This window comes from Streptomyces longispororuber, assembly GCF_014656095.1.
In the GTDB taxonomy this organism is placed as follows: Bacteria; Actinomycetota; Actinomycetes; order Streptomycetales; family Streptomycetaceae; genus Streptomyces; species Streptomyces longispororuber.
The window spans coordinates 1-57,303 of record NZ_BNBT01000012.1 but is presented as its reverse complement, the minus strand read 5'-3'; the positions used below and the strand labels follow the sequence as shown (position 1 = coordinate 57,303).

Genomic DNA, 57,303 nt, shown 5'->3' with positions numbered 1-57,303 from the left:
GAATGCCGCCGAGGCTCTTCGTCTCGTCCGCGGCGAGCACCCGGTCGAAGACCTGGACGTCCGCGACGGTTCCCTTCAGGTTCGCGGTGTACCCGGCGGGCACCAGCGCGCGTCCGATCTGCAGCGATCCGGTGGCGTTCCAGGTCGTGGGACGCTCCTGGACATCACCCTTCACCAGCGTGCCGTTGACGTACATGCGCATCGTGCCGGCGCTTCCGGCCTTGGCCTCGTCCTTGTCGTAGACGCCGACGAGATGCGTCCACTCTCCGGGCACCGCCCGGGGACCCTGCACTTCCCAGGAGATGGTGGAGTCGATCTCGCTGTCAGGAGCCAGGAAGGACCAGCGCCGGGCCCCGGCGTCGTAGCCGAGCGAGAAACCCGACTGGGCCGAGCCGTCCTGGCTCACCACGGTCATCGATTTCTTCGGCAGCTCGGGCAACTGCACCCAGGCGGCCACCGAGAACGTCGCGTCGGTGTCGACGATGTGACGGCCGGCGTTCAGATACGCGCCGCTGCTGCCGTCCAGAGCCGCGGCGGTGCGCACGGAGCCGTGCGGGCCGTCCTCGCCGAACGTCACGCCCGGTCCTGCCGCCGCCGGCGGGGTACCGTCGTTGCCCACGGCCTGCCGGGATTCCACCGGGTCGGCCAGTGCCCAGGCGGCCTTGGGGGAGCGCCCCTTCGCGACCCGGAAACGGTAGGACTTGGTGATCTCCTTGCTGTTGCCGGCGCGGTCCTCGGCCTCGACATACAGCGTCATCGGGGCTTCCCGCCGCGGCATCCAGCGCACGGTGACCGGCCTGCCGGGTGCGCTCGGCGTGACCGTCCTCTCGGACTCGCCCGTGAACTGATACCGGTACTTGACGACGTCGGTGCCCTCCGAGTGCAGCTCGAAGGAGCCGTAGTCACCCACACCCGCGTGCCACTTGTCGTCATCCGGGTACGTCTCGGACTTCACCTCCGGCGCATCGGGCTTGGTGGAGTCGAGAATGAACTCGCACCGGGTACCCGATCCTTCGTGGCTCCACGGCCCCCAGGACTCCTCCGGGCCGTCGATGTCGTCGCCGCCGCGTACCCACCAGCCGATCACGGTGTTCTGGGGCAGCGTGAACGCACCCGTGCCGTCCCCGCGGATGTCCGTCCCCGCCTTGTAGGTGAACCTCTCGTAGCCGCTGTTACGACCTCGCTCGGTGTTCGACTGCTGGTAGCCGGTCGTGACGACGTACTTCTTCTCGTTCCCGTTCTTGTCCGTCCAGAAGATCTCGAACTGCGCCCTGATCTTCTCCGCGTTGCCCTTCACGTCGCCGTGGTCGGGGTCCCAGATGGTGGCGGACAGCGTGGGCGCCTTCTTGGTGTAGTGCTTGGTGGCCTCCCCGTAGGCGCACTTGCCTCCGGGGTCCATGTTCAGCTCGTCCATCCTCGGCTGATAGGGCGGCCGGTTGTACGTCACCTCCAGCGCGGCGTTGTTGCAGAAGCGCTTCCAGGCCGCGTACGAGTCCTCGTCCGCGGCCTGCAGGCCGAAGGTGGTGGTGTCCCAGCCGCTGGACGCCGCCTTCTGTACGGTGCCCTTCACGTTGAAGCGGACGTTCTGGTTGGTCGCCGTACAGGAGCCCGTCGCGTTGGTCGGTGACTCCGAGGTGATGTGGTCCTTGCTCGAAGGCCGGTTGGACCAGCTCGTGCGGGAGTTGATGGCACTGCCGCCGGAGCTGTTCACCCGGTGCAGTTGCACCGAGCGTGCCTCGCTGTTGTAGGTGTGCACCAGCGTGATGGCGAACTCGGCCTTGAGGATCTTCTTGCCCTCGAAGCTCCCGGTCGGGATCGCGTAGTACTGCCGCTGTACGTCGTCACTACCGGTGCAGCGCACGGAGAAGTTCGCCGGGCAGCGGCCGACGCCCTTGCCGGACTCGACTCCGTCGTCGGAGTTGGGGAACTTCCAGCCTTCCAGGCCGGGCTTGGCGGACGATACCCAGGTCCATGCCGTGCGGCTCTTCGTTCTCGCGACCGGGTCGATGACCACCGGGTAGCGGGTGTGCTCGCCGCGGAGCAGGCTCATGTCGGGCTTCAGGGTGATGGCCCCGCGCCGCAGCCCGAGCGAGACGTCGGCGACCCGGGCGCCGTCACCCGGCACGGCCTGCGGTGCCACCGCCGCGCGGTCCTGCTTCCGTGCCGCCCGACTGTCGCCGCTGGAGTCCCACATCACCGGTTGCGGGGCCTCGAAGACCGTGCCACCCGTGGCCGCGTCCTTCGCCACCAGCCCGCCCCCGGCCGCCTCGCTCACGGCGACCCCCCGGGCCTCGACGGGCAGCTCGATGTCGTCCAGCTTCGCGTTGGCCGCCGCTTCGGCGGACTTGACGACCAGCAGGTGCGCGAAGCCCTCGGGCTCCGCGCGCACGACCAGGTCGACATCCGGCAGGACCGATCGGTACGTGGCCGTGGCGCCCTGCACCTCGGGAGCGGGCAGCTTGTCCGGCCAGGACAGGGAGAGGGTCTTGCCGTCGCGGGCGAGCGTGGCGAACGGGCCGTCTCCACCGCCCGAGATGGTCACGGCGGTGGGAGTGGCCTTGGGAGCGAGAGTGCCGTTCGCCTGTTCGACCAGCGTCGTGTCGATCGCGGTCCAGGCGTCGCCCTTCCGCGTACGGACCGGCTGTGCGTACTCCTTGACCGTGAGGGTGCCGTCAGGGTTCGCGAACGTCTGACCGCGCTCTGTGCGCCTGCCAAGGACTTCGACACGTTTGCCGGTCTCTTCCGACGTCCGGAGCGCGATGTCGTCCGTGAGCGCTGTCCGCGGAGCCGATGCCGTCGCGGAGGCCGGGCGTTCCTGCGGCGTCGCGACCGCGGGAGACAGCCCGGTGACCACGACTGCCAGCGCGGACGTGAGGGTGCCGACCACCAGGGCCGCGCTTCTTCGCGCGCGCCGTACCGCTCTGCTCTTCACCGTTCCCCCTGAGTCGTAAGCCGAGCCCGAGCCGTGAACCAGGCCCCGGCGCGCACCGCGGGCACGCGTCGAAGCTCTCTGCCTCTAGCGGATGACCGAGCCGAAGGCCTTGCCTTCGTCCGGCACCCCGTCCGCGCCCGGCTTCACCGTGCGCACGGCCCCTGAGCCGCCTTGGAAGTGCTTCCAGGAGCCCGCGTACACCAGGCCCTTCCGGTCACCCGGTGTCTTGCTGTAGGGCACTCCGACATACAGGTCCTTGTACGTGGCCCACAGCCCGAGCCCGAGGAGGTCGCGTGCCTCGGCCGTTCCGGGCAGGCCGTGGCCCCGCGTGAGGACCTGGGCCGTTCGTCCCGGCGAGCGGAGGGGGGACAGCAGGTGCACGGCGCCCGCGTTCTCCGCGGCTCCCACGTCCTGGTTGGGGACGCTGACGGCCAGCTTGATCGTCTCCGCCGTGCTGGGGTCACCCGGTTCGGTGTTGGCCAGCGCGACCCGCTGGCCGAAGAAGTCCGACGCCGCGGGGCGCTCGTCTCCACCGGACGACAGCCGGTCGAGGAAACCGACCTCGGTGACGGCTCCAGACGGCTTGATCCGGATGACGGTGACGGCGCCCGCGTCGGTGACGGTGCCCACGTTCTCGTTGGGGGCGCCGACGGCCAGGAGCGCGTCCGTGTCGGTGTCAGCGCCGGAGGGCCGGTACGCGACCATCGACAGCGCCGTGCCGAACCGGTCGTCCTTGGCGGACGCGCCGGACACCAGAGCCGGGTGGTTCTCGTCGACGCCGTCCAGGGGCGTCGGTCGGCCGTCCTCGATGGTGTGGTTGAACAGCGTCACCGCTCCGGCGAACGTCTCTCCGCCGATCGCCTCTCCCGGTGCGCCGACGGCGACGAAACGACTGGTGGCCGCGAGGGAGTGGCCGAACCGGTCGTTGGCCTCCGCCACGCCGGGCACGTCCGGGTCGTCCTGGTTGACCGTGGTCTTGGCGGTCCCCTGAACGTAGTGGATGCACCCCGCGTCCGAGAGACTGCCGATGGCCTCCCCCGGCACGCCGATGGCGAGGTACGGCTTGCCTCCGGTCTTCACGCCGGCCGCGAGGGCGTAGCCGAAGAGGTCCCCGGCCTCGGTCGCGGTGTCCCCGTCCAAGCCCGCCTGGGTGTAGCTCTTGATGCGGGAGCCCTCACCGATGCCCGAGGGCCGGCCGTGGATGACGTAGACGGCACCGGCGTCGGCCTGGGCCCCGTCGGCCGTGGTGACGTCCTCGTAGGGCGCGCCGACCGCCAGGTCGTCGCATCCGTCCTTGTCGGCGTCGTACACCGCGATGGACGCGCCGAACTTGTCCCCCGCTTCAGGTGCTGCCGTCATCCCGCTCAGCTTCTGCGAGATCTCGACGACACCCTTGTCGTCCCCGAGCACGATACGGACCAGCCCGGCCTCCGCCTTGCCCGCCACGGTCGCCTCGGGGTCGGCCACGGCCATGTCCCGGATGCCGTCGCCGTTGAAGTCCGACCCCACCCCCGCGTCGCACGTCGCCGGAGCCGCCGCCGAGGGCGTACTCACCGTCACGGATGTCGTGGCCGCCACCACCAGAGCGCCGGCCACTCCCCACCGCGTCAGCCGTGCACCACGGTGCACGTCTTGGCTCAACCCCACAGTCCCCACCCCAGAGTTACCGAACATCGTCACAGAACGTTCACGGCTGGGTGAGTAAATGCCGCGCCCGCACAAACCGTCAATGTGACCCAGGCCACAACGCGTGCGCTGTTCGACCGCCTGGTCACTGGGAGCACCCGACCAGGGCGAGTACCAGCCAACGGTTCGGTACCTCGTGACACCTGCGAACGAAGGGCCTCACCCTTGGCCGCGGTTCCCGTACTCACCAGCACGTGCGCGCAGAGGTCGAGTGCCACAGCAGTGTGAAGGACCTGTGCAGCCGGGACGCATTCCGGCCATGCAGGGCGAGCGCCTTGGCCTCACCGTCACACACCGCAGTCGACAGATTTCTGCCGAGCGGTCCTGTGCCGCTCCGGTCACAGGTCCGGACAGCCCGGACGCAACGGTTGCTTACGGGCGGAGCGCGAACGGCGTGCCCGGTCCCCTACGCCGGAGCCGGTGTCTGTTGGGTGCCGCCCTGGGTGGGGATGCCGGGGCCGGGTGGGGTGTGGGGGAGGGCGGCCAGGCGGTGGACGTCGCGGGCCGTGTCCGTGACGCCCGAGAGGAAGCCCTGCGCGCGCGGTGACGCCTTGTCCGTCAGCCACGCCGGGTCGATGTCCATGACCGCGACCTTCACCTCGGTGCCGGCCAGGGCCAGGGGCAGGGTGTGGACGACCGTGGAGGGGAAGCTCAGGATCGTGCTGCCGATGGGGCCGCGGCGGGCGATCAGCTCCAGCGGCAGGTCGGGGCGGATCACCTGGAGGCCCGTCTCCACGGCTAGGCGGTGGAGCTTCTCGGCGCTCTCGCGGCGGTGCGCGAAGTAGCGGGCCGCCCCGTGCGTACGGGCCAGCGCGCCCACCGCGTCCAGGTAGCGGTCCAGGTCCACCACCCCGGTCTCCACCAGGGACGTGCCCACCAGGTCCGCGCCCTTGGTGATGCGCGGCGGGCCGAAGCGGGCCCGGGTCCACGCGAAGGAGTTGACGGTGACCGTCACGCCGGAGGGGGCCTCGTCGATGGGCATCGAGGAGAAGACCTCCACCCGGCGCCGGCCCTTGGGGGTCGGCGTCAGACGGCGGCGGGCCGAGGACGAGACCGGCATGAAGACCATGTCCCGGGGGCCGGGGCGGCCGCCCCTGCGGTGCCAGCGCACCAGCCGCTCGCCCTTGGCGAGCTGCGAGACGAACTCCATGGTCGCCGTGCCGTCGTCGACGACCACCAGGTCGCGGGCGCGCGTGATGGTGAGCAGCAGTTGGACGTAGCGGGAGAAGGGGTCGCCGATCACCACCCGGGCCGCCTTGCGCAGCGGGGCCGCGAGGCCGCCGATGGTGTGGAAGGGCGCCGTCGTGCCGCCGCGCGCCTCCTCCCAGCGCACCTGGAAGCCGTCCACGCGCGCCAGCTCGGACATGCGGCGGAGCTGGCCCCGGGTCATGGGGTCGGTGGGGGCGAGCACCACGAGGGTCAGGTCGCCGGGGGCGGTCTCGGGCTCACGTGCCGTGGACAGGTGCGCCCACTCCAGCACGTTGAGCAACTGCACCGGCGACTCCACGAACGCCAGCGTGCCGTGCGGTGCCCTCGCGGCGCGGCGTGCGCTCCGTGCTGACATGGGTCGGTCCTCCCGTGCGGGATGGGGCGGGTCCGGGCAGATCAGGTGGTCCTGCGCAGTCGTCCTGCGCGTCCGCCGGCCGACGCGGGTCGCGCGGCCTGGTGACGGACGTGGTCCGAGTGGTTAACGCGCTTCGGGCGGTTCAGGTGATCTAGGCGATTCAGGTGGTTCGGACGGCCCCGGGGCCGGTCGGGTGACACGGGCGGCTCAGGCCCTGCCCGGCGCTTCGGGTGAACTCGGCGGCCGCGGCACGACCGGGTGACGCGGGTGGGCCGGATGGAGCACGCGGCCCCTCGCCCGGCCGGGCGACGCGGCGAGCACCGCCCCCTCGGCACCCCCGGCACAGCCACCCGGGAACGCCCGGCGCGGGAGCGGCACCGGTGCGCTCCCGGGGGCGCCGAGGGCCGGCGGGGCGCGGTCTGGCGCGGCCCGCCGGCGGGGGTGGTGCGGACGGTCAGACGGTGACGGGCTCGCGGTCGGCCGACTCCGCCTCGGCGACGACGCCCGCCACCCGGCGGAGCTTCTTCATCGGGCCGAGCTCGGACTCGTACACCTTCTTGACGCCGTCGCCGAGGGACGCCTCGATGGTGCGGATGTCGCGGACCAGGCGCTGCAGGCCCTGCGGCTCGACGGACGCGGCCTGGTCGGAGCCCCACATGGCGCGGTCGAGGGTGATGTGCCGCTCGACGAAGGTGGCGCCGAGGGCGACGGCGGCGAGGGTGGTCTGCAGGCCCGTCTCGTGGCCGGAGTAGCCGATCGGGACGTTCGGGTACTCGGCCTGGAGGGTGTTGATGACGCGGAGGTTCAGCTCCTCGGCCTTCGCCGGGTACGTGGACGTGGCGTGACAGAGCAGGATGTTGTCGCTGCCCAGGACCTCGACCGCGTGGCGGATCTGCTTTGGCGTGGACATGCCGGTGGAGAGGATGATCGTACGGCCGGTGGCGCGCAGGGCGCGCAGCAGCTCGTCGTCCGTGAGCGACGCGGAGGCCACCTTGTGGGCCGGGACGTCGAACTTCTCCAGGAACGCCACCGCCTCGGTGTCCCACGGGGAGGCGAACCAGTCGATGCCGCGCTTGGCGCAGTGCTCGCTGATGGCCTGGTACTCGGCCTCGCCGAACTCCACGCGGTGGCGGTAGTCGATGTACGTCATGCGGCCCCAGGGGGTGTCGCGCTCGATGTCCCACTGGTCGCGCGGGGTGCAGATCTCGGGCGTGCGCTTCTGGAACTTCACCGCGTCGCAGCCCGCGTCCGCGGCCGCGTCGATGAGCGCGAAGGCGTTCTCCAGGTCGCCGTTGTGGTTGATGCCGATCTCGCCGGTGATGTAGACGGGGTGACCGGGACCGGCGGTCTTCGAACCGAGGGTGCGCAGGCGGTTGTCGGAGGCCGTAGTGCTCATGGCAGGAACTTTCCTTAACTGTTGAGGGAGGGGCCGAGGATCCAGGCGGCGATCTCTCGGATCGCGCCGTCACCGCCGGGGAGGGTGGTGACCGCGCGTGCGGCGCCGCGCACGACGTCGTGGGCGCTCGCGACCGCCACGGGCCAGCCGACGAGGCCGAAGCACGGGAGGTCATTGACGTCGTTGCCGACGTAGAGCACGCGCTCGGGAGCGATGCCCTGCTCCTCGCACCACTGCTTCAGCGCGAGGTCTTTGCGGTCGATGCCGTGCAGGACCGGGAGCTTCAGCTTCCGGGCCCGGGCGGCGACGACCGGGTTCTCCTCCGTGGACAGGATCAGCATCGCGAGGCCGGACCTGCGCAGGGCCGCGATGCCGAGGCCGTCACCGCGGTGCACGGTGACGAACTCCCGTCCTTCGGAGTCGATCAGCACCCTGTCGTCGGTCTGGGTGCCGTCGAAGTCGAGTACGACCGCGTCGATGTCGTCGCGGGTGGGGAGGGCGGCCTCGTCGCCGGAGCGCACCGCGTCGAAGAGCGGGGCGAGGGCGCGGGCGCGCGCGAGGTCGTGCGGGTCGTCGATCTCCAGGACGCGCGCCGGGTCGGTGCGGACGAGCTCGGTGTGCCCGAAGAAGCGGTGCTTGTGCGCGCGGAAGCCGGTGGCGAGCATGCCGTAGGCCGCGCCGGTCTCCAGGAGGTCCTGGGGGCGGTCCTGGCGGCGGGGGCGGAAGGACTTGTCGTGGTTGACGCCGTAGCCGCCGGAGGTGGCGGTGCCGGTGACGGTCCTGGTGGTGCCGCCCTCCTCGGTGGTGCGCTCGCCCTCGATGGCGGGCGGCTCGTCGCCGGCGTCGCGCCAGACGAAGCCGTGGAAGGGGGCGACGGTGTGGGCGGTGTCCGCGCCACCGGTGACGATGGCCTCGACGATGCCGTCGACGTCCTCGCGGGTGATGAAGGGGCTCGTGCACTGCACCAGCAGGACCACGTCCACCGTCGCGCCGTGCAGCGCCTCCCACGCGTCCATCGCGTGCAGGACGGCCGCCTCGCTGGTCGCGGTGTCCCCCGCGATGGCCGCGGGGCGCAGGACCACCTCGGCGCCCGCGGCGCGCGCGGTCTCGGCGATCACGGTGTCGTCGGTGGACACGACGACGTCGGTGACCAGGCGGGAGGCGGTGCAGGCGCGGACCGCGCGGGCCACCAGCGGGACGCCGCCGACCGGGGCGAGGTTCTTCGCGGGCACCCCTTTGGAACCGCCGCGCGCGGGGATGACGGCGAGGACGCGGCGCGCCGGGGCGGCCTCCGGGCGGGGGTCGGGCATGGCGGCTCCTTCGGGGATGCCTGGTGAGGTGCTGGGCGGGGGGCTCGACGGGGCCTGTCCTGCGCCCTGGGCCGGGATCCGCGGCGTCACAGCTCCCCCATCCGCCGGATCACCGGGGCGACGCGCTGTACGCCGTGCCGGTAGGCGCCGCGGGCCGCGCTGCGGACGGCCTGGCGGACCGGCCCCGGCTCGCGGTCGGCGGCGCGGGCGCCCGGCAGGGGCGCGCCGTCGGGGCCGAGGTGGTGGCGGGCGAGTATGCCGGGCAGGTAGCCGGGCGCGGTGGTGCGGGTGTAGTACGGCGCCAGCGGCGGCAGGCCGCCCGCGGCGGCGCGCGCGGTGAGGGCGGCGACGCGGTCGCGGGCCTCGTCGAAGGCCGTGGCGTAGCCGCCGTCGGCGCACACGCCCTGGCGCGCGACCCAGGCCGGGTCGGGCTCGGGGCTGTACCCGGCGTCGAGCTGGTCCCAGGAGGCGAGGCAGCCCGAGCCGATGAAGTGGTGGTTGCCGTGGACCTCGCGGATGCCGAAGTCGGTGAGGACGGCCGTCGGGATACGCCGGTGCAGCGCTTCGAGCGCGGCGGTGGAGCTGACCGTGACCAGCAGGTCGGTGCGGTCCAGGACCTCGCCCATGTGCCCGTAGACGAGCCGGAAGTTGGGCGGGGTGTCCATGCCCTTGACCAGCTTCTGGTACGGCAGTTCCTCGATGTGCGTGGTGTGCTCGCCGGGCTTGCTGCGCAGCTTGAGCAGCACCTCGCGCTCGGGGTGGCGCCGCGCGTGCCGGACGAGGCGCTCCAGGAGGTAGGCCCGCTCGGCGCGCTTGTCCGGTACGGAGGGCTGCGCGGCGAAGACGACCGTGTAGGGGTCGAGCGGGGCGTACGGGGCGCCGCCGAGGAAGGGCAGCGCGGCCTCCGTGACGCTCGACGCGTCGGCGCCCACGCCCTCGTACACGGCGCGGAACCGCTCCGCGTCCTGGCGGGAGTTGGCGAGGACGACGTCCGCGCCGTGGCGCAGGAGCAGGCCGTCGGCGAGCTTCTCGTAGACCACGCCGACGTAGCCGGTGACGACGACGGGGCGGTGTCCGTTGCCGCCCCAGGCGTGGGCGAGGCCGTGCAGGACGGCCTGGACGCCGCCGCCGACGAGGGCGAGGACGAGGACGTCGTACGCCGTCCGGTCGCGCTCCATCTCCTTCAGGAACTCGACCGCGGTGACCTCGCGCAGGCGGTCCGCGCGCACGCCCACCTCGTCGAGCTGGCGGGGGGTCGGCGTGGCCCGGCCGCGCAGCAGGTATCCGTCGAGGCGGACGTCCGCGGGGCCGTCCCCGGCCGCGCCGCCGACGGCGCCCTCGCCCTCGGCTCCGGCGAGGCGCCGTGCGGTGAGCGCGCCCCACTTCCACCGGGTGTCGGAGTCCGCGAGCACGGCGACCCGCGTCGTCTTGTTGCTTACTGGCACGTCGACGACGCTAGGAAGGCATGTCGATGGGCGGCCCAACTCGGGTGCAACAAACGGTTAACAGCGTGCCGACGAATGGGGAAGCGGTGCGGCAAAAGAGTGAAGGACAGCTCGGTTAACCGTTCCGCCACGCTTCGTTCACCTGACATCCCACCGCGGGACAGGACGAATGCCGGGCCGACACCTAACGTCTCGCACGTGGTTAAGCTCTCCGTCATCGTGCCGTTCTACAACGTGCAGCAATACGCGCCCGACACCTTGAAGTCACTGCGTGCGAACGCGCGGGACGACTTCGAATTCATTCTCGTCGACGACTGCTCGACGGACGAGACGCCGGACGTCCTGGAGCGGGCCGCCGGCGAGCTCCCGGGTGCCGTGCACCTCAGACACGAGCAGAACGGGGGCCTGGCCACCGCCCGCAACACGGGCCTGGACGCGGCCCGCGGCGAGTACGTCACCTTCCTCGACGGCGACGACTGGCTCGCGACCGGCTACTACGAGCAACTGGTAGCAGCTATCGAGGAGTTGGGCTGCGACTTCCTGCGTACCGACCATGTGCAGTGCACGGCGCGCGCCCGCGCCGTGCACCGCGTCCCGGTCGGTCCGCGGGCCACCGTCCTGAGCCCGCGCGACGTCATACTGCCCGCGGACCGCTCCACCTCCGTGGACTACGCGTTCGCGTGGGCGGGGATCTACCACCGCCGGCTCCTGGACCGCGGCCTGCTGCATTTCACGCACGGCCTGCGCACCGCCGAGGACCGGCCGTGGATCTGGCGGCTGCACCGGGAGGCGGAATCCTTCGCCGCAGTCAGCTTGTTGGGGGTGTTTTACCGGCGGGGTGTCGCCTCCTCGTTGACGCAGATCGGAGACGTACGGCAGCTCGATTTCCTTCGCGCTTTCGATCAGGTGGTCGAGGAAACGGCACAGGACGCCGAGGCGGATAAGCTGCTGCCGAAAGCAGTGCGCACGTACTGCGCGATCATGGCTCATCATCTCGGAGCGATCGAGAGGTTCGAACCCGCCGTGGCCCGACAATTGCGCTCACTGAGTTCCGCCGCCCTGCGGAGAATGCCGCAGGACGTGCTCGCGGACGTGCTCGACTCGATGGACACGCAGCGGGCGAACCAGCTCCGGCGGCTGCGGCGCAGGCCGGTCTCCCCCCGGGCGGCGGTCGCCTGATGCCGCGCACGACCCAGATCTTCTGCGCGTCCACCCTGTACGGGGCCGCGACCCTGGCCGCCGCCCTGGACGCGGGCCTCTTCGAGCCGGTGGACCGCCGTCTGCTGCTCGTCACGAACAACGCGGTCAACCCGGAGGTCACTCCGTCCGTGGACGCGATGCCGGGGTTCTCCCGCATCCGCGAGCGCTTCGACGGGGTGCTGTCGTGGAACGACACCATCGCGCCGTTCCACCCCGGCGGCTGGAGCCCCCGCGGCAACGACATCCCCCTGTGGGAGCGCCACCTGCGGCTGCTGTGGGGACTCGGCGACGACCGGATCAAGCTGGCGGTCGAGTCCGTGCAGGTCAACCCGTCGCTCGCGGTGTGCCAGCTCTTCACCGACGCGCCCGTCGACGTCTACGCCGACGGCCTCATAAGCTATGGCCCCACGCGCGACAAGCTCAATCCCCTGGTGGGTACGCGCATCAGGCGCCTGCTCCACCTCGACCTGGTGCCGGGCCTGAAGCCCCTGCTGCTCACCGAGTTCGGCGTGCCCGCGGAGCTGGTGCCGGGCGAGGCGTTCCGCAAGGTCCTGGACGAGCTGGCGCAGGACGAGGGCGAGGTGGAGGCCGCTGCGGACGGCCCGGCCCTGCTGCTCGGGCAGTACCTGTCGGCGCTCGGCATCCTCACCGACGCCGAGGAGGAGGACCTGCACCTGCGCATGGTGCGGGGTGCCGTGGCCCTGGGCCACCGCCGCCTGGTGTTCAAGCCGCACCCGGTGGCCCCCGCCCGGTGGTCGCGCCTGCTGGAGGAGGAGGCCGAGCGGCTCGGCGGGCGGCTCACCGTGCTGGACCGTCCCGTGCTCGCGGAGGTGGCCTTCCAGCGGATGCGGCCCGCGCTCGTCGTGGGCTGCTTCTCCACGGCGCTGCTGACGGCGGCGGGGCTGTACCGCGTCCCGGTCGCGCGCGTCGGCACCGACGGCCTGCTGGGGCGGCTCGCGCCCTACCAGAACAGCAACCGGGTGCCGCTGACCATCGTGGACGCGCTGCTGCCCGACCTCGGCGACGAGGCCGCGGTGACCGGGTGGCGCATGCCCGGCCGCGAGGCGGTCGAGGAGCTGAGCGCGCTGCTGAAGGCCGTCGGCTACGCCATGCAGCCCAAGATCTACCCGGGGCTCCGGCCGGAGGCGGAGGCGTTCCTCTCGACGCGCCTGTCCCCGCGGACCTGGCGGTACTTCAAGCGCCGCCGCCTGAGCGCGCTGGCCCTGCCCGGGGGCGTGCCGGCCCGGCTCGCCTTCATCCCGCGCAACGCGACGGTGCGGCGCGTCGCCCGCCGGGCCCGGGCGCTGTCGCGGCGGTAGGCCGGTAGGCCGGTAGATCGACGGAATCCTCGCGCGCGTCGCCCCTGTCCGGCAGGGGCGACGCGCGTTGTGCGTCCTGGCGCCCCGCGGCTCAGGACTGCGCGGCCCTGATGCGGCGTACGACGCGGCGCACCGCAGGGTTGCGGCGCAGCGACTCGGCGCGGACGGTGCTGCCCCCGGGCAGGCGCAGGCTGGTCAGGCGGCGCTTCTTGAAGTACTGCGGGTGGTCGGCGAGATGGGCGGCCAGCCAGGCGCTCACCTCGTCGCGCAGGTCGCGGTGCTTGAGGGACTGCATGCAGTAGCCGACGGCCGACACCAGGGGGGCCAACTGCTCCGCGAGGGCGTCCAGTTCCAGGTGCGTGCCGGCCTCGTCGCGCTCGGCGTCGGGCAGGGCCGCGTCGATGATCGTCAGGGGCACCCGGTTGCTGTTCTCGTACGGCTTGATGCGTTCGAGGAGCAGGCCGGTGCCCACGCGGGCGACGGGGATGTCGTAGAAGGCGGCGGCCGTCATCAGGGCGGTGGAGAAGCAGCCGATGACGAGCTTGGGCCGCAACCGCGCGAAGACCGTCTCGGCGAGGACGGGTTCGCTCAGGACCGTGAGCCGTACGCCGAGTTCCGTGGCCGCCGTCTCCAGGGACCTGCTGTACACCGCCGGCGCGCTGGGGTGGGGCTTGAACAGCACGCTCGTGTGCCCCGCCCGGGCGGCGGCGCGCACCATCCGGACGTGGAGCTCCTCCTCCTCGTCCTGGGTGATGAGGTCGATCGCGGACAGGTACTGCCCGAGCAGCACCACGGTGGGCCGCTCCACGGCGGGCAGGGCCCGGTCGAGCAGGCCGGCCCCCTCCTCACCGATCTGCGCGAGGACGTCGACGATCGCCTCGTTCGGTACGGGTTCGGGTGCGACGCCGTACTCGGACAGGAGCATGGGGCGCAGTCCGGGTATCAGGTCGAGGTGGAGCACGCGCTCGATGCGGGTGCTCATGCCGTGCGGGACGCGGTTGCGGGTGGGGCCGTAGCTCATCAGGCCGTCCGCGTAGACGTGGATCGGGCTGTCGGCGAAGATCGTGGCGGCGGCGCGCGAGGGGTTGGCCTGGATGGACTCGCAGGCGATCTCCACCGGCTCGTCGCCGAGGTCCCAGGCGAGGCGCACCGCCTTCTCCCACAGCGGGGCGTCCTGGGCGCGGGGCGCCCACCCGGCGGGGTGGTGCGGAGCGATGAACTCGTTCCAGGAGTGCACCTGGTCGAACTCGGGCCGGAGCTTCTCGAAGCCCGCCATGCGGTCCAGGGGGGTGCTCACCTCGGGCACCGCCGCGACGTTGCTGACGACGAGGATGCGGCGGTGGGCGGCGCGCGGGCCGAAGAGTCCGGCGCGGACGGCGGCGGTGACGGTGGCCGCGGCGTACTGCGTGGCCGCGAAGAAGATCTGGATCATGCTGCGACTCCCTTCATGCCGCCGTGTATGCGGCGCAGCGCCTGCACGCGCTTCTCCCCCATGCCGACGAGGGCTTCCTCCAGCTCCGCCGTGGACATCCGCTCCAGCGCCTCGGCGCCGAGCTGGCGCAGCCGGGCGTAGACGCTGCGCTCGAAGCGGTTGCGGTCGAGGAGCTGGTGGGCGATCACGACGCAGTAGTTGCGCAGCGCCTTCTTGCGGAGCCTGCCGACCTCGGGGTCGTCCGCGAGCTCCTCGAGGACGATGTCGAAGGAGCGGAAGAAGTCGAGCTGCCGCACGTCGCCGATCTGGGTCAGGGAGCTGGCGATGCCGCGCCGGTAGAAGACGCCGTGCAGGCTGGCGACGGCGTAGGACTCCGCCCTGCGGTGCAGCTCCCAGATCCAGGGGCGGTCCTCGGCGGTGCGCAGTCCGTCGTGGAACCGCAGCAGGCCCCGGTCGAGCAGCCGCCGGTGGTAGACGCCCGCCCAGGCGTACGGGTAGTCGACCATGGTGGTGGCGTCGACGGGCAGGATGGAGGAGCGCGGGTCGAGCGGCTTGTTCCTGCGCCCTTCCGGGGCCCGGTGGACCTCGCGCGCGGTGCCGGTGACCTGCACGTGGTCGGTGCGGACGAAGTCGACGTCGAGGCGCTCGGCGCGGTCCACGAGGGCGGCGAGGTAGCCCGGGGCGAGCCAATCGTCGCCGTCCAGGAAGGTGAGGTAGCGGCCCTCCGCGTGGTCGATGCCGGTGTTGCGGGCCGTGGCGAGGCCGCCGTTGCGCTCGTGGCGCACCACCCTGCTGTGCGTCAGCCGCTTGGTCAGCGTCAGCAGTGCCTCGTAGGTGTTGTCCTTGGTCGACCGGTCCTCGACGAAGATGAACTCGAAGTCGTCCCGGTCGTTGTGGACGAGGCTCGTCACGGTGTCCGGTACGTACGCCTCGATGTTGAAGCAAGGGACGATCACGGACAGTTTCGGTGGGTGGTCGCTCACTGGCACACCTGGGCTCTCTCAGGGACAGAACCCTGCGAACGTAGAACGCGTTCGACGCCTCTCCCCAACCCTCGCCCGACCGCCAGGTGAACGTAAGGCAACGAGCCGCCTGCCATTTCCCGCGCCCCGGGTTCCGTCGATTCGCGCACGTACGATCACCCGTTGGACATTCGGAGTCACTGAAGGTCAGGGGTGTGCATGATCAGAACAGTGTTTCGAAGTGACGACCTCCCGCCCGGGGAGCGGCTGGCCCGTTTCGAGGACTTCCTGGGCGGCACCAGCCACCCCATGCGCGTCACCACCGCGGACCCGGCGCGCTTCCGGGCCACCGTACGGGTGCTCGACCTCGGGCCGGTCAGCGTCGTACACCTGACGTGTTCGCCGGCCGTCGTGTGGCGCACGGAGCGGCTGATCCGCCGGGCCGACCCGGAGCTGTGTTCGGTGCTGTTCCCGCACCGGGGCGCCCTGCGGGTGGCCCAGGCCCGCCGCGAGGCGGACCTGCGGGGGCGGGACTTCGCGCTGTGCGACAGTTCGCTGCCGTTCCGCGTCCTCCTCTCCGGTCACGGTACGCCCGCCCTGGTCCAGGCGCGGGTGCCGCGCGCGCTGCTGCCCGCCCCGGTCAGACGGACCGGCCACCTGCTGGGGAGGCGGTTACCGGGGCGCGAGGGCCTGGGCGCGCTGCTCACCCAGTTCCTCACCGACGTCACCGCCGCGCCGGCCCCCTACACCGGCTCCGACGTCTCGCGGCTGAGCTCGGTGGCGCTGGACCTGCTGGCCACGGTGCTGGCGCACCACGCGGACGAGGGCGCCCCCGAGCGGGAGGAGGACGGCCCGGCGTGGCCGCGGGACGGCCTGGGGCGGGCCCAGGGCGGCCCACATGAACTGCTCCCGCTCATCGAGGCGTTCATCGAGGAGCACCTGGCCGACCCCGACCTCTCGCCGGCCACCGTCGCCGCCGCGCACCACATCTCCGTCCGCTATCTGCACCGCCTCTTCCAGCTCCGCGACACCACGGTCACCGAGCTGATCCGCGGGCGGCGCCTGGAGCGCGCCCGCCACGACCTCGCCGACCCCCGGCTCGGGGACCTCCCGGTCCACCGCGTCGCGGCCCGCTGGGGCTTCGTGGAGCACTCCGCCTTCACGCGCGCCTTCCGCACCGCCTACGGCATGCCGCCCCGGGACTACCGGCAGCGGGCCCGACGCGTCCCGGCGGACCCGCCCGGCGGTCCGCCACGGCTCCCGGCCGCGCGCGGAGGCTGAGCGGAGGCCGAGACCCTTCGCCGTTCCGGCAGGAGCCGGCCACCTCCCGTTCATCCCCCGGCTCCGCACCGCCCCCTACGTTCACGGTGCACCGACTTCACCGGGTTCACACAGGGGAATGTACGGAGCCCCTCGCCCGGGCTGACCACACGGGCACGATACGGGGGAATCCATGGGGGAATTCGTAGAGGGCTGCACCGGCGCGACTCTGTGCCGTCACGGCAGATGTGCGTACGAAACCGCACCGGCGGGCGTTCAGGGCGCCATGCGGGTCGTCGAGCTGGGGGCCATGGAGGTGTGGTCGGCCTCCTTCCGGCCGATGGTCCTGTGGCCGGACCCCCGGCTCACCCGGCAGGACGCCGCACCGCACTACCACCTGACGCTCGTCCTGGACGGGAGAGCGGCTGTCTCCCACGGGTTGCGGGAACTGCCGCTCCGCGCGGGTGACTTCTTCCTCGGCGACTGCGCACAGCCGCACGAGATCCGGACGGGCCCGATCCGGGCCGTCGGCGTCGTCCTGCCGAAGGCGCTGCTGCCCCTGCCGTGCGACCAGGCGGACAAGGTGCTCGGGCGCCGCATGCCGAGCCGGGACGGCGTCGGCGCGCTCCTGGCCCGGTTCCTCACGCGCCTCACCGAGGAGACGAGCGCCTACCGGCCGCCCGACGCGCAGCGCCTCGGCTCCGTGCTCAGCGGGATGGTCGCGGCGCTGCTCGGCTGCGCGGTGGACCGGGAGCGCGCGCTCCCGATCGCGGCGCTGCTGGGCTTCGCCGCGGGCCGGGAGCGCGCGCTCCTGCCCGCCGGCAGCCGGACCGCCCTGCTGCTGCGCATCGCCCAGTACATCCAGCAGCGCCTGGCCGACCCGCGGTTGACGCCCCGGGCCATCGCCGCCGCGCACGGCGTCTCCCCGAGCTATCTGCACCGGCTCTTCCAGGACGAGAGCACGACCGTGGCCGCGTTCATCCGGCGCCTGCGCCTGGAGCGCGCCCGCTTCGACCTCGCCGACCCGGCGCAGGGCTCCACCTCGATCCGGGCCATCGCCGCGCGCTGGGGCTTCGCCCGGGCGACCGACTTCACCCGCGCCTTCCGCGCGGCGTACGGCGTGCCGCCGGCCGACTACCGGCGCCACTGTCACGCCCCCCGTGGACGCATTGCCACATGAGTGTGCTCTGAGCGCCTACGTCTCACGCGTCACGGCTCGGCAAGCTGATCGCAGGACGACAGCGGGACTGGAGATCCCCCACCGCTGCTCTCTGACTCTCACTCTCAGCTCTCACGGAAAGAGGTTGTAGTGAAGAAGTTCCGTCTCGCGACCGTCGCCGCCGTCGGCGCACTCGTCACCGGCGCGGGCATCCTGGCCCCGGCGACCGCAGAGGCCGCGCCCAGCTACTGGACCTTCAAGAACCACAGGTTCAACACGTGCATCACCGCCGGCGACGGCGATACGGCCTACGGCACACACTGCCAGGGCTGGAAGCGACAGCAGTGGGACTGGATCGGCGGCAGCCACGGCATCTACCACCAGCTCAAGAACCGCGAAACCGGCAAGTGTCTGACGACCGACTTCGAGAACCCGGTCAACGCCGTCTGGACCTCCGCCTGCGACACCAACAAGCACCAGTGGTGGTACTACGACGCGGACCGGAAGCTCCTCTACAACGCGAAGTCCGGGGGCGGCTCGACCGGCTTCCTCAGGACGAGTGACGTCCCGGACGCCCTCTACACCAGCTCGTACCAGGACTCGCCGATAGGCGACGCCTACTTCAAGTGGGACGGCTCCCACACCTGACGAGCACCTTCGGGCCCAGGCCGGTCGCACCGGCCTGGGCCCCTCGGCACGCGCTAGGCACTGCGCACGGCGGCGACGAAGGCACCCCATGCCCGCGTCGAGAAGCGCAGCGTGGCTCCGCCGGGCCGCTTGCTGTCCCGCACGGCCAGCGCGCCCGGGCCTCGCCCGGCGACCTCCAGGCAGTCGCCGCCCTGCGCGTTGCTGTAGCTGGACCTGCGCCACCTCACGGCCGACCCCGTACCTCGTCGACGAAAGCCGCCCAGGCACTCGCGGAAACAAGCACCATCGGCCCTCCCGGAACCTTGCTGTCCCGGACAGGCACCACGCCCGGCACCCCCTCAGCGACCTCGACGCACTCGCCGCCCTGCGTGTTGCTGTAGCTGGACCTGCGCCACGCGGCGGCGCTCAGATCGGCTCGGGACACGTACGTCACGGTAGGAGCCCTCCATCACGGAACGGATCAGGTCGGCCGACTCGTCCAACCCGAGCGCCTGAGTCTGCACGTACTCGAACGCCAGACCGTACTCTGCGACCAAACCCGCCTGCTCGACAAGCTCTCCCGAGTGAGAACCTTCCAGGTAGACCACATCCGGCCGCCGAGGGAACGACAGCACCGTCGCCGAACCTCCCAGCAGTGGATGAGCACCGCGATCGTAGGGCAACACCTGCACCTTCACCCGAGCCGATCGCTTCACCGCTTGCAGCACATGGGCCAGTTGGTCACGCATGACGGACACGCCACCCACGGGGCGACGAAGGACTCCCTCGTCAAGAACCATCCAGAACACGGGTGGCTCGGGCCGGGCCAGGATCTGCTGACGTGCGAGCCGCGAGGCAACCATCTTCTCCAGTCGGCCCCCGACGCTGGGACAGGCAACGGTCAACAGGGCTCTGATGCAGGGTTCCGACTGGAGCAAGCCGTGCACGACGTGTGCCGAGTAGGTCCGGATGACATTGGCCTTCGCCTCCAGATCGACGTACTTGCGCGCCCAGTCGGGCACGAACTCCCGCTGCACGTGCTCCCACAAGTCGCTCAGCTCGCCCTCCGCGCCGACCAGCCGGTCCAGGGCGTCGGAGACCTCCTTCGTCGGGGTCTCGTTGCCCAGTTCGTACTGGGCGATGCGGCTGTGGGCGATGGGGACCCGGTCGCCCAGTTGGCGCTGGGTCCAGCCTGCCCGGAGGCGGAGTTTGCGCAGCTTCGCGCCGTACAGGGCGGCCAAGGACGTCGTCGGGTCGAGTTCCCTCGGTGCGGGCATCGTGCCCCCGTTTCCGCGTCGCTTCGGTGAAAACCGTGACTCTTGGTGAGCGTAGCCTCACGTTGGGATGCTCGTCCCGTGAACGCCGATCCACGGGATGACGAGGAGCGTCGAGGTGACGACCGACGAAGGTGAAGTGGTCTCGCGCTGGCCACGGCATCCACGCTCAGTGAGCAAAGCCCGGCAGGAGTTGCGGAAGTACCTGGCCGACTGGGGCGCGGCGCGCATCGAGGACGCGGCGCTCATCGTGCTCTCCGAACTGCTCACCAACGCCGTGCGGCACGCCCACGGCACGCACGGCCGGGTGATCGAGACGCGGTTCGTCCGGCTGCCCGCCGGTGGTCTGCGGCTCGAAGTGCACGACGCGAGCCCCGCGTTGCCCGTCCTGCGGGCGCCCGAGCCGTGCGCGGACGGCGGTCGCGGGCTGCCGCTGGTCGCCGCGCTCGCCGAGCGGTGGGGCGTGGCCGCGCGGAACGGGCCCGGCAAGCGGGTGTGGGCCGAGTTGCGCGTGCCCTAGCGGTCGCGCTCCTCGTAGTACGCGCGGACGTCGTCCAGGACGTGGGCGATCCGCTCACGCGGAGCCTTGTAGTGCTCGTCCTTGAGGGGCCTGGGGCCGGACAGCGTGAGCTCGACGCGGTACGGGCCGACCGCGCCGTGGGCGACGTGGGCGCGCAGCGCCGCGCTGTTCTCGTAGGCGGCGCAGTACGTGCCCTTGTCGACGTACCCCGCGTGGTGGCGGGTGTCCTCCCGCATGCGGTCGCAGAAGGTCCGGGCGTCCTTCCTGGCCGCGGCCGGGCTCCGTACGCGGATCACGTCGAGGTCGACGGGCGTCCAGAAGCGGCCGTCCTCCTGGGCGCTCCACACGCAGCCGCCGGCGCCGTCGCGCTCCCAGCGGCCGTCGAGCGTCTGCTTCACGCCGTCGGCGAGGCCCATGTCGAGGCCGTCCGGGTCGATCCGTCCGGCGCACTGCTTCTCGACGGCCTTGGCGACCTCCTCGGGCGGGCCCTCGTCGCCGTCCCCGCCGCACGCCGTGAGCAGCCCGGCCGCGAGAGCGGTCGTGAACGCCAACGCCCCTTTCCGGAGGCGTCGTTGTGGATGACGTGATCTCATGGGCCGCACGATAGACAACGGCGGGCGCGCGCGGCGCGAGTTCCGTGATCCAGTACGCCCCTCACGCCCCCGGGGCGCCGCGCAGGGTCGCACCGATGCCCGCCATCACCGCCGCGAGCCCCGCCTCGAAGCCCTGGTCGTAGGAGCGGAACAGCTCGTCGCCCGCCGCCGCGGCCAGGGGGAAGTCCTTCAGCCGCTCGGCCCGGGCCGCCAGGTCGTAGCCCCCCTCGTCCTCGTCCGGGCGCGGCCCCATGGCCTGCTCCTCGATGACGTGGCCGATGGTGTAGCTGTACGCCGTCAGCCAGGCGCGGGCCGCCGCGCCCGGGGTGAAGCCCGCCGAGGTGAGGCGGCGGAGCCAGTCCTCCATCGGCGCGGCGTACGACGTGTCCGTGAAGCGCGTACCGCTGTAGACCTTCGCGCCGTCGCGGTAGCGCAGCAGGTGGCGGCGGAGGGTGCGCATGGCGGAGGTGAGCGCGGCCTCCCAGCCGTCGTCCGGGATGTCCCCCAGGTCCGCCGTCATGCGGCGCAGCATCTCCGTGGCCATCTCGTCGAGCAGGGCCTGCTTGTCCTTGAAGTGCCAGTACAGCGCCGGGGCCTTGACGTCCAGCTCCTTGGCGATGGCGCGCAGGGTCAGGCCGTCGAGGCCGGTCTCGTTCAGCAGGTCCAGGGCGACGCGCGCCACCCGGACGCGGTCGAGTCGTGTCGTAGCCACCTTGACAATTTAACACCGTTAAGCGCAGCCTCATGGATATGGAATTTAACGACGTTAAGGAAACGCCCGTGCTCGTCGTGGGCGCGGGCCCCACCGGCCTGACCCTGGCCTGCGACCTCGCCCGGCGCGGGGTGCCCGCGCTCGTCGTCGAGCGCGCGCCCCGGTTGTTCCCCGGCTCGCGCGGCAAGGGCCTCCAGCCGCGCACGCTGGAGGTCTTCGACGACCTGGGGGTCGTGGACGCCGTCCTGAAGGCGGGCGGGCCCGCGCCCGTCGGCATGGTGTGGGCCGGGGGCGTCCGGCAGGGCGAGCACCGCATGTTCGACGAGCCCGAGGCCACGGACTCCGCGCCCTACGCCGGCCCGTGGCTGGTGCCGCAGTGGCGCACCCAGGAGATCCTGTACGCGCGTCTGCTGGAGCTCGGCGGCTCGGTCGCCTTCGGCACGGAGGTGACGGGGCTCGACCAGGACGCCGACGGGGTCACGGCACGCCTCGCGGACGGCCGCACGGTCCGGGCCGCCTACGCCGTCGCCGCGGACGGGGGCCGCTCCGCCGTGCGCCGGACCCTGGGCATCGGCATGGCGGGCGAGACCGTCGACCCGCGGCCGGTCCTGGTCGCCGACATCCGCGTCCGCGGGGCCGCGCTCGACCGGGACAACTGGCACATGTTCCCGCCCTCGGCGGACGGCTCCACGGGCTTCACCGCGATCTGCCCGCTGCCGGGCACGCCCGACTTCCAGCTCACCGCCCAGTTCACGGACGGCGCCCCGCTGGACACCTCCCCCGGCGGGGTGCGCGAGGCCGTCGCCGCCCGCACCCACCTGGCCGCCGCCGACGTCACCGAGGTGCGCTGGGCCTCCGACTTCCGACCGCGCGCCGCGCTGGCGGACCGCTTCCGGGCCGGGCGCGTCCTCCTCGCGGGCGACGCGGCCCACGTGCACTCGCCCGCGGGCGGCCAGGGCCTGAACACCAGCGTGCAGGACGCGTACAACCTGGGCTGGAAGCTCGGCCTCGCCCTGCGGCACGGCGCCCCCGACGCCCTGCTCGACACGTACGAGGAGGAGCGGCTGCCCACCGCCGCGCGCATGCTGGACCTCTCCACCCGCATCCACCGCGGCCAGGCCCGCCGGGGCGCCGCCACGCGTCAACTCGGCCTGGAGTACCGCGACTCGACCCTGTCCGCGGACACCCGGCCCCCCGGGGACGGGCTGCGCGCGGGCGACCGCGCCCCGGACGGCCGCCTCGGCACCGGGCGCGCCTTCGACGCCTTCCGGGGGCCGCACTTCACGCTGCTCGCCGTGGGTGGTGGGCTGGGTGAACTGCCCGCGCTGCGCGCCGACTTGGTCCGTACGTGCCACGCGGACCGCCTGGACGCGTACGGGGACGGCCTCTTCCTCGTCCGCCCGGACGGGTACGTGGGCTGGGCCGGGCGGGACGGAAGAAGTCTCCAGAACTATTTGACCTCAACCAAGCTTGAGGTCCTACGTTCGAGGACATGACGAACACCACGAACACCACGAACACCACGAGCCCTGCAAGCGCCGCGAACACCACGAGCCCCGCAGGCGCCGCGAACGCCACGAAGCCGCCCTTCGTCCCCTCCCACAGCGACGCCGAGCTGGTCAACCAGCCCGTCGGCTACTGGAGTTCCGCCGCCGGGCAGGCCGTGGTGCACCACATCCGCACCATGCTCGCCGAGGAGGGCCTCACCCAGCCCCAGTGGTGGGTCCTCAACCAGGTCCCCGCCGACGGCTCCGCCCGCGACCGCGCGGCCGTGGTCGGCGTCCTGCGCGGCTACCTGGAGTTCGGCGAGGGCGGCATCGAGCACAACATCGACGCCCTGCTGCGCCGGAAGCTGCTCACCCAGGAGACCGAGGGCGGCGTACGGAAGCTGCGGCTCACGGACGCGGGCAGTGACCTGCGCACGCGCGTCGCGGAGCGCCAGGCCCACACCCGGGCGGAGATCCACGAGGGCATCGACGACGCCGAGTACGTACGGGCGCTGAAGGTCCTCCAACGCATGATCTACAACGTCGGCGGGACGGCCTGGCACCACTGAGCCCGGCGCGGGGCGTGGTTCACAATCCCGCGCCCGTGGGAAACACTTCGTGGGTCGGCCGTCGCAGTGACACGAAGTGACATGGGGGATCCATGAGTAGGGGTGCGATAGCCAAGGGGCGCGCGGCGGCGGGGGCCGCCGTCGCGCTGGCGCTGGCCTGCGGGTGCACGGCGCAGGCCGTCGACCGGGCGGGCGGGGACGACCGGAAGGCGTCGCCACCGACGGCCCGCGCCGAGCGGGACGACTCCCCGCCCACGCCCCGTTCCTCGCCCACGCCGAAGGTCAAGTCGCCTGTCTCGCGGGCGGAGTTGCCGCAGTCGGAGGCGCCCGCGCCACGGTCCGCGCCGTCGGAGCCCACGCAGCCGCCGGAGCCCGCGCCCGTGCGCCCCCGGGCGACGCAGCCGCCGCCCCCTCCCCCGCCCGGGCCGGTGCTCATGGAGCAGGGCGAGCGGGGCGCGAAGGTGCGGGAGCTCCAGGCCCGGCTGCGCCAGCTCGGCTGGTTCCGCCAGTATCCGACGGGCACGTACGGCCCGGTGACCGCGGCCGCCGTCGCGGGCTTCCAGGCCAAGCGGGGGCTGGCCCGGACCGGTGAGACGGACACCCGCACCTGGAACCGGCTGCTGCGGATGACGCGCGAGCCGAGCCGCTACGAGCTGTACCCGGACGGCGGCATGCCGCCCGCCGCGCCCGACCGGCGCTGTCTGACCGGGCGTGTGCTGTGCATCAGCAAGGAGAGCCGCACGCTGACGTGGATGGTCGACGGCAAGGCGCTGTCCACGATGGACGTGCGCTTCGGCTCGGAGTACACGCCGACGCGCGAGGGCGAGTTCCAGGTCTTCTGGAAGTCCCGGCACCACGTCTCGACGCTGTACGACACGCCGATGCCGTACGCCATGTTCTTCAGCGGCGGCCAGGCCGTGCACTACTCGTCCGACTTCGCGGCGCGGGGGTACGGCGGGGCGTCGCACGGGTGCGTGAACGTGCGGGACGAGAAGGGGATCGCGCGGCTGTTCCGGCAGGTGCGGGACGGGGACCGGGTGGTGATCTACCGGTAGCGGTGGCGGTGTCCGCCCCCTCGCGCGGGGGGCGCGCCGCGTTGTTCCTCTGCTTGGGGGTCGCTCTGCTTGAGGGCGCGGGCGGGATCGGGGGAACGAATCCCGCCCGCGCCAATGGCACGGAGCCGTAGGTACGGGGGGAACCCCGGCTCGTGCGCGGGCCGATGACCAGTCGGCTCATTACGTACTGCGCCGGGAGGTCGGAAAGTGTCACAGCCACGGGGTGCGGCGTGGCTCACACCTCGCGGTGCGCCCCAGGCCCACCCCTCCCCGAACCATGGGCCGCCGCCCCTGGACCCCGCCCCACCCACCTGGGGCTCCGCCCCTCTCCCCCTTCATCGCCGCTCCGCGCCTCGTCCTCAAACGCCGGACGGGCTGAAATCGACTCGCCTCTGCCCCCGGACTGCCCTGTCGGCGCTCCGCGCCTTGTCCTCAAACGCCGGACAGGCTGGAAGTCCCCGGACCCGCCGTCGTCGACCGCCCGTCCGCCCGTCAGCCGACGACGGCGACCGCCGGACGCATCCAGCCCGTCCGGCGCTTGAGGAGGAGGCCGCAGGCCGATGGGGGACCTCCGCCGCGGAGCGGTGGGTCACCGGCAGCCGAGGACGGCGGGACGCGGGCACTCCCAGCTCGTCCGGCGCTTGAGGACGAGGCCGCCAGGCCGATGGGGGACCTCCCGCCGCGGAGCGGTGGGTCACCGGCAGCCGACGGCGGCGGGAGGCGGGCACTCCCAGCCCGTCCGGCGCTTGAGGACGAGGCCGTCAGGCCGATGGAAGGGCGGGTGGGTGGGGGAACATCCGTCGCGGAGCGGTGGATCACCCGCAGCCGACGACGGCGAGACGCGGGCACTCCCAGCCCGTCCGGCGCTTGAGGACGAGGCCGCCAGGCCGATCACGCCCGCAGGTGACAGCGGTGGGACGCGGGACAAATCCAGCCCGTCCGGCGTTTGAGGACGAGGCCGCCAGGCCGATCAAAGGGGCGGGCGGGCGGGGGGACATCCACTGCGGAGCGGTGGATCACCGGTAGGCGGCGACGGCGGGACGCGGGCGCTCTCAGCCCGTCCGGCGATTGAGGACGAGGGGCGGAGCGCCGGTGAAGGGCGGGTGGGTGGGGGCAGGGTTCAGCGGAGCGGTTGGGCCGTGTAGGTCGGGGTCGGCCGGGGGCGGTGCGGCAGCATGATCGGAGGGCCCGGGCGGCCACCACCGCCCGCGTGCTGCCCCCCACCGGGCAGGTGCCCGCCACCATGGCCACCGCCATGCCCGCCGCCAGGGCCACCGCCAGGACCACCACCGTGGCCACCGTCCTCCTCGCCCCGACCGCCGCCGCTGCCGTTACCCCCGCCGTTCCCGTTGCCCTTGCCGCCCCCGTTGCCCTTGCCGCCCCCGTCGCCCTTGCCACCCCCGTTGCCCTTGCCACCCCCGGCCCCCTTGCCGCCCCCGGCCCCCTTGCCCCCGCCCTGAGGATCACCCTGGCCGCCGCCGTTCAGGACCCGCTCGCAGAACGCCCGTACGCGGCCGGAGCCGCGCGCCGCCTCCTCCAGGTGGCGGCGCTTGTCACCGCCCAGGGAGCCGCTGCGGTAGTCACGGCAGGCCGACACCACGTGCTCGTACCACTTGCGGCCGCCCTTCGCGCCGGCCTCGCCGGAGCCGGTCCCGGGGCCCTTGCCGGGCGTGCCCGAGGTGCCCTCGTCGCGGTCGGTGTCCGTGCCGCCGGAGCGGTCCCGGTCCTCGGGCTCGTCGGAGGCGTCCGGCTCGGCGGTCTTCTCCCGGTCGAGGTGGTTGCCCTCGTCGGGCAGGTCGTCCGGCGGGGCGGGGGCCTCGGTCGACGGGGAGCGCAGCGGACGCTCCGGCGTCTCCACCGGGGAGGCGCTGGTCGCGGGCTCCCGCTCGGACTCCTGGAACGGCGAGGGGATCACGCCGGTCCCGGCCGCCACCGCGACACCGCCGGCCATGCAGGCCGCGAGGGCCGCCGCGGCCCCGAACCGTACCGGGCGGCCCCACCGTACGGGCCGGGGCGTCCGGGCCGGCCCCCCGATCCGTACGGGCGGCTCACCCCCGGAACCGGAACCGGAACCGGGACCGGGGGCGGCACCCGCCACACCACCCGGGGCGGCACCGGCCGCGGCGCCCGGAGCAGCCCCGGACGCGGAGCCGGACGCGGCATCGGACACGGAGCCGGACGCGGCACCGGCGGCCGTGCCGGGAGCCGCCCCCGGGGTCTCGGACGCCCACGTCCGCCCCTCGCGCGCCGCCCGGAACGCGGCCAACGCGCCGCTCTCGCCAGGGAGTTCACCGTCCTCGCCGGTCTTCGCGGGCTTGCCCGCGGACAGCGCCGCGAGGGCCTCGGCCAGCCGTTCGGCCCGTTCGCGGTCGTGATCGCCGATACCGTCGAGCCGCTCTCCGCGCAGCAAACGCTCCGCCGCGGCACGGTTCAGCCACTTGTCCTGCTCGTCGGCCATCACATGTCCTTCTGCGTCCGCGTACGCGAATGCGTCACACAGGGGGACGGGGGTACCACGCGTCCGTGCGGGTCGGGCTGCGGGGGGACGGCGCCGAGGCCGCGCGCCCGCGCCGCCTCGTCGGCGCCCATCAGTTCGGCGAGCCGTTTGAGCCCGCGGTGCGCCGCGGTCCGCACCGCTCCGGGGCGCTTGCCGAGCGTCTTCGCGGCGCTCTTCGCGTCGAGGCCGACGACGACGCGCAGCACCACGGCCTCCGCCTGGTCCTGCGGGAGCTGGGCGATCAGCGCGAGCGCGGCGTCGGTCGCGAGGGACTCCATGGCCTCGCCCGCGGTGTCCGCCTCGGCGGGCCTGCCGGTCAGCTCGGTCTCGTCGCCGCCCACCGCGGGGCGGCGGCCGCGCATGCGGATGTGGTCGAGGGCCCGGTTGCGCGCGATGCGCGCCGCCCAGCCGCGGAAGCGGTCGGCGTCCCCGTCGAACCGGTCGAGGTCGCGGGCTATCTGCAGCCACGCCTCGGACGCCACGTCCTCGGCGTCGAGATCGCCGACGAGCGTACGTACGTAGCCGAGCAGCCGCGGGTGCACCGCGCGGTACACAGTCCGGAACGCGGTCTCGTCCCCGGCCTGCGCCGCGAGCACGGCGGCGGTCAGCTCGGCGTCGTCCTCCCCCTGCACTGCGGGCCCCTCTGCGCCTGGCAGGCGCGGCTCTCACGGGTCACTGGCGCGCCGTCCGCCGCTCGCGGTCCGCCCGGAAGCGGGCCCGCGATGGTGGGTCGCGACACGGCGCGAACCTGCACGCTACGGCGTGAAAGCGGTGCACGTCCATGTTCGTACAACGTGCAACTAGCGGGTGACCCAGGGGGGTGTGACAGAAAACGCACGCGCGGCGCAGTAGGGAGTACGGACCGCCACGCGGTTCGTGCCGTGTGACGGCCGGGGCCTCTCCTGTGGGGGGTGGCGGCCCCGGCCGCTCACCCGTCGCCCCCGCCCGATGTGCGGCGATGCGCGGCGATGCCGGACGCCGACCGCGTCCGTGACCGACCGCGCGACGGACTAGGCACCGCCGCAGGGCTTCACCGAATCCAGGAGAACCTTGTGGCGCAGCTTGACCTGGAGGATGGAGACGTCCGTAACCGGCTCCGGCGGGGCCGGATAGGCATCGGCCGGCTGCACCCAGCGCGTCAGTTCATCCAGAGTGCGCTTCCACCGCCGCCCCCCACTGTCATTGAAGTAGATGGAATCGACCTTGAAGTACTGATCCAGATGGATCGCCGCACCGCGGGGAATCCTTCTGTTCGCTTTCGCCGTGGGGTCGACGGTCATGTCCCGGCTGCGCAGAACGATTCCCGAGCAAGGCGGAACGCTCCCGAGCCAGAGAATCAACTGGCTGCTCTGCCTGTGCGGCTCAGCGCCTTTCTGTTTCTTCCACTCGACATCAGCCAGAATCATCACGTGCACGCGTGAGATCGGGTCCGCCGACCGGTTGACGAGGTAGTAGCGACGACTCGTCAGGTCGTCCTCGACATCGCTGTAGAAAGCCACTTTGGACGACTGGGAGCGCGTGGTTTCATCAGCGTCCTCCTGGGACTGTTTCAACTGGTCCTCGGCGGTCCGGGCGCTGTAGTAGGTGGCGATGCCGGTGACCACGATGCCGCCGACTGCCGCGACGCCCGCGAGGGCGGTCCCGGTCTGCACCCACCAGTTGAGGCGTCGCCACCGCCCGCGCTCCGCCGCCTGCGGCCGTGGATCAGGTCTCTCCCGTGCTCGCACCGCCCCAGGCCGGGGCCGTCGGCGTGCCAGCCGCAGCCTCACCCGCCGATCCGCACTGTTCCTCGCCACGGCCCCCCCTGTCTCCGGCCCTCCACACACCAGACACGCCCGGGGCCCGGTCAGTTCCCGTGAGAGGCAGGCCTTGCCGGAGGGGAATTTCTGGGGATCACTGGGGAATCGCCGGGGGTCGCTGGGGAATCGCCGGGGGTCGCTGGGGAATCACCGGGGAGCAATGTGGAATTGCGGGGGGGGATCGCCGTGGAACCGTTGGGGGACCGTCAGACCTCGAAAAGGTCGGCGCCGCCGGTCATGCCGTCGAACTCGCTCGCGTCGATGGTCTGCGCCGCGGGGGGCGCCTTCGCCACGACCGGCTCGTCGTAATCGGAGATCCGCAGGGTCATGCGCGCCCCGCGGGACTGCTCCACCTCCATCCCGACGAGGTACGGCTTGCCCTCCGCGGCGACGTACACCTTGGTCTCCGTGCCGTTCTGCTCCTCGACCAGGGGAATGACGTGCTCTCCGTAGCGCCACGTCGGGTCCTCGGCGCGGATCGTCGTCGTACCGGCCACCCCGTCGAGCCGCCCGAGCATCCCGTCCAGGTCGCAGGTGTCCGACGGCATCGTCCGTTCGCCCGACCCCGCGTCCCCCACGGGGAACTTCACGTACTTGCCGCGCAGCAGCCCGATGCGGCGGTCCATGTCCGCGGCGGCCCCGGGCCCGCGCGCCTCGGCCATCGACCGCAGCGCGTCGAGCGACGAGTCCTGGACGCGCATGTACACCGTGCGCCCCTCGACCATGATCATGTCGGCGCGCAGCAGGCCCCCCGCGATGGTGCCGGCGCAGTTGTGCTCCCGGTCGACGCGGAACGTCGCCTCCGTGCGCGCCCCGGTCCCGCCGACCCCCGGCCTCTTGGTCTCCACGGCCTTGATCCGCATGGACCGCGCCCCCTTGAGCAGGTCCAGGGTCTGCCGGGTGAGCTGCTGGCCGCGCGCCTCCGCCCGGGGCAGCTCCTTCGTGAACGTGCCGCCGCTCAGCCGCACCGGCCTCTCGCCGCCGCAGCCCGTCACGAGCGACGCCAGCGCACCGGCCGCGAGCACCGTGGCCGCGGCCCGCGTCAACCGGCGGCGACCGCCGCCCCGAGTCCCGCGCTGCGCCTTCAGCCCCACAGTTCCCACCGTTTCCGCCCCGCCCGCCCCGTCCGCGCCACCGCCGGACTTCTCATATGTTTCTCATGAACCCTGCGCACGGAACGGCGCTGTTGTCACATCCCCAGCGTGCGGTAAACATCACGCGCCTCCCTTAGCGATCGCGTACAACCCTCCGGTGCTCTCATCGGTCCAACGAACTCGTTGATTCACCGGGAGCTCCCCGCGAGCTCAGGAGTCCCGAAGTTCCGAAGGGGTGGGGGCCGTGGGCCTCAAGCACAAGGTGTGGCTCGCCGTGGGCGGCGTCGTCCTCGGCGGCACGGGGGCGATGGCGTACGCGGATACGGGCGCAGGCGCGAACGCGGGCACGGGCACCGTGGGGAAGGCCGCGGTCCTGGTGGCGGCGGTGCCCCGGGCGCACGCGGACCGGGGCGCCCTGACCGTCGTCCCCGGCGGCACCGGCGGCCCGGACGCGGCCGCGCGCAAGGCCCTCACGCAGTCGAGCCCGGGCGTCCCTGGCCTGGACGAGCCCGGCGACGCGTGGGCCGCGGCCACCGCCCTGGGCGACCTCAACGGCGACGGCCACCCCGACCTGGTCATCGGCGCGCCCGGCGAGGACGACACCTCCGGCCACCGGGACCGGGGCGCGGTCACGATGCTGTACGGCCCCGGCTTCACCTCGGGCGCCGACCTCCAGCTCTCCGAGGACTTCGCCTACTCCAACGCCCGCTTCGGTTCCGCCGTGGCGGCCGGGGACTTCAACAAGGACGGCAAGGACGACGTGTTCGCGGTGTCCACGGGCACCGGCGGGAGCTGGGCGGCCCGGTTCTCGACGGGCCACGAGGCGGCGGGCACCTTCCAGTCCGGCGAGCGGGCGATCGCGTACCCGTCCGCGACGTCCGGGGACTTCGACCACGACGGGTACGCCGACGTCGCCCTCACCTACCGCGACGCCGCGGGCCACGGCCGGCTCGTCTGGTTCAAGGGCACCCGCTCGGGCCTCGGCCGCGTCGGCCACCTCTCCGTCAAGGGCGGCCGCTCGGTCGCGGCGGGCGACGTCAACGGCGACGGCTACGACGACCTGGTCGTCGGCCAGCCCTACACCGCCGAGTCCGGCGCCCACGCGGGCGGCCAGGTCACCGTCGTGAACGGCGGCCCCGGCGGCCCGACCGGCGGGGCCCGGACCGTCCACCAGGCCACGGGCGGGGTGCCGGGCGCAGCCGAGGCGGGCGACGCGATGGGCTGGTCGGTGGCGGCGGCCGACGTCGACGGCGACGGCTGCGCGGACGTCCTCACCGGCGCGCCCGGCGAGGACATCACGCGCGCCGGCAAGGCCCGTACGGACGCGGGCACGTCGCTGCTCCTCAAGGGCTCACGATCGGGCCTGACCGGCGCCGGGGCCCTCGCCGTCAGCCAGGACGAGCCGGACGTCCCGGGCGTCACGGAGACCGGCGACCGGCTCGGCTCCTCCGTCGCGCTCGCCGACTTCGACGGCAACGGCCACCCGGACCTGGCGGTCGGCGCGGACGGCGAGGACCGGGGCGACGGCACGGTCCTGCACGTCGGCACCGACGCGGACGGCGCGGTGCTGCGGGCGAGCGGCACGTACTACGGGAAGGCACGGCTGGGCACCGCGGCGGGGGCACGCCTCGGGCAGGTGCTGGGGGCGGGGTCGTAGCGCGGCGGCTGCTGGGCACTGGGGCGGGGGCGCGCCTCAGGTAGGTGCCGCGTCGGGGGCGTAGCCGGGGGCCATGGCGGGCGACGCGCGCCGGTGGTGCGCTCCTTGTGCCGCCCGGCAGGGGTTCGCGCCGGGCGGCGTGCGCCGTACTTGCCGTACTGGGTGCCGCGCCGGGCCGTACTGGATGCCGTGCCGGGCGGTACTGCGCGCCGCCTTGGGTCGTACTGGTCGCCGCACCGGGCCGTACTAGATGCCGTGCCGGGCGGTACTGCGCGCCGCCTTGGGTCGTACTGGTCGCCGCACCGGGCCGTACTGGATGCCGCCCAGAGCCGTGCCGGGTGCTGCCCCGTGCCGTATTGAATCCCGCCCCGAGCCGTGCTGAGTGATCTGGGCATCGTGCTGAGTCCAGCTTGAGCTTGCGCCGCAGCCCGAGCCGTACACGCGCCGAGCCCGTGCCGTACGCGTACCGGACCCGAGTCGGACTCGTGCCGGGCCCACACCAAACTCGCACCCGACGCCCACCGAACCCGAGCCGGGCCCACACCGGCCCACACCACACCCCACACCACCCACCTCGCACCGCCCCGCGCCGGACTCCCACCAGGCCCGCGTCAGAGACCGTACGCGGCATCTCGCCCCGGGACAGACCCACCCAAGTTCGCCCCAGGGCAACCGCGGGCCCGCCCCGGTGGCCCCGGGCCGGGCGAGGCCCCCGCGTGCTCAGCCGTCCGTCGTCCTCGCCCGGCGTGACACCACCGCGCGCAGCACCCGGCGGCCCTCGGTGGAGACGCCGAGGGCCTGGCGCAGGCCGCCGCCGGGGCTGGAGCCGCCGAGCAGTTCGAGGACCCGTATCTGGCGGCGCAGCTCGGCGGTGACCAGCGGCGCGACCTCCTCGTCGGTGGTGTCGAGGAGGCGGTGCACCTGGAGCGCGGCGGCCGAGCAGCCGTCGGCCCAGGTCCGCAGCGCGGCGGCGGTGCGCTGGGCGGCCGCGGCGGCGAGCATGCGCCGGGCCAGCGCGGCGGCCTCCGCGCCGCCCCCCGTACGGTCGGGCCCCGGCTCACCGTCCGGCCCGGCGTCGAGGGTCCGCCGCACCACGGCGAGCGCGCCCTCCCAGCCCGTGCCGTCCGCGAGGCTCGCCCACAGCGGCCGCAGCACCTGCTCGTCGACGCCGTCGCCGAACAGCGGCACGCAGCGGTCGAGGCAGGCGAGCCCGCTGGCGGCGAGTCCCGTCTCGTCGGCCTGGGCGATCAGCTCCACCAAGCTCACCCGTGACTCATCTGGCTTCACGCCCTTACTGCGTCCGGCGGCCCGTTTCCGTCACTGCGGCCGAAAACCGCCGGGCCGCGCCGGTGGCGGTGCCGCTGGCCGGGCCGTAGGCCGTGTCCCCGCCCGCCCCGTCACTGCGGCAGTACCCCGAGCCGGTCCAGGAGCCGGAAGAAAAGCTGCTCGGCCGACGGCTCGGGGTCGGCGGTGAGCACGTCGAGCAGCGCCGCGGAGCGTGCGCGGCGGCCCGCCTCCGCGGCCCAGGCGACCGCGCGCTCGGCGGCGTCGCGGGGGTCGAGGAAGTAGTCCTCCAGCGTTAGCTCGTCGTCGGCCAGGTAGCGGGCCGTCGCGTCGCGGGCCAGGCACGTCGTCCACGCGCCGCTCTCCGGCGCGGCCGCCTCGACGATCACGCAGTCGCTGCCCATCACATAGCCGAAGAGGGCGGGCGCGCCGGTCTCCCCGGCGAGCGCGTTCATGTTCCCCACGTCGGTCGAGTCCTTGCTCGGGCACTCCCACACCTGCCACCCGTCGGGCCGCCGCTCCAGGAGCGCGAGCTCCTCGCGCACCCCGGCGAGCGCCGTGCACTCCCCCAGCGGCCGCTCGCTGCGGCCCACGACGTAGTACCCCCAGTAGCCCATGCTCCGCGCCCCCGCGACTCTCGTACGTCCGTCCTTGTGGGGGCCGCGGCCCCCTTTCTCCCCTAGGTGGCCCGCCCGTCCCCGTGCTCAAACGCCGCGCGCGGAAACGCCGGACCGGCGCCGGGCACCGGCACACCGGCGGGCCGTCCCGCCGCGGCGAGGGCCCGGGCCTTCGTGTCCTGCATGGTGGTGATGCGGTGCACCACCACGACGGCGAGGACGGCGGCCACGACGTCCAGGGCGTCCGCGACCATCATCCAGTGCACCCCGGTCACGTACTCCTGCACGGTCTCGGCATCCCTGTACAGCCTGCCCGCGGCCCGGCCGGCGAAGAAGCCGACGACCCACACCAGCCACCAGGCGTTGACGAGGGCGTGTGCCGGGCGCGGCTCCCGCGGGTCCCAGCCGACCGGGGCCAGCCGCTCGGCGACCTCGGGCCCGGGCACGCTGGCGTCCCAGATGTCGGAGGTGACGCGGCGCGGGATCCAGAGGTTGACGACGGGCACGAACCACCCGCCGAGCGCCCAGCCGCGCCCCTTGGTGTGCGCCTCGGGCACGAAGATCTCGGCGTTGACCCGCACCCGCCGGAACCACCAGAGGAAGACCACCGCGGTCAGTCCCAGGGCCACGAACTGCATGCCGCCCGCGAGGGCGTACCGGGAGTCGGCGTCCTCCACCTCCCGCTGGAACGCCTCGCCGTACTCCCCGGCGAGGGCGCGGTCCAGGATCCGCCGCTGCCCGAGCCCGGCCCACAGGGCCCACAGGTCGGTGGCGGCGACGACGCCGAGCAGCGCCATGGCCGCCCGCCCCAGCGCGACCGGCGACCGCAGCAGGTCCCCGGGGCGGGGACCTGCGACGACCCGCTTCGGCGCGGCGTCGGCCGCCACGGTCACGCACAGGCCGCACAGCCCCTCGGCGGTCGTCGCGTCTCTTGCCTGGCACTCCGCGCACGGCATGGCCATGGTTCCCCCCACATCGACAGGGCAGACCGGTCCCTGGTCCGGGACGGGCCTGCGAAAGGTCCGCCGCGCCGGCCCTCCCCGGGTCCCCCCGGCCCCCCGGACCCCCTCGGTCTCCACAGGGCTCCCGGGCCTCCCCGGCACTGCGTACGGTCACCGCAGGATACGTGCCGGTAATCGGACCGGCGTACGGCGGCCGCCCGGCGCGGGGTTCAGCCGTCCAGCCGTCCCGCGAGCCGCTCGAAGTCGGCCCACGAGCGCGACGGCTCGCGCGCGTCCCACAGCTTCTGGGCCGTCGCCCGCAGCGGCATGCGGATGCCGCGCGCCACCTGGTCCTGGGTCTGGGCCCCGGCGAGGTCGCACCAGACGGCGAAGCTGCCGCCGAGGATCCGGCCGTCGTACGCGGCGGGGACCGGGGTGGTGCCGCGCAGCACGCGCGGGGTCCACTGCTCGTAGATGCGCCGGCCGGTGGGGTAGGCGAAGTCGTTGGGCTCGCCGAGGACGTAGTAGAGGAACTCGTCGTTGTAGTTGAGGACGTCGCGGCCCTCGCGCAGGTACTCGACCGGGTCGCGGGCGCCGATCTCCTTGCCGGTCCAGTACGCGACCTCCAGGTCGGCGTCGGCCGCCACGGTGCCGCCCCGGAAGAAGCCGTCGTTCCAGGCCCGTACGTCCCGCGCCGGGCCGATCACCCGGGCGCGGTCGTTCAGCCACCGCGTCGCCAGGTCCTGGATGCTCGCGGCGGGGCCGAGGCGCTCGCGCGCGGCGGCGGCGAGACGCGGGTAGGAGGCCTCCGGGTCGCGGACCACGAGGGCCTGGTACTCGTCCGCGCCGATGTGCCAGCGCCCGCCGGGGAACAGTTCGGCGTACTCGCGCAGCAGCTCGTCCACGATCCGCGCCGCCTTCGGGTTCCCTATGTCGACGGCGCCCTGCGTCACCGCGCCCCGCGTGTCGCGCAGCCGCAGGTCGGGGTGGGCCTTGAGGACCGCGCCGAGGTGACCTGGCGAGTCGATCTCCGGTACGACGGTGATGTGGCGGCTCGCCGCGAGGTCCACGATGCGGCGCACCTGCGCCTTGGTGAGGTGGTCGGCGGAGACCACCTCGGGGTGCGACTCGGAGGCGATCCGGAACGCCTGGTCGTCGGAGAAGTGCAGGCCGAGCTCGTTGTACTTGAGGTCGCCGAGCTCCTCGATCCGCCGCTCGATCCAGTCGGCGGAGAAGTGCTTGCGGGCCATGTCCAGCATGAAGCCGCGCCGCGGTTTCGCGGGGGCGTCCCGTACGACGCCCTCGGGGACGGTGCCGTCGGCACGTACGGATTGCTTGAGGGTGCGGGTGCCGTGGAAGACGCCTGCTTGGGTGGGGGCGGTGATGCGCACGACCCGGTCCTTCACGACCAGGGTGTACGCCTCCGGGCCTTCGCCCGGACCCCGCGCCGCCTGTGCTGTCTGTGCCGCCTGTGCCGCCTGTGCCGTCTGTGCTGCCTGTGCCGTCTGTGCTGCCTGTGCCCCGCTGCCCATCCGGGCCGGGATCGGGCCGGTGTCGCCGGTGGCCGGGGCCGTGTCGCCGGTGGCTGGGCCCGCGTCCGCGGTGGCCGGGCCCGCGTCGCCGGTGACTGGGCCCGCGTCCGCGGCGGCTGGGCCCGTCTCCGTCGCCGTGATGGGGCCGCCGGTGGTGGGGCTCGTCCGTGTCGCCGCCCCAGGGCCGGTGATGGCCGGGCCCGTCTGCCCGCCGCCGCCCTCGCGGCCGCCCGTGCGGTCCGCCGTGCGGTCTCCGGTCAGGTCCAGTTGTACGTCGCCGCTGCGCGGGCGGGCCTCGCCCCCGTAGCGCAGCCGCAGCTCCCGGGCGAGCAGCTCGGCCTCGTCCCGCAGGCCGGGGTCGCCGACGACGACGCGGGCCTTGTCCTCGGGGTGCCAACCGGGGCCGCGGGCCGGGGTGTGCTCGCGTACGGCGGGGATGGTGGAGGGGGGCTTGGAGAGGGCGTACGTGGGGCTGCTGGGGGGCTTCGACCTGTCCTTGGGGTGGGGGGCGGTCGCCGCGGCGGTGGGCGATTTGCTGTCACCCCGCCCGCCCTCCCCCTGTCCGGCTCCGCCGGGTCCCGCCGGCCACAGGCCTATGGTCAGGGCGACGGCGCCCGCCGCGACCACGCCCCCGCCCACGAGGGCCGCCCGGGGCATCACCGCCCCTCACCCCCGCCGCGCTCTCCCGGCGCGGCCGAGGCCGCCCCTCGCCTCAACGCATCCACCCCTCCACGCTAAGCCCGCCCCTCCCCCACCGCACCGCGATCCCGCCGGCCCCTCCGGCCCGCCCGCACCCGCGCGGCGCCGCCCCTGTCGCGGCGGTCTCCCACCCGCCCACCCGTACCTGCCCCGGGCTCCGGCGGGGCCCCGCCGCACTGCGCCGCGGGCGGGACGGCACGCTCCCCGCCGCTACCGCGGCGGTGCTTCCCCGCCCACCCACCCATGACGGCCACGCCACCCGGCGGAGGCCCGGCGCGAAGCGCTGCCGCCGAGTGGCCCGTGGCCCGCCGCTACCGCGGCGGAACTTCCCACCCGCCCACCCACCCATGACGGCCATGCCAGCCAGCCGGGCCCCGGCGCAAAGCGCTGCCGCCGAGTGGCCCGATACCCGCCGCTACCGCGGCGGTGATTCCCACCCACCCACCCATGACGGCCACACCACCCAGCCGGGCCCCGGCGCGAAGCGCTGCGGCTGAGTGCCTCGGTACCCGCCGCTACCGCGGCGGTGATTCCCACCCACCCACCCGTGACGGCCACGCCACCCGGCGATACCCCGGCGCGAAGCGCTGCGGCTCAGTCCTGGAGTCACCGCCGCTACCGCGGCGAGGTCTCCACCACCACCCGTATCGCGGTCTCTGGCGCGGCCCCACCGCGCAGCACTGCGGGCGGGAGGACGGTCGCCTGTCCGCCGCTGCCGCGGGGACCGTGACGGCCACACCTCCCAGCTAAGCCCCGGCGCGAAGCGCTGCCACTGAGTGCCCCGGTGCCCGCCGCTACCGCGGCGGGGACTTCCCGCACCCGTACCTGCCCCGGCCTCCGGCACAGCCCCACCGTGCACCACTGCGCGCGGGCAGTCGGCTGTCCGCCGCTGCCGCGCCGGGCTACACCACCCAGCCAACCCCGGCGCGAAGCGCGCACCATGGGCCCCGCCGGGGTTCAGCCGTCGGGCAGTGGGGCCGCCCAGCCGCATCGCACCACGCCGGGACCACGCCGGGACCCCGCCCAGGAACAGGCGGGCGGAAACTACCGCGGCGACAGCGACGGCCACCCCGGCATCAAGCCGCAGCGCTCGGCGCCGGGCCTCGCCAAAAGCCCGCCCAGGCAGGGACGGGCAGGACGGATTACCACCGCGACAGCGGCGAACAGCGAACCACCCACCCGCAACGCTCCGCGTAAGGCCCCTACCGGGAGGTGCGCCCGCCACAGGTGGGCGGGCGGGAAACCCCGCCGCGGCGGCGGCGACTCGTTGCCTCAGCGGCAGCGCTGCACACCGGGGCCCGGCTGGCTGGCATGGCCGTCACGGGTGGGCGGGTGGGAAGGCACGCCGCGGTAGCGGCGCGCCACGGGTCACTCAGCGGCACCGCTCCGCGCCGAGGCCCCACCGGCAGGCTTGGCCGTCACGGGTGGGCGGGCGGGAAAGCACCACCGCGGCAGCGCCGGACACCCAGCCACCCACCCGCAGCGCCCCGCGCCCAAGCCCCACCGGCAGGCATGGCCGCCACGGGTGGGCGGGTGGGAAAGCACGCCGCGGTAGCGGCGGGCCACGGGCCACTCAGCGGCAGCGCTCCGCGCCCAGGCCCCACCGGCAAGTGTGGCCGCCACGGGTGGGCGGGTGGGAAAAAGACCTCACCCCAGGCAGGCGCAGCCCCCGCGTCACCCCCGCAAGGGCAAACTCCCCCATCCGGATGGTTCCGCCACGCCGATCCCCCGCAGCCCCCGGACACCACCCCGGGCCCCCCGCTACCGTTTCCCCCCGTCCACCCACCCGCACCGCCCTCCGCGAGGAGCCCCCGCTGCCGCCGCACCACGCCATACCGGCACCCCCACCGCGGAACCCCCTGCACCCGCCGGCCCCGGCCACTCCCCTGCACCACCTCAACGCCGCCCCGCCCGACGAGGCCCGCCGGGCCCTGGCCGGGTGCTGTGCGAGCAGGCACTGGGCGCGGCAGGTCGCCGCCCATCGGCCCTATCCGGACCTGGACGCCCTGCTCGCTGCCGCCGACGAGGCCGCGTACGACCTGACGCCCGCCGATCTCACCGAGGCCCTGGCCGCCGAGCCGCTGGAGCCGGTGCTGCCGCCGGGCAGCGCCTACTCCGCCGCGGCCACCGCCCTGCGCGCCGCGCACGCCGCGTACGAGAGCCGCTTCGGGCACGCCTTCGTGATCTGCCTGGCCGGCATCGCCCCTGGTGAGGCCCTCGACCACCTGCTCGCCTCGCTGCGCGACCGGCTCGGCAACGACCGGGAGGAGGAGCGGGCGGTGGCCGCGGACGAGCTGCGGCGCCTGGCCCGGGCCCGGCTGGTCCGGCTGGTGCGCCAGTGGCCGGAGGCGCACGCTCCGCTCCTGGAGGGACCGGAGGAACCGGAAGAGCCGGGCACGCCGGACGCGCCGGACGCGCCGGACGCGCCGGACGCGCCGGACGAGTCGCGTACATCACGCAGCGATAGCCCGTACGTACCAGTTTGATTGCCTGTTTGATCACACCCGCGGACCCCGGGCGAGGGAGCCGACAACTCGTCGATACGATGACGAGCGGCCGGTGGACCGTACCCGGCCGGGCTCGTCCGACAGAGAAGCCGGCCGGCCCCAATCCCCGCTCCCGGAGGGTTCTTCCGTGCCGGCTGGAACGCTGTACCGCGGCCGGGAAGGCATGTGGTCATGGGTGGCTCATCGAGTCACCGGTGTCCTCATCTTCTTCTTCCTGTTCGTACATGTCCTCGACACCGCTCTCGTCCGTGTCTCCCCCGAGGCGTACGACGAGGTCGTGGCGACCTACAAGACGCCGATCGTCGCGCTCCTCGAGTACGGCCTCGTCGCCGCCATCCTCTTCCACGCGCTCAACGGCCTGCGGGTCATCGCCGTCGACTTCTGGTCGAAGGGCCCGCGCTACCAGAAGCAGATGCTCTGGACCGTCGTGGGCGTCTGGGTCGTCCTGATGGTGGGCGCGCTGTACCCGGTCCTCGGCCACGCCGTCCGTGAACTCTTCGGGAGCTGAGGCCAGACATGTCCGACACCACGCTTGAGAAGTCCGGAGTGGGCCCCGTCGAGGGCGCCTCCCTCTACGACGCCGACAACCCGGCCCCCGTCATCGAGGCCCCGCGCAAGCGGACCGCGAAGACGCCGCGCTCCACCCGCGGCAACTTCGAGATGGCCGCGTGGCTGTTCATGCGCCTGTCCGGCGTCGTCCTCGTCGTCCTGGTCATCACCCACCTGCTGATCCAGCTCGTGCTGGACGGCGGTGTCTCGAAGATCGGCTTCGCCTTCGTCGCGGGCCGCTGGGCGTCCCCGTTCTGGCAGGTCTGGGACCTGCTGATGCTGTGGCTCGCGATGCTGCACGGCGCGAACGGCCTGCGGACGGTCATCAACGACTACGCCGAGCGCCCGAACACGCGTCTGTGGCTCAAGGGCCTGCTGTACACCGCCACGGTGTTCACCATCCTCCTGGGCACGCTGGTGATCTTCACCTTCGACCCGAACATCCGCTAGAGCCGAGGCGACCCCCGTGAAGATTCACAAGTACGACACCGTCATCGTCGGCGCGGGCGGCGCCGGCATGCGCGCCGCCATCGAGGCGACGAAGCGCAGCCGCACCGCCGTGCTCACCAAGCTGTACCCCACCCGCTCCCACACGGGCGCCGCGCAGGGCGGCATGGCCGCCGCGCTGGCGAACGTGGAGGAGGACAACTGGGAGTGGCACACCTTCGACACGATCAAGGGCGGTGACTACCTGGTCGACCAGGACGCCGCCGAGATCCTCGCGAAGGAGGCCATCGACGCGGTCCTCGACCTGGAGAAGATGGGCCTGCCGTTCAACCGGACCCCGGACGGCACCATCGACCAGCGCCGCTTCGGCGGGCACTCCCGCAACCACGGCGAGGCGCCGGTGCGCCGGTCCTGCTACGCGGCGGACCGCACGGGCCACATGATCCTCCAGACGCTGTACCAGAACTGCGTCAAGGAGGGCGTGGAGTTCTTCAACGAGTTCTACGTCCTGGACCAGCTCATCACCGAGGTCGACGGCGTCAAGAAGTCCGCCGGTGTGGTCGCGTACGAGCTGGCCACCGGCGAGATCCACGTGTTCCAGGCGAAGGCGGTCATCTACGCCTCCGGCGGCACCGGCAAGTTCTTCAAGGTGACGTCGAACGCGCACACCCTGACCGGTGACGGCCAGGCCGCCTGCTACCGGCGCGGCCTGCCGCTGGAGGACATGGAGTTCTTCCAGTTCCACCCGACCGGCATCTGGCGCATGGGCATCCTGCTCACGGAGGGCGCCCGCGGCGAGGGCGGCATCCTGCGCAACAAGGACGGCGAGCGCTTCATGGAGAAGTACGCGCCGGTGATGAAGGACCTGGCGTCGCGAGACGTCGTGTCCCGGTCCATCTACACGGAGATCCGCGAGGGCCGCGGCTGCGGCCCCGAGGGCGACCACGTCTACCTGGACCTGACCCACCTGCCGCCGGAGCAGCTCGACGCCAAGCTGCCGGACATCACCGAGTTCGCGCGGACGTACCTCGGCATCGAGCCGTACACGGACCCGATCCCGATCCAGCCGACCGCGCACTACGCCATGGGCGGCATCCCGACGAACGTCCAGGGCGAGGTGCTCGCCGACAACACGACCGTGGTCCCGGGCCTGTACGCCGCCGGCGAGGTCGCCTGCGTGTCGGTGCACGGCGCCAACCGCCTGGGCACCAACTCGTTGCTCGACATCAACGTCTTCGGCAAGCGCGCGGGCATCGCCGCCGCCGAGTACTCGGCCACGGCCGACTACGTCGAGCTGCCGGAGAACCCGGCCTCCTTCGTCCAGGAGCAGGTCGAGCGGCTGCGCAACTCCACCGGCAGCGAGCGCGTCTCGGTCCTCCGCAAGGAGCTCCAGGAGACGATGGACGCCAACGTCATGGTCTTCCGCACGGAGCAGACCATCAAGACGGCCGTCGAGAAGATCGCCGAGCTGCGCGAGCGGTACCAGAACGTCTCGGTCCAGGACAAGGGCAAGCGGTTCAACACCGACCTGCTGGAGGCCATCGAGCTGGGCAACCTGCTCGACCTCGCCGAGGTCATGGCCGTCTCGGCGCTGGCGCGCAAGGAGTCCCGCGGCGGTCACTACCGCGAGGACTACCCGAACCGCGACGACGTCAACTTCATGCGCCACACCATGGCGTACCGCGAGGTCGCCGACGACGGCAAGGACTCGATCCGCCTCGACTACAAGCCGGTCGTGCAGACCCGCTACCAGCCGATGGAGCGTAAGTACTGATGGCAACCCCGACGATGGACAAGGTCGCGGCGGACGACGCCGCCGCCGCGTCCCACCTCATCACCGTCACCTTCCGGATCCGCCGCTTCAATCCGGAGGTCTCGGCGGAGGCGACCTGGGAAGACTTCCAGCTCGAGATCGACCCCAAGGAGCGCGTCCTCGACGGCCTCCACAAGATCAAGTGGGAGCTGGACGGCTCGCTGACGTTCCGCCGCTCGTGCGCGCACGGCATCTGCGGCTCGGACGCCATGCGCATCAACGGCAAGAACCGCCTGGCCTGCAAGACCCTGATCAAGGACATCAACCCGGCCAAGCCCATCACGGTCGAGCCCATCAAGGGCCTGACGGTCCTGAAGGACCTGGTCGTGGACATGGAGCCGTTCTTCCAGGCCTACCGGGACGTCATGCCCTTCCTGGTGACGACCGGCAACGAGCCGACCCGGGAGCGCCTGCAGTCCGCCGAGGACCGCGAGCGCTTCGACGACACCACGAAGTGCATCCTGTGCGCCGCGTGCACGTCGTCCTGCCCGGTGTTCTGGAACGACGGCCAGTACTTCGGCCCGGCCGCGATCGTGAACGCGCACCGCTTCATCTTCGACAGCCGTGACGAGGCGGGCGAGCAGCGCCTGGAGATCCTCAACGACAAGGACGGCGTGTGGCGCTGCCGCACCACGTTCAACTGCACGGACGCCTGCCCCCGTGGCATCGAGGTCACGAAGGCGATCCAGGAGGTCAAGCGGGCGCTGATCACGCGCCGCTACTGATCCCGCACGCGTACGCGAGGGCCCCGCTTCCCGTCCTGGAAGCGGGGCCCTCGTGTACCCGGCTACGCCCGGCGGCGGTTCACGGCCGTCAGGTCGATGTCGATGTCGAAGGGGCGGGACGTCTTGAGGCGGTCGTAGAAGGTGCCGGTGTCGCTGTAGGCCTTGGTGCCCGGGTCCAGCACGTAGGTGTGGACGTTCCAGGAAGGCGCTTTCCAGCAGGAACAGGCCATCGCGGCCGGTCGCCGTTCGCGTAAGTGATGTCGGCGTACGGCGTCCGGTCAGCACAGCGCCGGGCGGCGCCAGGTGGTGACGGGCGTGGCCCCGGGGTGTCATGAGAGGTGTGAGACATACGTGGCGTAACGAGGTCACCCCGGCCGCCGGGGGCTGCGCGCTGGCGACCGGCGTCCTCTCGGTGGGGCTGCATCTGACCGGACACGAGGTCCTGTCGCGGATCTTCCTCGGGTGCGCGGCGCTGCTCTGGCTGGTGATGGCGGCGGACCTCACCGATCATCTCGTACGCGACCGGGCCCGGTGGGCGGCGGCGATGACGCCGTCCGCGCTCACGGCCGTCGCGGCGACGGCCGTGGTCGGCACCCGGTTCTCCGTCCTGGGGTGGCAGGGCCTGGCGATCGCGCTGCTGGTGGTCGCGGCCGTGGCGTGGCCGGTGCCGCTGGTGCCGGTGGTCTGCCACTGGCGGCGGCGCGGGATGTCCGGCGAGGTGTTCCTGGCGTGCGTGGCGACGCAGGCCCTCGCGGTGCTCGCGGCCTGGCTGTGCTGGGCGGGCGAGGGCGACTGGCTCGGTGCCGCGGCGCTCGCCTGCTTCGCGCTCGGCCTCGTCCTGTACGGGGAGGCGCTGGTGCGCTTCGACGTACGGCAGGTGCTGACGGGCGCCGGTGACCAGTGGGTGGCGGGCGGCGCGCTCGCCGTCTCGGCGCTCGCGGGCGCGCGGCTGACGGCGCTGCCGCAGTGGACCGGCGGCGGCCACGACGCCCTGCGGGTCCTGACGTACGTGCTGCTCGGGCTCGCCCTGGCCTGGTACGCGCTGCTGCTGGCCGCCGAGGTGGCCGCGCCGCGCCTCCGGTACGACGCCCGGCGCTGGGCCACGGTGTTCGCGCTGGGGCTGACGGCCGCGGCGGCGCTGTCCACCGGGCTCGTGACGGACGTGGCGTGGCTGCGGGTCCTCGGGCGGGTGCTGCTGTGGGTGGCGGTGGCGGCGTGGGGGCTGGTGTGGGTGGGCTTCGTGTGGCCGCGCGAGGGTGCCGCCGAGGGGGGCGGGGCGCGGGGCCCGTCCGGGGCGCGGGGCCCGTCCGGGGCCGGGGAGCGGGGCGCGGGGCGCGGCTGAGGCAGGAGTGGGCAGGGGCCGGCAGGGGTCCAGGGGGCGGTGGCCCCCTGGCACGGGGCGGGCGGATCCGGGGGTGCCCCGGATGTGGCGCCCCGCGTACGTACGGGAAGGGACGGGCCCGAGTGCGTCCGCGGGGCTCAGGCCGTCGCCGTCACCGCCGTCAGCAGGACCACCGAGTCCGCCAGGGCGACGAGCCCGTGCCGTTCCTTCGGGACCTCGCCGAACTGCCCCTCACGAAGCACCCACTCGTTCCCCTGCTCGGTGGTCAGCCGCACCTCGCCACGCAGGACGCACAGGCTGGCCGCGGGCGGCGTGTTGTGCTCGTCGAGCTCCGTCCCGGACACCAGGGCGATGACGCTCTGGCGCAGCGCCCCGTCGTGGACGACGAGCTGCGCGCTGCGGCCGTGGGCGTCGCCCCGGGCCTGGTTCAGGTGCTCCTCGGCGAGGACGGACAGGTCATGGACTTCCGGCATGCTCTTCATGTCCGTATTCTGACGCTATGTCAGACAATCGTCTACCCTCTGGTGCCACTCTTCTCGGCTTCGACAACATGCTGCTGCCCGTCGGAGACCTGGATGAAGCAGTCGACTTCTACGAGCGGGCGGGTTTCCCGGTCGCGTACCGCCTCGACGAGGCCGGGCTCGCCATCCTGCGCGTGGGCGGCGAGACGCCCGGCGTGCTCCTGCGCGCGGAGGCGGGGGCCGGACGCCGCCCGCCGCCGTGGCCCGCGCCGCGCCTCTGGCTGGAGGTCCCGGACGCCCGGGCGACGGCGGAGGCCCTGGCGGGCGCCGGGATTCCGGTCCTCACGGAGCCGTTCGCCGGAGCGACGGGCTGGACCGTGGAGATCGCCGACCCGTGGGGCAACGTCATCGGCTTCACCGACTACACCAAGCGCCCGGAGCTCGGCCGGGTCTGACCCGGCCGCCCCGGCTCCGGGCGCCCCGTCGACCCCACCCCTTCCCGCCACCACGGAAGGGGACATACCGCTCAACCCCGGAAGCGGCAAACGTAAGAGCGCAAGACACGCAACCGGCGCCAAAGGTTGTGCGCGGGCCCCGAGTTGACGGTGTGAGAAGGCACACCGGCCAGGGGTGTGACGGATGCGGTGTTCGTTGCGCTCGTTAACCGGAGAGGGCATTCGTTGCTCTCGTACACGTACGGAGCGGAGCCGAAGGGGTGGGGAACGGTGGCCGGTGAGGGGAAGAAGGTGCCGCGCGCGGCGGAGATGCGGGGCTACACGCGAGGATTCGTCGCGCGGGTGACGGAGCGTAACAGGCTGCCGCTTGACTTCTCCGTGCGGAGCCTGCGCGTCGTGGACTCCGTGCTCGACGGGATGCGCCGGGACGGGCGCGGCCGGGACGAGGTCGCGGCCGCGCTGTTCGGGTTCGGGGCGTACGTCGGCGAGGTCCTGGTCCGGCACGCGGGCGCGGTCTGGATCGACCTCGACGACGCCCAGCGGCAGTACTTCGGGCAGGCCGTGGGGGTGCGGATGCCCGACGGGCGGGTGTGGAGCCCGCTGGGAAAGGTCGTCAACCGCTACGAGGCCGGGGCCGAGGAGTCGCTCCAGACCTTCTACCTGACCCTGCCGGGGCGCCACCCCGAGCGGGCCGGGCGGGGCGGGCGGCCCGCGGCGAGGTCCGAACCGGCACGTTCGCTGTGACCGCGTCGCGCCCGCGGGGCGCCGCGGCAGCACACACGGGGGCACGGGCACGGTGAGCGGTGCCGGCGGCGGGGGTCAAGAGGAGCACGTGGGCCCGGGCGGGGACGAGGCACGGACGGCGGCACGTACGGGACGGACAGGACGGACGGCGCGGACGGGGGACCAAGGGCGCACGGGCCCCGCGAAGGGTCAGGAGCCGGCGGACGCCGTCGGGGGCCGGAAGCGGGCGAAGATCGGGGACGCGGCGCTGTCCCGGGCGGTGGAGGCGGCCAAGGAGGGGGACGAGGCGGCGTTCGCGCTGGTGTACCGGTGGGTGCAGCCCGGGCTGCTCGGCATGGTGCGGGGGCTCGCCGGGGACGAGTCGGAGGACGTGGCGTCCGAGGCGTGGCTCCAGATCGCCCGGGACCTCGGGCGGTTCACCGGGGACGGGGCCGACTTCCGCCGCTGGGCCGCGGCCGTGGCCCGCAACCGCGCCCGTGACCACGCGCGGCGCCGCATGAGCAGGCCCCGCCTGTCCCTCGTCGAGGGCGAGGCGCTGGACCTGCCGGACGAGCGGGACACCGCCGAGGAGGCCCTGGAGGCGCTGGCCACCGACGCGGCGCTCGCCCTGGTCGCCTCCTTGCCGCCCGACCAGGCCCGGGCCGTCTTCCTGGGCGTGCTCGTGGGCCTGGACGGCCCGGCCGCGGCCCGGCTGCTCGGCAAGCGCCCCGGTGCCGTGCGCATGGCACTGCACCGGGGGCTGCGGCGGTTACGGGGCGGCCCTGCCGGGGGATTACCAGGGCCGCCCCCTTCCCGGGACCCGGAGGTGACGCCTCCGGATCCCCGTCTTGTGGCCTCGCGGCCTCGTCCTCAGCCGTCCGGCGCGCCGGGCGGTCCGGTCCCCACCGCCTCGACCAGCTCCAGGTCGTACGTGAGCGGGCCGTTCCCGAGCATGATGTGCCGGGCCTTCGAGGCGTAGCCGGGGGCCGTCGCCGCAAGGACGTACACGCCGGGGGCGGGGGCGGCGAGGATGTAGGACCCGTCGACCAGGGACGACACGCGGTCGAGCCGCCGGCCGTCCTGGCGGGCGAGGGTGAGGGTCACGCTGTGGATCGGCTCGCCGAAGGGCGTGACGACGAAGCCGTGGACGACGTACGGGCCGAGGCCGCGCGCGCCCGGGACGGGGGCCTCCCCCGGCGCGCCGCACGCGTCGAAGGGGTCGTACGGCACCGGGCGCGCGGCCGGTTCCCCGCACGGGCCGCTCGCCGCGGGGGCCGCGGGACCGGCCGGCTCCACCGCGGGCGGCACGGGCGTCGCGGCGCGCAGGGCCGCCGCGGCCAGGTCGCCCGCCTCCTCGGGGGCGGGCGGCGGGGTCTCCTTCGGCTCGACGGCGAGGTGCGGCACGCGCCGGTCGAGCCAGGGCGGCAGCCACCAGTTGGCGCGGCCGATCAGGTGCATGGCCGCGGGGACGAGCGCGGCGCGCAGCAGGAACGCGTCGAGGGCGACGGCCGCGGCGAGGACGGTGCCCGCCACGGCGCCCCGCGTGTCGCCGCTGAGGAGGAACGCGGCGAACACGCCGGTCACGACGAGGGCGGCGCAGGTGACGACCCGGCCGGTCTCCGCGAGGCCGACGCGCACGGCGCGCGCGTTGTCCCCGGTCCGCATCCACTCCTCGTGCATACGGCTGACGAGGAACACCTGGTGGTCCGTCGCGAGGCCGAGGAGCAGGGCCAGCAGGACCACCGGCAGGACCGCGGGGACCGGGCCGTCCCCGGCGGCGCCGAGGACGCCCGCGCCCCAGCCCCACTGGAACACCGCCACCATGATTCCGAAGAACGCCGCCGCGGCGATCAGGTTGGTCACGGCGGCCGTCAACGGTACGACGAGGGAGCGGAAGGCGACGAGGAGCAGCAGGAAACCGAGTCCGACGATGACGCCGACGAAGTACGGCAGGCGCTCGGCGGTGGCCGCCGCGACGTCCTCGAACACCGCCGTCACCCCGCCCACGTGGGCGTGCGCGCCCGCGTCCGGGAGCACGTCGTCGCGCAGCCGGTCGACCAGGACGCCCGTCTCCGCGGACCGCGGCGAGGTGGCGGGCACGACCTGGATCAGGGAGGTGCCGCTGTCCGCGGACGGCCCGGAGGCGACCTGGGCCACGCCGTCGGTGGCGCGGATGCGCTCCACCAGGCCGTCGGTGCCGGCGGGCCCGGCCCGCTCCACGACCACGTTCAGGGGGCCGCTGGCGCCGGGGCCGAAGCCCTCGGCGAGCAGGTCGTACGCCTGCCGGGTGCTGGACGCCCGGTGCTCGCCCTGGTCGGCGGCGCCGAGGCGCAGCGAGAGCAGCGGCACGGCCAGGACGGCCGCCACGGCCAGCGCGAGCAGCCCCACGGCGCGCGGGCGCTTCTCCACGTACGCCGACCAGCGCGCGGCGAGGCCCGCGGGCTCCCGCGGGTCCGGTCCCGCGACGGCGAGGCGGTGGCGCTGGCGGCGGCTGAGCACCCGGGCGCCGAGCACGCCGAACAGCGCGGGCAGCAGCGTGACGGCGGCGAGCACGCTCAGGACGACGGTGAGGGACGCGGTGAGCGCCACGCCGTCCAGGAAGCGCGTGTTCATCACGAGCATCCCGGCGAGGGCGACGCACACGGTGCCGCCGGCGAACAGCACGGCCCGGCCCGCGGTGTTGAGCGCCTGCACGGCCGCCGCCTCCGGGGCGAGGCCGCGCAGCAGGCCCCCGCGGTGGCGGGAGACGATGAACAGGGCGTAGTCGACGCCGACGCCGAGGCCGAGCAGCGTGCCGAGCAGCGGCGCCACCGCGGGCACGTCCGTGACGTGGCTGAGCAGCATGGTGGCGAGCAGCCCGGTGCCGACGGCGCACACGGCGGTCAGCAGGGGCAGCAGCATCGCGAAGAGCGAGCCGAAGGCGAGGAACAGCACCACCGCGGCGGCCGCGACGCCGACGGCCTCGACGGTGCCCGCGGGCGGCTCCTGTGTGCGGGCGACGGCCGGTCCGCCCAACTCGACGCGCAGGCCCGGGGCTTCGGCGCGCAGCGCGGTGTCGACGACGTCCCGGACGAGGCTCTCGGGCAGGTGGCCCGCCGGACGCGTGAAGGTGATGCGCGCGTAGGCGATGCGCCCGTCCCCGCTGATCCGCGCGGCGGCGTCCGGGCCCGGCGTATACGGCCCCGCGACCTCGCCGACGCCCTTGAGCGCGGCGATGCCGGCGAGCGCGGGCTCGATCCGGTCGCGCACGGCGGCGTCCCGGACCGAGCCGGTGCCGGTCTTCCACACCATGGTGTCGGTGTCGCCGCCGCGCTCGGGGAACGCCTCCGCCATCAGGTCGCGCGCCCGCTCGGAGTCGGAGCCGCGGGAGGAGAAGGCGTGGACGTAGTCGGCGCCCGCGGTGCCGCCGACGGCGCCCAGGCCGCAGAGGGCGCCCGCCCACAGCACGAGGACCACGAGGGGGTGCCGGAAGCACCAACGCGCCCATGCCGCCACGGTGTTCCCCCTTCCGCTCCTCCGGGCCCGGTGGCCCGGCGCCCCGTTCCGTGTGTGGTTCCTCCCGGCCTCCTGTGGCCCCGTGCGGGGTCCGGCCCCGCCCACACGCCTCAGCATCGGCGGCATGCGTACGAAACGCGCCTCCATGGCCGTGATTCACAAGGAACTCCAAACCAGGGACCTGCTCACCGCCCGGCGGGCGCCCCGATACTGGGGGCATGAGCCACTCCGAGGGACACCCCGGTGCACCTGTCGCAGAGGCCGCTCCCGTGGAGCGCCGTGCCACGGTGCTCGTGGTCGAGGACGAGCCGAGCATCGCCGACGTCCTCGCCATCGCCCTGCGCTTCCACCACTTCGACGTGATGACGGCGGGCACCGTGCGCGAGGCGCTCGCGCTGGCCGAGCGCACCCGGCCGGACTGCGCGCTGCTCGACGTGATGCTGCCGGACGGCGACGGGCGGGCGCTGGGGCGGGAGTTGCGGACGCGGATGCCGGGGGTCGCGCTGGTGTTCCTCACCGCCCGGGACGCGCCGGCGGAGATCGTCGGCGCGCTCGGCTTCGGCGACGACTACATCACCAAGCCGTTCCACATCGACGAGGTCGTCGCCCGGATCGGCGCGGTGCTGCGCCGTACGCGGCCCGGCGACGTGCTGCCGCAGCGGCCGCCGCTGCGCCACGGCGACCTGGAGCTGGACGAGACGACGTACATGGTGCGCAGGAACGGCCACGAGGTGCAGCTCACGCCCACCGAGTACGCCCTGCTGCGCTTCCTCGTCCGCAACGCCGGCCGGGTGGTGCCCAAGGAGCAGCTCCTGCGCCACGTGTGGAACATCGAGCACGCGGCGGAGTCGACGGTCGTGGAGACGTACATCAGCTATCTGCGGCGCAAGCTCGACCAGGCGGGTCCGCCGCTGATCACGACGCGCCGCGGCGTCGGGTACGGCCTGGCATGACGGGCCCGGCACCCTCGGACCCGCGCCGCCCCTCCGGCGGGCCGCACCGTCCCTTCGGCGGCCCGCGACGGCCCGGGCGGCTGCGGCGCCTCCTCGGGGGACCGCGGCGCCTGGCCGGGAACCCGCGCCGCCTCTTCGGGAACTCGCTGCGCACCAAGCTCACGCTCGTGAACGTGGTCCTGCTGGCCCTCGGCATCGCCGCAGCGACCGCCGTGAGCCTCATGGGCATGAAGCACTACTTGCTCGACAACGTCGACGACGAGCTCCAGGCCTCGCGCTCGACGCTGAACAGCCTGCGAATCTCCCTCGCCAAGTTCAAAACACTCAGCGGGGTGCGGGAGGAACTCGGCGACCTGGCCCCCGACGCGGAGGTGGGGGACGACCTGCCGCCCACCGAGGAGGTCCTGGTCGCCGTCGACGACTCCGGCAGGCCCGCCGACGTCGGCTACATCGGCTCGTCGCTGCGGCGGCGCCAGCTCCTCGCCGCCATCGGGGACGCCGAGCGGTTCGCGCGGAAGGCGGCGCCGACGGACGTGACCCTGGGCGGCGACTCGTACCGCGCGATCGGCGCGCGGCTCACCGACGGCTCGGTCGTGATCGCCACCTCCACGGAGGACGTGCACGCCAGCGTGGGCCAGGCCCTGCGGCTCGACCTGGCCCTCGGCTTCCTGCTCCTCGTGCTGCTCGCCGTGGCGACGACGGTCTCCGCGCGGCAGCGGCTGCGGCCCCTCGAGGACATGGTCGAGACGGCGTCCGCGATCGCCGAGGGCGACCTGAAGCGGCGCGTGCCGTCCAGCCGCGCCGCCGTGATGGAGACCGAGCAGTTGCGCATCGCGCTCAACTCCATGCTCAAGCAGGTCGAGGCGGCCTTCGTGACGCGTGAGCGCAGCGAGGCCCAGCTCCGGCAGTTCGTCGCGGACGCCTCGCACGAGCTGCGCACCCCGCTGTCCGCGATCCGCGGCTACCTCCAGCTCTACGACAACGGCATGCTGACCACGCCGGAGGACCGCGAGCGCGCCTGGTGCCGCGTCAACGCCGAGACCGACCGCATGAACCACCTGGTCGCGGAGTTGCTGACGCTGGCCCGCCTGGACCAGCAGCCGGAGCTGCGGTTCCGCAGCGTCGACCTGAGCCGGCTGGTGCGGGACGCGGCGGACGACCTGCGCGCGCAGGAGCCGGAGCGTCCGCTCACGGTGCGCGCGGACGGCGCGATCCTCGTCCAGGCCGACGAGCAGGGGCTGCGCAAGGTGCTCGCCAACCTGCTCGCCAACGTACGGGCGCACACCCCGCCCGGTACGCCGGTGCGGCTCGGCCTCGACCGGCGGGACGGCGTGGTGTGCCTGACCGTGGCGGACGACGGGCCGGGGCTCGACGCCAAGGACGCGGCGCGCGTCTTCGACCGGTTCTTCCGCACGGGCCCGGGGTCGGGCAGCGGCCTCGGCATGGCCATCGTGCAGGGCGTGGTGGCGGCGCACGGCGGCGAGGTCGCGGTGCGCACCGCCCCGGGCGCGGGCCTGACGGTCGTGGTCACCCTGCGCCAGGCCGCCGCCCCGGGGGAGCCGGCCGGGGCCGCGGCGCCGGCCGCCCTGCTCATGCCCGCGGCGAGGCCAGCTCCACCACCGTGACGTCCGAGGGCGCCCCCACCCGCACGGGCGGTCCCCAGGCCCCGGCGCCGCGCGTCACGTAGAGCTGGGTGTCGCCGTAGCGCTCCAGACCGGCGAGGGTGGGGTTGGCGAGGTCGGCGAGGAAGTTGTTGGGCCAGAGCTGGCCGCCGTGGGTGTGGCCGGAGAGCTGGAGGTCGACGCCGTGCTCGACGGCGTCGTGGACGACCACGGGCTGGTGGGCGAGGAGGACGGAGGCGCGGCGGCGGTCCCGGTCGCCGAGCGCCTTGGCGAAGTCGGGGCCCTGGCCGTCCGCCTCCCCCTGGACGTCGTTGACGCCCGCGAGGTCGAAGTACGGCAGCTCGGTGCGGGCGTTCTCCAGCGGGCGCAGGCCCAGCGAGCGGACGTGCTCCACCCACTGCTCGGCGCCGGAGAAGTACTCGTGGTTGCCGGTGACGAAGTAGGCGCCGTGGCGGGCGCGCAGGTCCGCGAGCGGGCGGGCGGCGCCCGCGAGGTCCTCGACGTCGCCGTCCACCAGGTCGCCGACGATCGCGATCAGGTCGGGCTGGGTGGAGTTGACGGTGTCCACGACGCGGCGGGCGAAGGACTCGCCGAGCACCGGGCCCAGGTGGATGTCGCTGACCACGGCGATCCGGAAGCCGTGCGCCGCGCGCGGCAGCTTGGCCAGCGGTACGGTGACCCGCTTGACGCGGGGGCCGCGGAGTACGCCGTAGGTGCCGTAGCCGACCGTGGCCGCCGCCACCGTGGCTGCGCCCGCGGCTACCGTCCTGGCCACGAACAGGCGCCGGGGCAGGGCCCCGGTGTCCCCCTCCTGGCGGGGCCGCGGCTCGGTGTGCCCCTCCGGGCCGGGCTGCGGCCCGGTGTGCCCCTCCTGGCCGGGCTGCGCCGCCGCCTCCCTATGGGGCTGCGCCCCTTTCCCCCCTTCGTCGGCGCTTCGCGCCTCGTCCTCAAGCGCCGGACGGGCTGTTACCCACCCCCTGAGAGAGAGCCGTACCAGCTCTCCCACCAGCAGCGCGAGCAGCAGGTACAGGGCGAACGCCAGCCACAGGAAGCCGGGCCACGCCAGGATCTGCTGGAGCAGGAAGGGCGCGCCGGTCCGCTCCGCCGCCAGGGCGGCGAACGTCAGCAGGGGGCCCGCGGCGTACGCGGCCGTGCCCAGGCGTCTGCCCCACGAGCCCTTGGCCGTCGTGTCGCGCACCACGCGCCGCCACACGTACCAGAGCAGCCCGCCGAGGACGGCGGCCACGCCGAGCAGGGTGAGGACGATCCGCAGCGTACCCACGGCTATGAGCTTCGGCGCAGTGCGCGCACTCCACGCAACCCGATGGTCCCGACCACCGTCCCCAAGACAAAGGAGACAACGGCGAGCGTCAGGTGCACCCAGAAGTACCCCGTCGGATCGCCCGCGTCGTCGAAGGCGAGCCCGCTGCCGTCCTTCCAGAGGTTCTTGACGAAAGTGATCCAGATGAACCAGCTCCACACGCCGAAGGCGAGCAGGAACCAGGAGGCGGAGCGGCTGAGCTTCATACGCTCAGTATCGCCAGCCGCCCTCACGCGCCGCCTTCGGGGTGGCGGGCGCCCCACCTCGGCGGCGGCGGGCGAAGGCGCTCCCTGTACGTTCTCGTCCGTGCCTGCCGTGAAGAAGACCGCTCTGCTCCTCACCTGCGCGACCTTGCTGTCCCTGTCGGCCACCGGCCCCGCCTTCGCCGACGACAAGCCGGGCGGCAAGAAGGACGACCAGCCGAAGCCGCCCGCCCGGATGTCCACCGTCGGCGGCGCCCGCCTGGGCCAGCCGGGCACCCAGGTGGACCTGGGCAAGGGCGCCCCGGTGCTGCCCAAGGACCTGTCGGCCCGCTCCTGGCTGGTCTCGGACGCCGAGTCCGGCGAGGTGCTCGCCGCGCACAACGCGCACTGGCGCCTGGCCCCGGCGAGCACCCTGAAGATGCTGTTCGCGGACACGGTGCTGCCGAAGTTCCCGAAGACGCAGAAGCACAAGGTCGCGCTGACCGACATGGAGGGCATCGGCGCGGGCAGCAGCCTCGTCGGCATCAAGGAGAACGAGACGTACTCGGTCCACGACCTGTGGCTGGGGGTCTTCCTGCGCTCCGGCAACGACGCGGTGCACGTCCTGTCGGCGATGAACGGCGGCGTGCGGCAGACCGTGAAGGACATGCAGAAGCACGCCGAGGAGCTCCAGGCCCTCGACACGCGGGTGGTCACGCCGGACGGCTACGACGAGAAGGGGCAGGTGTCCTCGGCGTACGACCTGACGCTGTTCGCCCGCTCGGGGCTGCAGAAGAAGGACTTCCGGGAGTACTGCGCGACGGCGACCGCGCAGTTCCCCGGCAAGACCGTGAAGGTGAAGAAGGGCAAGGACAAGGGCAAGACCAAGCGCGAGTCCTTCGGCATCCAGAACACCAACCGCCTGCTGACGGGTGACCTGGGCCTGGAGCCGTACAAGGGCATCGCGGGCGTCAAGAACGGCTCGACGACCAACGCGGGCAACACCTTCACGGGCGTCGCCGAGCGCGACGGCAAGGTGCTGCTCGTCACCGTCATGAACCCCTCGTCGGGCGAGTCGCACGCCGTGTACAAGGAGACGGCCCGCCTGCTCGACTGGGGCTTCGCGGCGCACGGCAAGGTCAAGCCGGTGGGCGAGCTGGTCCCGCCGAAGGGCGCGAGCACGGGCGCGGGCAAGGGCGCCCCGGGCGGCTCGGACTCCCGGAACGTGGCGCACGCCTCCGGCGAGCAGTCCAGCGGCATGGGCGTGGCGCTGGGCATCGCGGCGGGCGTGCTCGCCCTGGTCGCGGGCGGCCTGTTCCTGCTCAACCGCCGCTGGCCGCTGCCGGATCTGGTGCGCCGCCGCCGGGGCTGACGGCCTCGTCGCCGCCCCGTTCCTCCGCCGCGGGCTCCGGCTTGCTCCGCGTCGCCGTCCAGGCGGCGCAGAACAGCAGCAGCTTCGCCGTGAAGTTGATCCACAACAGCAGCGCCACGGGCACGCCGAAGGCGCCGTACATGCTCTTCGCGGCGACGCCCTTCACATAGCCGCCGAGCAGGATCTTCAGGAGCTCGAACCCGGCCGCGCCGATCAGGGCGGCGACGATCAGCGCGCGCCGGGGCGGGTGCACCCCGGGCAGCAGCGTGAGGACGTACAGCAGGAGCAGGAAGTCGGCGAGGACCGCGATGGCGAACGCGGCGAGCTGGAGGAGGACGCCGCCGGGGCCGTCCTTGTCGACGCCGAGCCGCTCGGCGGTCCAGCCGACGGCGGTGGAGGCGACCGCGGAGGCGAGCAGCGACAGGAGCCCGGCGCCGCCGAGCCCGGCGAGGACGCCGAGGTCCTTGAGCTTGCGCAGGAACGGGTTCTCGTCGGTGTCGTCGCGCAGCCACACCACGCGCAGGCACTCCCGCATGGAGCCGACCCAGCCCACGCCGGTGAAGACCAGCAGGGCGCCCGCGACGAGGCCGACGGTGCCCGCGTTGGCGACCAGGGACTCCAGGTCGAGCTGGTCGGAGATGCCGGGCACCTGCTCGGCGATCTTGTCCTCGACCTCGCGCTGGCGCCCGGGCGAGAGCGTGGCCGCGCCGATCGCGGCGGCGACCGTGATGAGCGGGAAGAGCGCGACGAAGCTGATGAAGGTCATGGCGGCGGCGAGGCGGGTCCAGTGGACCTCGTCGAGCCGTTCGTAGGAGCGCCACGCGTGGGTCCGCATGAGCCGCTCGACGTAGGGCCCGATGCCGGGGAGCTTCTTCAGCCAGTCCATGTCGCCTGCCCCGTTCCTGGTGCTGTGCGGGCGGTCGGCGCGTCCTGCGCGGCGCGCGCCGCCTGTGTGGTCCGTGTGCGGAATACCAAGGTCCGGGTACCCCAAAACCGCAGGACAGTGGCGAGTGCCATGCCGACGACCGCGCCGGAGACGGTGTCCGCGCGCCGCGAGGTGAGCCCGAGGCCGTAGTGGGACACGGCGAGGCAGGCGAGCTGGACGAGGGCGCCCGCCACGTTCACCGCGCAGAAGACGGCGTACTGGCGCAGCCGGGAGGCGTGGGCGTCGGCCGCGCGCCGGTAGGTGCCGAGGGCGTTGCCCGCGTACGCGACCGTGCACCCGGCCGCGAACGCCAGGGCCTTCGCGGTCAGCGGGCCGAGGCCGCCGGGCCCGCGCAGCCAGAGGAACAGGCCGAGGTCCACGGCGTAGGCGCAGACCCCGACCGCGGCGAAGCCGAGCAGCTCACGGACCCCGGGGCGCACCGGGCTCACCAGTCCGCGACGGCGAGCCCGTACATCGCCAGCCAGCCGAGGCCGATGAGCGCGAGCGCGCGGTCCCGCAGCACGACGTCCTCGGGCTCCCCGGCCGTGCCGCGGTCGGCGAACACGGCGTAGCGCAGGACGGCCAGGATGAAGGCGACCATGGAGAGCTGCCGCCAGGGCAGCAGGCCGGTGCCGCCGCTCTCCAGGGCCCACAGGCAGTACGCGAGGACGGCCACGCCCGCCGCGAGCTGCCAGACGAACCGCAGGTAGCCGGTGGTGTACTCGGTGAGCAGCGCCCGGGTCTCGCCCGCGCGCCCGGCCATCTGCACGGCCTCGGAGTACCGCTTGGCGGAGACCATGAACAGCGCGCCGAACCCGGTCGTGATGAGGAACCAGCGCGACAGCGGGATGCCGAGCGCGACCCCGCCGATCATCGCCCGCATCAGGAACCCGGTGGTGACGACGGCCAGGTCGACGACGAGCACGTGCTTGAGGCTGACGCAGTACGCGAGTTGCATCACGACGTACGCGGTGAGCAGCCCCGCCGTGAGCGGGGTGCACAGCAGGGCGGCGGCCGCCGGCGCGGCGACGGCCAGCAGCGCGCCGGTGGCGTAGGCGACGGGGACGGGGACGACCCCGGCCGCGACGGGCCGGTGGCACTTGGTGGGGTGGGCGCGGTCGGCGTCGGCGTCGCGGGCGTCGTTGATCAGGTAGACGGCGGCGGCGGCGGCCGTGAACAGCGCGAAGACGAGGCCGAGGTGGCGCAGGGCGCCCGGTGAGAACAGCTCGCCCGCGGCCGCGGGGGCGGCGACGACCAGGACGTTCTTGACCCACTGGCGGGGCCGGGCGGTCCTCAGCAGGCCCAGCGGCAGCCCGGCGGGGCCGGGCCCGGGGTCGTCGGGGCGGCGGGGCCGGGCGAGCAGGGCGGTGGTGCGTTCAGCCATGGTGACGGACTCCGATCGGGCGGGGGGCCGGGGCCCGGCGCATCCAGGGGCCGCCCGCGTACGCGGTGACCGCGCCGAGGGCGGCGCCGGCCGCCACGTCCGACGGGTAGTGCACGCCGACGACGAGGCGGGAGAGGCACATGGCGGCGGCCAGCGGCGGCACGAGCCGGGCCCCGGCGGGGCGCAGCGCCCCGTAGGCGACGGCGGCCGCGGCGGCCGATGTGGCGTGCGAGCTGGGGAAGGAGTGGCGCCCCGCGGTCCGCACCAGGGGCGCGACGTGCCCCGGCCGTGGCCGCCGGACCAGCCGCTTCACCCCCATGCTGACCAGGTGCGCGGCGGCGGTGATCGCGGTGCCGCGCAGGAAGGCGGTGCGCCGCTCGCGGTCGCGCGCGGCGCCGGCGAGGC

At 73.5% G+C, this 57,303-nt stretch carries 51 protein-coding genes and 1 pseudogene (1 of these 52 only partly in view); 22 read left to right on the top strand and 30 right to left on the bottom strand.

The window, feature by feature from the left end; translation table 11 throughout:
- From IE330_RS06645 to IE330_RS06620, 6 genes are all read right to left on the bottom strand, one after another.
- Nucleotides 1-2,932, bottom strand: the 5' portion of a protein-coding gene (locus tag IE330_RS06645) for a LamG-like jellyroll fold domain-containing protein (RefSeq protein WP_229925434.1). It extends 737 nt beyond the left edge of the window; only the first 2,932 of its 3,669 coding nucleotides appear in the window; it begins with the start codon at nt 2,930-2,932; the stop codon falls past the left edge of the window.
- Nucleotides 2,933-3,016: 84 nt separating this feature from the next.
- On the bottom strand, nt 3,017-4,486 hold the full coding sequence (locus tag IE330_RS06640) for an FG-GAP and VCBS repeat-containing protein (RefSeq protein WP_229925433.1): 1,470 nt from the start codon (nt 4,484-4,486) through the stop codon (nt 3,017-3,019).
- A 538-nt stretch (nt 4,487-5,024) separates the two neighbouring features.
- Nucleotides 5,025-6,182: a hypothetical protein gene (locus IE330_RS06635; RefSeq protein WP_190134908.1), complete on the bottom strand. Its 1,158-nt coding sequence runs from the start codon at nt 6,180-6,182 to the stop codon at nt 5,025-5,027.
- Nucleotides 6,183-6,636: 454 nt separating this feature from the next.
- Nucleotides 6,637-7,578, bottom strand: a complete 942-nt coding sequence (locus IE330_RS06630; RefSeq protein ID WP_190134907.1) for an N-acetylneuraminate synthase family protein — start codon at nt 7,576-7,578, stop codon at nt 6,637-6,639.
- A gap of 14 nt (nt 7,579-7,592) precedes the next feature.
- Nucleotides 7,593-8,888, bottom strand: coding sequence for an N-acylneuraminate cytidylyltransferase (locus tag IE330_RS06625; RefSeq protein ID WP_190134906.1), 1,296 nt, complete (start codon nt 8,886-8,888; stop codon nt 7,593-7,595).
- A gap of 86 nt (nt 8,889-8,974) precedes the next feature.
- Nucleotides 8,975-10,333: a DUF6716 putative glycosyltransferase gene (locus tag IE330_RS06620; protein ID WP_190134905.1), complete on the bottom strand. Its 1,359-nt coding sequence runs from the start codon at nt 10,331-10,333 to the stop codon at nt 8,975-8,977.
- Nucleotides 10,334-10,531: 198 nt separating this feature from the next.
- Here IE330_RS06620 and IE330_RS06615 point away from each other — a divergent pair, with 198 nt between their 5' ends.
- Together IE330_RS06615 and IE330_RS06610 are read left to right on the top strand one after the other, a co-directional pair.
- Nucleotides 10,532-11,512 carry a glycosyltransferase family 2 protein gene (locus tag IE330_RS06615; protein ID WP_190134904.1) on the top strand — a complete coding sequence of 327 codons (981 nt, stop codon included), beginning with the start codon at nt 10,532-10,534 and terminating at the stop codon, nt 11,510-11,512.
- Nucleotides 11,512-12,852, top strand: coding sequence for a polysialyltransferase family glycosyltransferase (locus IE330_RS06610; protein ID WP_190134903.1), 1,341 nt, complete (start codon nt 11,512-11,514; stop codon nt 12,850-12,852). The genes IE330_RS06615 and IE330_RS06610 overlap by 1 nt, the downstream gene beginning before the upstream one ends.
- A gap of 91 nt (nt 12,853-12,943) precedes the next feature.
- Here IE330_RS06610 and IE330_RS06605 read toward each other — a convergent pair whose 3' ends face one another.
- A complete protein-coding gene (locus tag IE330_RS06605) occupies nt 12,944-14,284 on the bottom strand; it encodes a polysialyltransferase family glycosyltransferase (RefSeq protein ID WP_190134902.1) in 1,341 nt (446 codons plus the stop codon).
- Entirely contained in the window at nt 14,281-15,267 is a 987-nt protein-coding gene (locus IE330_RS06600; protein ID WP_190134901.1) for a glycosyltransferase family 2 protein, read from the bottom strand. The genes IE330_RS06605 and IE330_RS06600 overlap by 4 nt, the downstream gene beginning before the upstream one ends.
- A 198-nt stretch (nt 15,268-15,465) precedes the next feature.
- Here IE330_RS06600 and IE330_RS06595 point away from each other — a divergent pair, with 198 nt between their 5' ends.
- The 3 genes from IE330_RS06595 (at nt 15,466) to IE330_RS06585 (ending at nt 18,313) form a co-directional block, all read left to right on the top strand.
- The gene (locus IE330_RS06595; RefSeq protein WP_190134900.1) at nt 15,466-16,527 is read left to right on the top strand and encodes an AraC-like ligand-binding domain-containing protein; all 1,062 of its coding nucleotides are present in this window, start codon (nt 15,466-15,468) and stop codon (nt 16,525-16,527) included.
- A 172-nt stretch (nt 16,528-16,699) separates the two neighbouring features.
- Nucleotides 16,700-17,686 (top strand): helix-turn-helix domain-containing protein, encoded by a 987-nt coding sequence (locus IE330_RS06590; protein ID WP_190134899.1) that lies wholly within the window; start codon nt 16,700-16,702, stop codon nt 17,684-17,686.
- 129 nt (nt 17,687-17,815) lie between these two features.
- Entirely contained in the window at nt 17,816-18,313 is a 498-nt protein-coding gene (locus IE330_RS06585; protein WP_190134898.1) for an RICIN domain-containing protein, read from the top strand.
- A 53-nt stretch (nt 18,314-18,366) separates the two neighbouring features.
- On the opposite strand, the gene IE330_RS06580 is transcribed toward IE330_RS06585, so the two are convergent.
- Genes IE330_RS06580 through IE330_RS06570 form a run of 3 tightly spaced genes read right to left on the bottom strand, consistent with a single transcriptional unit; the run spans nt 18,367 to nt 19,569 of the window.
- Nucleotides 18,367-18,540: a DUF397 domain-containing protein gene (locus tag IE330_RS06580; RefSeq protein WP_229925431.1), complete on the bottom strand. Its 174-nt coding sequence runs from the start codon at nt 18,538-18,540 to the stop codon at nt 18,367-18,369.
- A complete protein-coding gene (locus IE330_RS06575) occupies nt 18,537-18,737 on the bottom strand; it encodes a DUF397 domain-containing protein (RefSeq protein ID WP_308438986.1) in 201 nt (66 codons plus the stop codon). Before IE330_RS06575 ends, IE330_RS06580 begins: the two co-directional genes overlap by 4 nt.
- Nucleotides 18,652-19,569, bottom strand: a complete 918-nt coding sequence (locus IE330_RS06570; protein ID WP_190134896.1) for a helix-turn-helix domain-containing protein — start codon at nt 19,567-19,569, stop codon at nt 18,652-18,654. Before IE330_RS06570 ends, IE330_RS06575 begins: the two co-directional genes overlap by 86 nt.
- A 169-nt stretch (nt 19,570-19,738) precedes the next feature.
- Between IE330_RS06570 and IE330_RS06565 the strand changes: the two genes are divergently transcribed.
- Nucleotides 19,739-20,086 carry an ATP-binding protein gene (locus IE330_RS06565; RefSeq protein ID WP_229925430.1) on the top strand — a complete coding sequence of 116 codons (348 nt, stop codon included), beginning with the start codon at nt 19,739-19,741 and terminating at the stop codon, nt 20,084-20,086.
- Here the strand turns inward: IE330_RS06565 and IE330_RS06560 are convergent.
- Together IE330_RS06560 and IE330_RS06555 are read right to left on the bottom strand one after the other, a co-directional pair.
- Nucleotides 20,083-20,637, bottom strand: coding sequence for a hypothetical protein (locus tag IE330_RS06560; protein ID WP_190134894.1), 555 nt, complete (start codon nt 20,635-20,637; stop codon nt 20,083-20,085). The genes IE330_RS06565 and IE330_RS06560 overlap by 4 nt on opposite strands.
- A gap of 103 nt (nt 20,638-20,740) precedes the next feature.
- Nucleotides 20,741-21,391, bottom strand: coding sequence for a TetR/AcrR family transcriptional regulator C-terminal domain-containing protein (locus IE330_RS06555; RefSeq protein WP_190134893.1), 651 nt, complete (start codon nt 21,389-21,391; stop codon nt 20,741-20,743).
- A gap of 32 nt (nt 21,392-21,423) precedes the next feature.
- Here IE330_RS06555 and IE330_RS06550 point away from each other — a divergent pair, with 32 nt between their 5' ends.
- From IE330_RS06550 to IE330_RS06540, 3 genes are all read left to right on the top strand, one after another.
- Entirely contained in the window at nt 21,424-22,887 is a 1,464-nt protein-coding gene (locus IE330_RS06550) for an FAD-dependent monooxygenase (protein WP_268257269.1), read from the top strand.
- Nucleotides 22,884-23,447, top strand: a complete 564-nt coding sequence (locus IE330_RS06545; protein ID WP_190134891.1) for a MarR family winged helix-turn-helix transcriptional regulator — start codon at nt 22,884-22,886, stop codon at nt 23,445-23,447. Before IE330_RS06550 ends, IE330_RS06545 begins: the two co-directional genes overlap by 4 nt.
- A 92-nt stretch (nt 23,448-23,539) precedes the next feature.
- Nucleotides 23,540-24,502: a L,D-transpeptidase family protein gene (locus IE330_RS06540; protein ID WP_190134890.1), complete on the top strand. Its 963-nt coding sequence runs from the start codon at nt 23,540-23,542 to the stop codon at nt 24,500-24,502.
- Nucleotides 24,503-25,622: 1,120 nt separating this feature from the next.
- On the opposite strand, the gene IE330_RS39620 is transcribed toward IE330_RS06540, so the two are convergent.
- From IE330_RS39620 to IE330_RS06520, 4 genes are all read right to left on the bottom strand, one after another.
- Complete coding sequence (locus IE330_RS39620) at nt 25,623-26,960, bottom strand: hypothetical protein (RefSeq protein ID WP_190134889.1); 1,338 nt, start codon at nt 26,958-26,960, stop codon at nt 25,623-25,625.
- The gene (locus IE330_RS06530; protein ID WP_190134888.1) at nt 26,960-27,631 is read right to left on the bottom strand and encodes an RNA polymerase sigma factor; all 672 of its coding nucleotides are present in this window, start codon (nt 27,629-27,631) and stop codon (nt 26,960-26,962) included. The genes IE330_RS39620 and IE330_RS06530 overlap by 1 nt, the downstream gene beginning before the upstream one ends.
- Nucleotides 27,632-28,009: 378 nt before the next feature.
- Nucleotides 28,010-28,651 (bottom strand): hypothetical protein, encoded by a 642-nt coding sequence (locus IE330_RS06525; RefSeq protein WP_190134887.1) that lies wholly within the window; start codon nt 28,649-28,651, stop codon nt 28,010-28,012.
- Between the two features lie 353 nt (nt 28,652-29,004).
- On the bottom strand, nt 29,005-29,844 hold the full coding sequence (locus IE330_RS06520; protein ID WP_190134886.1) for a hypothetical protein: 840 nt from the start codon (nt 29,842-29,844) through the stop codon (nt 29,005-29,007).
- A gap of 292 nt (nt 29,845-30,136) precedes the next feature.
- On the opposite strand from IE330_RS06520, the gene IE330_RS06515 reads away from it, so the two are divergent.
- A complete protein-coding gene (locus tag IE330_RS06515; protein WP_190134885.1) occupies nt 30,137-31,549 on the top strand; it encodes an FG-GAP-like repeat-containing protein in 1,413 nt (470 codons plus the stop codon).
- Between the two features lie 720 nt (nt 31,550-32,269).
- Here the strand turns inward: IE330_RS06515 and IE330_RS06510 are convergent.
- From IE330_RS06510 to IE330_RS06495, 4 genes are all read right to left on the bottom strand, one after another.
- Entirely contained in the window at nt 32,270-32,815 is a 546-nt protein-coding gene (locus IE330_RS06510; RefSeq protein WP_190134884.1) for a hypothetical protein, read from the bottom strand.
- Between the two features lie 131 nt (nt 32,816-32,946).
- Nucleotides 32,947-33,450, bottom strand: coding sequence for a hypothetical protein (locus IE330_RS06505; protein WP_190134883.1), 504 nt, complete (start codon nt 33,448-33,450; stop codon nt 32,947-32,949).
- Between the two features lie 62 nt (nt 33,451-33,512).
- Nucleotides 33,513-34,412: a DUF4328 domain-containing protein gene (locus tag IE330_RS06500; RefSeq protein ID WP_229925429.1), complete on the bottom strand. Its 900-nt coding sequence runs from the start codon at nt 34,410-34,412 to the stop codon at nt 33,513-33,515.
- A 209-nt stretch (nt 34,413-34,621) separates the two neighbouring features.
- Nucleotides 34,622-36,580, bottom strand: a complete 1,959-nt coding sequence (locus IE330_RS06495; protein WP_229925428.1) for a beta-N-acetylhexosaminidase — start codon at nt 36,578-36,580, stop codon at nt 34,622-34,624.
- Between the two features lie 1,901 nt (nt 36,581-38,481).
- Here IE330_RS06495 and IE330_RS06490 point away from each other — a divergent pair.
- The 5 genes and pseudogenes from IE330_RS06490 to IE330_RS06470 all read left to right on the top strand — a co-directional run.
- Nucleotides 38,482-38,958, top strand: a pseudogene (locus tag IE330_RS06490) (2-oxo-4-hydroxy-4-carboxy-5-ureidoimidazoline decarboxylase); the annotation flags it as partial.
- Nucleotides 38,959-39,256: 298 nt separating this feature from the next.
- A complete protein-coding gene (gene sdhC / locus IE330_RS06485) occupies nt 39,257-39,637 on the top strand; it encodes a succinate dehydrogenase, cytochrome b556 subunit (protein WP_078868512.1) in 381 nt (126 codons plus the stop codon).
- An 8-nt stretch (nt 39,638-39,645) separates the two neighbouring features.
- Nucleotides 39,646-40,128, top strand: a complete 483-nt coding sequence (locus IE330_RS06480) for a succinate dehydrogenase hydrophobic membrane anchor subunit (protein WP_190134882.1) — start codon at nt 39,646-39,648, stop codon at nt 40,126-40,128.
- Nucleotides 40,129-40,144: 16 nt separating this feature from the next.
- Nucleotides 40,145-41,899, top strand: coding sequence for a succinate dehydrogenase flavoprotein subunit (gene sdhA, locus IE330_RS06475; protein WP_190134881.1), 1,755 nt, complete (start codon nt 40,145-40,147; stop codon nt 41,897-41,899).
- Nucleotides 41,899-42,663 (top strand): succinate dehydrogenase iron-sulfur subunit, encoded by a 765-nt coding sequence (locus tag IE330_RS06470; RefSeq protein ID WP_190134880.1) that lies wholly within the window; start codon nt 41,899-41,901, stop codon nt 42,661-42,663. Before sdhA ends, IE330_RS06470 begins: the two co-directional genes overlap by 1 nt.
- A 62-nt stretch (nt 42,664-42,725) precedes the next feature.
- Here IE330_RS06470 and IE330_RS06465 read toward each other — a convergent pair whose 3' ends face one another.
- On the bottom strand, nt 42,726-42,893 hold the full coding sequence (locus IE330_RS06465; protein ID WP_190134879.1) for a hypothetical protein: 168 nt from the start codon (nt 42,891-42,893) through the stop codon (nt 42,726-42,728).
- A 110-nt stretch (nt 42,894-43,003) separates the two neighbouring features.
- Here IE330_RS06465 and IE330_RS06460 point away from each other — a divergent pair, with 110 nt between their 5' ends.
- Nucleotides 43,004-44,005, top strand: a complete 1,002-nt coding sequence (locus IE330_RS06460) for an SLAC1 family transporter (RefSeq protein WP_229925427.1) — start codon at nt 43,004-43,006, stop codon at nt 44,003-44,005.
- A gap of 137 nt (nt 44,006-44,142) precedes the next feature.
- On the opposite strand, the gene IE330_RS06455 is transcribed toward IE330_RS06460, so the two are convergent.
- Nucleotides 44,143-44,478: a cupin domain-containing protein gene (locus tag IE330_RS06455; protein ID WP_190134938.1), complete on the bottom strand. Its 336-nt coding sequence runs from the start codon at nt 44,476-44,478 to the stop codon at nt 44,143-44,145.
- A gap of 26 nt (nt 44,479-44,504) precedes the next feature.
- Here IE330_RS06455 and IE330_RS06450 point away from each other — a divergent pair, with 26 nt between their 5' ends.
- From IE330_RS06450 to IE330_RS06440, 3 genes are all read left to right on the top strand, one after another.
- Nucleotides 44,505-44,921 carry a VOC family protein gene (locus tag IE330_RS06450; protein ID WP_190134877.1) on the top strand — a complete coding sequence of 139 codons (417 nt, stop codon included), beginning with the start codon at nt 44,505-44,507 and terminating at the stop codon, nt 44,919-44,921.
- A 342-nt stretch (nt 44,922-45,263) separates the two neighbouring features.
- On the top strand, nt 45,264-45,665 hold the full coding sequence (locus IE330_RS06445) for a hypothetical protein (RefSeq protein ID WP_373314578.1): 402 nt from the start codon (nt 45,264-45,266) through the stop codon (nt 45,663-45,665).
- A gap of 232 nt (nt 45,666-45,897) precedes the next feature.
- A complete protein-coding gene (locus IE330_RS06440; RefSeq protein ID WP_190134937.1) occupies nt 45,898-46,623 on the top strand; it encodes an RNA polymerase sigma factor in 726 nt (241 codons plus the stop codon).
- On the opposite strand, the gene IE330_RS06435 is transcribed toward IE330_RS06440, so the two are convergent.
- Nucleotides 46,515-49,139, bottom strand: coding sequence for an MMPL family transporter (locus tag IE330_RS06435; protein WP_229925426.1), 2,625 nt, complete (start codon nt 49,137-49,139; stop codon nt 46,515-46,517). The two genes, IE330_RS06440 and IE330_RS06435, sit on opposite strands and share 109 nt — an antisense overlap.
- Nucleotides 49,140-49,426: 287 nt before the next feature.
- On the opposite strand from IE330_RS06435, the gene IE330_RS06430 reads away from it, so the two are divergent.
- Nucleotides 49,427-50,092, top strand: a complete 666-nt coding sequence (locus tag IE330_RS06430; protein WP_229925441.1) for a response regulator transcription factor — start codon at nt 49,427-49,429, stop codon at nt 50,090-50,092.
- Nucleotides 50,089-51,717 carry a sensor histidine kinase gene (locus IE330_RS06425; RefSeq protein ID WP_190134874.1) on the top strand — a complete coding sequence of 543 codons (1,629 nt, stop codon included), beginning with the start codon at nt 50,089-50,091 and terminating at the stop codon, nt 51,715-51,717. Before IE330_RS06430 ends, IE330_RS06425 begins: the two co-directional genes overlap by 4 nt.
- On the opposite strand, the gene IE330_RS06420 is transcribed toward IE330_RS06425, so the two are convergent.
- On the bottom strand, nt 51,683-52,987 hold the full coding sequence (locus IE330_RS06420; RefSeq protein WP_190134936.1) for a metallophosphoesterase: 1,305 nt from the start codon (nt 52,985-52,987) through the stop codon (nt 51,683-51,685). The two genes, IE330_RS06425 and IE330_RS06420, sit on opposite strands and share 35 nt — an antisense overlap.
- Nucleotides 52,988-52,998: 11 nt before the next feature.
- A complete protein-coding gene (locus tag IE330_RS06415) occupies nt 52,999-53,241 on the bottom strand; it encodes an SCO4848 family membrane protein (protein WP_190134873.1) in 243 nt (80 codons plus the stop codon).
- Between the two features lie 100 nt (nt 53,242-53,341).
- Between IE330_RS06415 and IE330_RS06410 the strand changes: the two genes are divergently transcribed.
- Nucleotides 53,342-54,589: a D-alanyl-D-alanine carboxypeptidase family protein gene (locus IE330_RS06410; RefSeq protein WP_373314577.1), complete on the top strand. Its 1,248-nt coding sequence runs from the start codon at nt 53,342-53,344 to the stop codon at nt 54,587-54,589.
- Here IE330_RS06410 and IE330_RS06405 read toward each other — a convergent pair.
- The 4 genes from IE330_RS06405 to IE330_RS06390 form a co-directional block, all read right to left on the bottom strand.
- Entirely contained in the window at nt 54,540-55,475 is a 936-nt protein-coding gene (locus IE330_RS06405) for a YihY/virulence factor BrkB family protein (RefSeq protein ID WP_190134871.1), read from the bottom strand. The two genes, IE330_RS06410 and IE330_RS06405, sit on opposite strands and share 50 nt — an antisense overlap.
- Nucleotides 55,463-55,954 (bottom strand): GtrA family protein, encoded by a 492-nt coding sequence (locus IE330_RS06400; protein WP_190134870.1) that lies wholly within the window; start codon nt 55,952-55,954, stop codon nt 55,463-55,465. Before IE330_RS06400 ends, IE330_RS06405 begins: the two co-directional genes overlap by 13 nt.
- Before the next feature lie 5 nt (nt 55,955-55,959).
- Nucleotides 55,960-56,898, bottom strand: a complete 939-nt coding sequence (locus IE330_RS06395) for a decaprenyl-phosphate phosphoribosyltransferase (protein ID WP_190134869.1) — start codon at nt 56,896-56,898, stop codon at nt 55,960-55,962.
- Nucleotides 56,891-57,303: phosphatase PAP2 family protein (locus IE330_RS06390; RefSeq protein WP_190134868.1), on the bottom strand; the 413-nt coding region annotated here is incomplete at its 5' end. The genes IE330_RS06390 and IE330_RS06395, both read right to left, overlap by 8 nt.

What these genes read in the sequence shown, in the direction of transcription:
- IE330_RS06465 (WP_190134879.1), bottom strand. Translation starts at nt 42,893, where the DNA reads ATGGCCTGTTCCTGCTGGAAAGCGCCTTCCTGGAACGTCCACACCTAC.
- IE330_RS06500 (WP_229925429.1), bottom strand. Translation starts at nt 34,412, where the DNA reads ATGGCCATGCCGTGCGCGGAGTGCCAGGCAAGAGACGCGACGACCGCC.
- IE330_RS06395 (WP_190134869.1), bottom strand. Translation starts at nt 56,898, where the DNA reads ATGGCTGAACGCACCACCGCCCTGCTCGCCCGGCCCCGCCGCCCCGAC.
- IE330_RS06450 (WP_190134877.1), top strand. Translation starts at nt 44,505, where the DNA reads ATGTCAGACAATCGTCTACCCTCTGGTGCCACTCTTCTCGGCTTCGAC.
- IE330_RS06405 (WP_190134871.1), bottom strand. Translation starts at nt 55,475, where the DNA reads ATGGACTGGCTGAAGAAGCTCCCCGGCATCGGGCCCTACGTCGAGCGG.
- IE330_RS06595 (WP_190134900.1), top strand. Translation starts at nt 15,466, where the DNA reads ATGATCAGAACAGTGTTTCGAAGTGACGACCTCCCGCCCGGGGAGCGG.
- IE330_RS06505 (WP_190134883.1), bottom strand. Translation starts at nt 33,450, where the DNA reads ATGGGCTACTGGGGGTACTACGTCGTGGGCCGCAGCGAGCGGCCGCTG.
- IE330_RS06540 (WP_190134890.1), top strand. Translation starts at nt 23,540, where the DNA reads ATGAGTAGGGGTGCGATAGCCAAGGGGCGCGCGGCGGCGGGGGCCGCC.
- IE330_RS06455 (WP_190134938.1), bottom strand. Translation starts at nt 44,478, where the DNA reads ATGCCGGAAGTCCATGACCTGTCCGTCCTCGCCGAGGAGCACCTGAAC.
- IE330_RS06610 (WP_190134903.1), top strand. Translation starts at nt 11,512, where the DNA reads ATGCCGCGCACGACCCAGATCTTCTGCGCGTCCACCCTGTACGGGGCC.
- IE330_RS06590 (WP_190134899.1), top strand. Translation starts at nt 16,700, where the DNA reads ATGGGGGAATTCGTAGAGGGCTGCACCGGCGCGACTCTGTGCCGTCAC.
- IE330_RS06625 (WP_190134906.1), bottom strand. Translation starts at nt 8,888, where the DNA reads ATGCCCGACCCCCGCCCGGAGGCCGCCCCGGCGCGCCGCGTCCTCGCC.
- IE330_RS06470 (WP_190134880.1), top strand. Translation starts at nt 41,899, where the DNA reads ATGGCAACCCCGACGATGGACAAGGTCGCGGCGGACGACGCCGCCGCC.
- IE330_RS06605 (WP_190134902.1), bottom strand. Translation starts at nt 14,284, where the DNA reads ATGATCCAGATCTTCTTCGCGGCCACGCAGTACGCCGCGGCCACCGTC.
- IE330_RS06415 (WP_190134873.1), bottom strand. Translation starts at nt 53,241, where the DNA reads ATGAAGCTCAGCCGCTCCGCCTCCTGGTTCCTGCTCGCCTTCGGCGTG.
- IE330_RS06550 (WP_268257269.1), top strand. Translation starts at nt 21,424, where the DNA reads ATGGATATGGAATTTAACGACGTTAAGGAAACGCCCGTGCTCGTCGTG.
- IE330_RS06635 (WP_190134908.1), bottom strand. Translation starts at nt 6,182, where the DNA reads ATGTCAGCACGGAGCGCACGCCGCGCCGCGAGGGCACCGCACGGCACG.
- IE330_RS06495 (WP_229925428.1), bottom strand. Translation starts at nt 36,580, where the DNA reads ATGCCCCGGGCGGCCCTCGTGGGCGGGGGCGTGGTCGCGGCGGGCGCC.
- IE330_RS06545 (WP_190134891.1), top strand. Translation starts at nt 22,884, where the DNA reads ATGACGAACACCACGAACACCACGAACACCACGAGCCCTGCAAGCGCC.
- IE330_RS06630 (WP_190134907.1), bottom strand. Translation starts at nt 7,578, where the DNA reads ATGAGCACTACGGCCTCCGACAACCGCCTGCGCACCCTCGGTTCGAAG.
- IE330_RS39620 (WP_190134889.1), bottom strand. Translation starts at nt 26,960, where the DNA reads ATGGCCGACGAGCAGGACAAGTGGCTGAACCGTGCCGCGGCGGAGCGT.
- IE330_RS06480 (WP_190134882.1), top strand. Translation starts at nt 39,646, where the DNA reads ATGTCCGACACCACGCTTGAGAAGTCCGGAGTGGGCCCCGTCGAGGGC.
- IE330_RS06570 (WP_190134896.1), bottom strand. Translation starts at nt 19,569, where the DNA reads ATGCCCGCACCGAGGGAACTCGACCCGACGACGTCCTTGGCCGCCCTG.
- IE330_RS06425 (WP_190134874.1), top strand. Translation starts at nt 50,089, where the DNA reads ATGACGGGCCCGGCACCCTCGGACCCGCGCCGCCCCTCCGGCGGGCCG.